A 49,331-nucleotide genomic window follows, 5' to 3' on the forward strand; every position below is an offset into this window, starting at 1 on the left:
ATGTGGATTAAAAGGATTTGGAGATATTAGTTACAATTAAGAGTAAAAATGCTTAAGGGAAGTTATAAATATATACTGTAAAATAATGGATAATAAAATAGTTGCCCACTTTTACTTGACTCAATCAATATAAAAACATACATTGATAAATATATAAATACATAATATAATATATAAAACTAATAAAAAAATTTAATGGAAATGATTACAAAGTGCAAAAAAAGGAGGAAAATGTTGATAAATGAAGGGAATGTTAGATGTATTTAGAAAGGAAAAGAAATATATTATATCTCAAACAGCATCTAGTAAATTGTATCAATTATTTTCACAAGTTCTCCATGAAGACGCAAATAATTCTTCCAATAAGGGATATATGGTTAGGTCATTATATTTTGATACAATAGACGATACTGATTATACAGAAAAAGAAGATGGTTATGAATATCGAAAAAAAATTCGTTTGCGTATTTATTCTCCAAGTGCAAATAGTGCTAAGTTAGAAATGAAAGAGAAAAGTGGAGATAATCAACGTAAAAGATCACTCGCTGTTTCTAAGGAGCATGCTCTGGAGTTAATATCAGGCAAATATGAATGCTTACTATCTTACGAAAATTCTTTTGCGCAGGAATTGTATTTTATTATGATGCAACAGCTTTATATACCAAAATGTGTTGTTGAATACAGGCGAGTGGCATTTATAGTGCCTGAAAATGATATAAGGATTACTCTTGATGCTCGCATTGAAGCAACTGAAAGTAATTTTGACCTATTTTCTGCAAATTTAAATCTATATCCGGTTAGCCATTTTGATGATGTAACATTAGAAGTAAAATATAATAGGTTCTTATTAAGTTATGTCAGAGATTTATTGTCAGAATGTAATAAAATGTCTACGTCAAATAGCAAATATTGTTTGGCTAGAAGTGTTAGTCAATTTAATGGTGGATTATTTATATAAAAATAGAGCCAGATAAAAATCTAATAATCTAAGAATTTAAGTTTGGAGGAAATTATGAAAGAAGAATTATTTGATTATTTGGTCACAAATACAGGGGCATTAACATTAGAAGGAGTTATATTTAATTTTTTAATGGCAGTTGTGTTAGGAATTGTTATATATATATCTTATCGGTTTTCACAAACTGGTGCAGTATATAGTGCACGTTTTAACATATCTTTGGTTATGCTTACACTAATCACAGCAATGGTAATGAACGTAATTGGAAATAATATAGCTTTATCACTAGGTATGGTGGGTGCCTTATCTATTGTACGTTTTCGTACAGCAATTAAAGACCCAAGAGATACAGCATATATTTTTTGGTCTATTGGAGTTGGTATATGTTGTGGTGTTTCGGAATTTATGATTGCGGTTGTTGGATCAGCAGTAATATTTTTATTTTTACTAATATTTGGAATGGTTAAAACCAATGATCGTTATCTACTTGTAGTTCGTGGGCAACGCAAGTGTGATGAGCATATTGAAAAAATTATAAGTGATCAATATAAAGGGAAAGCTCGTTTAAGAGTAAAGAATACTTCATCTGAAACAGTAGAATACATATTCGAGTTATCTCAAGTAATGATTAATGATGCAAATAAAAAAGAAGAGTCTATTTCAGACATACTATATAAAATAGAAGGTATGGCTAACGTAAATATTGTATGCCAAAATGATGAAATAAATCGATAAAGGATGGTTAAGAATGACAGATAGACGCAGTATCAGCTTAATAGTAATTGCGGTAAGTCTTATCATCGGTTTTAGTATGACTATTTACAATAATAAAAAAGCTGAGGTGAAAAGAACTAACTCTTATAACGAACCATTAGTTAGCCTTGAACAAGAAGATAATGCATTGGTTTCTTCGAAGGAAGATTTCACACTGAAAAGTGATTTCTCTTCACATTTGCCAATAGTGATAATTGATACTGAAGGAATAGAGCCTCCTGTAAATACACTGTTTAACGAAGAAACACTTCTATATGAATCTATCAAAGATATGGAACCTTATGTAGATGGAACTATACAGGTGCTAGATAATAGCAAAAGAAATCAGTTAACAGATACGCCGGTAAGTAAAAGCAGAATAAAAATAAAACTGCGCGGAAATACATCGATGTCATATGCTAAACCACAATATTTAGTTAAATTGGTAACAGAAACAGGACAAGATAATGAACTATCATTACTAGGAATGGGTGAAGATAAGGAGTGGATTATAAATGGCTCTATGACAGATAAAAGTATGATGCGTAATTATTTAGCTTATCGCATTGCATCACAGTTTATGCCCTATACACCGGATACAGAGTATTGCGAAGTGGTGATAAAAGAAAATGATACCTATACCTATCAGGGTGTCTATCTTTTAGGAGAAAGTATTAAGTCGGGTATAGATAGGGTAGATATTTCTAAGTATAAGGCTACTAAGAACTATAACAGCTATATGGTGCGTAGGGATAGATATGATGAAGAATCTATTCTGCTTGACACATATGCTACTGTAAATGAGCTTAGTGGGGGATATCTTGGATTACGGTATCCTAGTAAATATAGCATAACTCCAAAAATGGTAGATTATATTGAAAATGATATCAGTAAAATAGAAAGAATAATATATTCGGATAATTATTCGGAATTTTCCACCTACCCCGAATATATCAATGTTGACTCTTTTATTGATTACTTTTTAATTAATGAGTTTTTTGGAAATTATGACGCAGGTAATAATTCTACTTATATGTACAAGGACTTAGGAGGAAAGCTTAGCATGGGGCCAGTATGGGACTATGATGGTGCAGTAGATAATTTCACTGAACAACCTATGGATGTAGAAGTGATGGCATTTCAAACGGCACCGTGGTTTGACAGACTTACAACAGATAAGTCCTTTATATTAAAACTTGAAAAACGTTATTCAGAACTTAGAATAAAATATCTTTCAGAAGAAAATATTATGGATACTATTGAAGAAATTGAAACATATATTGGACCAGCCCAAGACCGTGAATGGGCTCGGTGGAATGACGCTCGGAAACAGCAAGATAAGTATGAGCTAAAATCATATATAGATACAGATGACGACTTAATTTATCGTGAAGTTTCTGAGTACAAGCAAGATATATATAAGTTGAAAACAATTTTAAGAAAACATGGTAATACAATTCCAAAGAGCTTAGAAATTTTGGAGGAATCTACAATATGGGAAACAGATTGGAGCAGTCGAAAAAATTTAATATTGTTATTGTCAATAGCTATATTTTGTATTCCCATAATTTATGTATCACGTAACTAAAATCTTAGTGTGAGTATATTTATAAATAGGATCAGGAGGGAATTTATAGCTATGAAAAAATGTAAAATTAGAATTATAATGTTTTGTGTTTTTATAACTATTTATCCCAGTAAGTGTAATGCTTTTGCTGCAAATATACCGGAAAAGGTTGAGGAAGTTAAATACTTTTTGCAAGTAATAAATACACCTTTTTGGATATGGTTTTTTAGAATAGCTTTTTGTGTTTGTATGCTAGGTATACTAATAAGTTTCTTTTACTATAGAAATAAAAAAGAATGACAACTATTTGTTGTGTGGGAGAAGATAAATGTTATTTTCAAGTATAATTTTTTTGTTTTATTTTTTACCGGTGGTAATACTGGTTTACTATGTATTAAGTATTTCAAGAATGGCACAGAATATTTGGCTTTTTATTGCTAGTATTTTCTTTTATGCATGGGGGGAGCCAATTTATGTTCTAATTATGTTATTCTCAATTTTATTAAATTCAGTGTTTGGATTCTTCATTGAGAACAGTCATGAGAATAAGAAAAAGGCGAAAATATTACTTGTTGTGGCTTGTTGCATAAACATAGGCATATTATTTGTGTTCAAGTACTTAAATTTCATTATAGAAAATATTAATGATATATTTCAAAGAGATTTGTTATCTACTACATCACTTTCACTTCCAATAGGGATTTCGTTTTTTACTTTCCAAGCATTATCTTATGTTATTGATGTTTATAAAGGAAAGACAAAAGTAGAGAAAAACCCATTTTATGTTGGATTATATATTGCATTCTTTCCACAGTTAATTGCGGGGCCAATTATTCAATATAATAATATTGCAGATCAAATTAGAAATCGTAATTCAAGCTATAAAAAGTTTTCTGTTGGCGCATGTCGTTTTGTAACAGGACTAGGTAAGAAAATGTTGTTAGCAAATAATTTTGCTATAATGGCAGATAATATTTTCAATTGGTCAACAATTGGTCAACAATATTATACTGTGCCAGCAATGCTTGCCTGGCTAGGTGCTATTGCATATACGTTGCAAATATTTTTTGATTTCTCCGCATATTCTGATATGGCAATTGGGCTTGGATTGATGTTTGGATTTAAATTTGAGGAAAATTTTAATTATCCGTATATTTCAAAGTCTATTACAGAATTTTGGCGAAGATGGCATATTTCCTTGTCGACTTGGTTTAGAGACTATGTGTATTTTCCTTTGGGTGGTTCAAGAGTTAAAAGTAAAGATAAAATGGTACGTAATCTATTTATTGTATGGCTATTAACAGGTATTTGGCATGGAGCAAACTGGACATTCCTTTTTTGGGGAATATGGAATTTTATATTTATATTAGCAGAGCGTTTCTTGCGTTATCATGAGAATAATCAACATAAAATGCTAATGAATATATATACTATGATTATAGTAATATTTGGTTGGGTGACTTTCAAAGCCACTGATTTGTATCAAGCTGGACGATACTATCTTAATATGTTTGGACTTAATAACAATGGATTTTATAGTGATCTAGCGCTTGTATTTTTAAAAGAAAATGCTTTATGGTTAGGTTTAGGAATTTTATTATGCACACCAATTGCAAAGAAGATAAATTTGCTACTAGCACAGCGAAAGATGTCTGTTATTGGAAATGTATATAATATTGCTTATCCAATTGCAATGACTGGGTTATTTATTATATGTGTTGTTTACTTAGCAAGAGGTTCATACAATCCCTTTATTTACTTTAATTTCTAGATTGTCAAAGGAGGCATAGATATGAAACACTTTTTTATGAAAAAGTATATATTTGCAGGAATATTTCTTCTTATATTGTTTACCTTCGGCATTACTAATTTTATGTATCAATTTGATGGGATGAGTATAGCTTTCCAAAAATATGAAAAAGCAACAAATCAGGATGATGTAAAAAAGCTAATTAGCAAAATAGAAGATACAGCCAATGACGAACTGGTGGGTAAAATCAGCTTTATTGAAACATATGGATATATTCAAAAATTGTTAGGTAAAAGTGAAATAGATAATTTTACTTATGGAAAAGATAAAAGCGGCTATTTAAACTATCCAAGCTTTTATAGAGAAGATGATGCTAAATTAAAGGAATATGCAAAACAAATACGAAGACTAAAAGAAAGCGTTGCAAGCAAAGAAACTGAAACTTTATTTATTAATCCACCAGGAAAATATGTGCCAAATATTTCATTATATGACAAAGGTTTCCCAGTTAGCGATACAAATAAAATTCAAGATGAATTCTTACTTTATCTTCAAAATAATAGTGTTGAAACATTAGATTTACGAAAACCAATATTAGAATCAGGACTACCTTATGAAAAACTTTTCTATAAAACAGACCACCACTGGACAATTGAAGCAGCTTTTCTTGGTTTTTGTGCCATAGTGGATGATATGGAAAGTCGCTATGGTGTGCAGCTTGACCCAAATAAATTTTATCGTGATTTGAATAATTATAATATACACTACTATCCTCAAAGCATGCTTGGTTCTATGGGGAGAAATTCAGGAATTAATTATAGCGGCTTAGATGATTTTACATTTATTACACCTAAATTTGAAACAAACTTAGTTTGGGAAGCTATAGATCTTAATGGAGATACAAAGCGTAAAGAAGGTAGTTTTGAAGAGTCGATATTACAATTAGATCTTCTATCTTCTTCTAAAATCTATTCGGTTTCTAAGTATGATACATATATTGAAACTATTAATCCCTGGGATAAAATCACAAATAAGAACAATCCAGATGGTCCTAAAATATTATGTATACGAGATTCTTATTTTTCACCAACTCTTTCCTTTTTGGCCCCTTTATGTAGTGAAATACATATGATTTGGCCATTGGCGACTACCAATAAGGTAGACATTGAAAAGTATTTAGAGGAGAATAACTTTGATTATGTATTTATAGAATTATATCCAGGCAATATTAATGAAGAAGCTTTCACTTTTTTTTAAAGTGAAAACAAAGAATAAAATATTATACTAACAGTAGGGAGGTTAGTGGATGTATAAGAAAATAATAAACATTTTTGGTTGGAGTATTTTTTTATTAATTATTTTTTTCGGGTACTGGAGTATTCACTTGCAAAATACAAAAAAAATTAAACAAGGTATGCCGGTTGAAATTTCTTTTTTAGGACTTAAAGAAGATGCAGATTGTATTCTTGTACAACAAGGTGAAGTAAATGTGGTGATTGATACAGGTGAAAAACAAGATACACAGAAAATTCTAAGTTATTTAAAGAGAAAAAATGTATCTTCTATTGAATTTTTAATTCTTACTCATCCAGATAAAGACCATATTGGTGGCGCAGTGGAGATTATAGATAATTTTGAAGTGAAAAACATTGTTCAACCTTATTATGCAAAAGAGAATGAGCAACTAGAAATTTTAAATAAAAAAATTGAAATACAAGGTATCCCTATAATATATCCAACAGTAACTCGCAAATTTTCAGTTGGTGAAATGAATATACTTGTATATCCACCCTTAGAAAAACATTATACAAAGGACAATAATTATTCATTAGCTACTTTGATTAAGCATGGTAAGGTCAATATGCTATTTGCGGGAGATGCAGAGAAAAAAAGAATTGGAGAAATGTTGTTAATTAATTGGGAAAATATTGATCTTTTTAAAATACCTCACCACGGACGTGCAAATATTAATTCGGAAGAATTTATTAGAAAGTTAAGTCCAACTTATGCGGTAGTTACATCAAATAATGCTGATGAAATAATTAAGGAAACTTGTGAAGAGACAAACACCCAAGTGTTTTATACAGGAACTGGGGATAAAATCTTTCAGAGCAATGGTGATGTATTACAGCTTCAAGATGATGATTAAACTTACGAGGATATTCCAAAGCTATGAATAATAATGTAGAGTAAAGGAGAGTGTTGGTAAATGAAAAAGGTGAATTTAAGAAAATATAAAAACAGAGCATGGTTGATACTTAATATTGTGTTAACGTGCATTTATCTAGGTTGGAGGATTCTCTATACAATACCAATTGAATTTGGATTAGTATCATTAATTGTTGGTATACCTTTAATTGTTGTAGAGGTGTTGGGTGCATTAGAAGCAGCTGTTCATTATTTTAATATGCACAAAATTGAGACATACCCTCTGCCAAAGGTTCCTTTAGATATGTATCCTGATGTAGATGTATATATTGCTACATATAGTGAAACTAATGATTTATTGTTTAAGACAGTAAACGGATGTTTATATATGGACTATCCTGATAAAAATAAAGTTCATATATATTTATGTGATGATAGTAGAAGACCAGAAGTACGCAAACTTGCACAAGAAATGGGAATAAATTACATAGATAGAGAAGATAATAAAGGTGCTAAGGCCGGAAATTTAAATCATGCAATGACTGTTACATCATCTCCTTTAATTGTGACTTTTGATGCTGATATGATTCCGAAACATGATTTTTTAGTGAAAACAGTTCCTTATTTCATTGATGCAGAGATTAAGAACAAGCAGTTGGCAGAAAAGGATAAAATTAAACTTGGATTTATTCAGACACCTCAAAGTTTTTATAATCCAGATTTGTTCCAGTTCAACCTGTTCTCTGAAAATAGGATTCCAAATGAACAAGATTACTTTTATAAGGATATTCAAATTTCAAGAAATAAAACCAATAGTGTTATTTATGGCGGATCTAATACATTATTATCAAGGGCTGCGCTAGTTGACATTGGTGGTTTCTTTATGGGATCTATAACAGAGGACTTTGCAACGGGAATACTATTACAGAAAAAAGGATATATTTGTTATGCAATTAATGAGGTTTTAGCTTCAGGACTATCTCCAACAGATCTTAAGAGCTTACTTCAACAACGTGTTCGCTGGGCAAGGGGCGTAATTACAACAGGAAGAAAAATGCACATTTTGAGTACTCCTAACTTAAACTTAGGACAAAAGGCTAATTATATGGCTTCAATTTGGTACTGGTATGTACCAATAAAACGACTAATATACATTATGTCACCAATTCTTTTTGCTACATTTGGTTATATTGTCTTGAAGTGTACCTTATTAGAAGTTTTAATATTTTGGCTACCTATGTATGTGACCAGTAATATATCATTAAGAATGCTTAGTCGAAATATTCGAACTACTAAATGGACTGGTGTGTATGAAACACTATTGTTCCCATTTATGTTATTCCCAGTTATTTTAGAAACCTTTGGTATAACTCTTAAGAAGTTTAAAGTTACTAAAAAGGGCGACTTTGAAAATGAAAAAGGTAAAAACATTGCATATATGATCCCTTTTATTGTTTTGATTGTATTGTCAGTGATAGGAATTTTTAATCTTATAGGAATAATTTTTGAAAGTTCATCATTAAGTCCAATTGTTGTGCTATTCTGGTTAATTATAAATTTATTCAGCTTAGTTATGTCTGTTTTCTTTGTACAAGGAAGAGAGTTTATGCGTAAGAGCGAAAGAGTTACTGCAGAAATAGATTGTGAAGTACAGGATAGTTTTATGACATTTGTGGGTAAAACTAAAGATTTTTCTGAAAATGGTGTTTCAATTATACTAAATAAGCCTGTAAATATTGACGATGAGCAGGAGGTTAATATTAACTTAAATACAGATCGATATCATGCCAAAATTAGGGCGAGAATAGTTCATGTTGAAGAAACTAAAGACGGATGGAAATACGCATTTTATATAACAGATATGCTTGATTCATATAAAGACTATCTCCAAATATTATACGATAGAGTTCCAACATTGCCTTTAACTTTAGCTGATGCCCTTAGTAGCTTTGATGATTTAAAGTTGAATGTTTCTAACAGAACAAAGGAAACATTTTATCAGAATAGACGACTTCCAAGAATTAATATGGATATAGATGTTAAAACTAAAAATGGTAGATTTGTGCATATTATAAATTATAACTATAAATATATTGTCTTGAGTATACAAGATAAACCGAAAGAACTGCAATTGATACCAGTAGAGGGGTTAGAACTTAAGTGTAAATATGAGAGAACAATAAGAGAAAATATTGAACTATACGCAATTAAAAATTATAATGAAATCCATACAAATGTTGAAGAACAAAAATTATTAGAAGAATGGATTGAAGAAGTTAGAATTGCTCACCCGGGGAAAGGGGTGGCAAAAAATGATACAAAAGTATTCAAGGAAGAGGAACTGGAAGAAATGGATTTACTCTAAACTATATCCTATAATTACTGCTGTTTTAATTTTATTTGCAATTTACTTTGGGGTATACATTTATAATAAGTCGGCAGGAATTCGGTTTGTAAAAAATATGAAGGCTGGTTGGAATCTAGGAAATTCTTTAGATGTTAAGGAGCGAGGTATTATAAATGGTGATCCAGAAATTTATGAAGTTTTTTGGGGAAACCCACTAACTACTAAAGCCATTATAGATGAAATTAAATCAGGTGGCTTTAACACAATTAGAATTCCTGTTACATGGTATGAACATATGGATGAGAAAGGTGTAATCGATGAAAAATGGATGAATAGAGTACAGGAAGTTGTTGATTATGTTCTTGATAATGATATGTATGCAATCATTGATATCCATCATGATGAATGGTTCGCACCAACTTATGACAATCAAGAGAATGCAAAGAAGATGTTATGTTCAACATGGTCCCAAATTGCAGATCGATTTGAAAATTATAATGAGCATTTAATATTTGAAGCCATGAATGAGCCAAGGCTAATTGATACTGAGTTTGAGTGGAATGCTGGAAATAAAGAAGCGAGAGAAGTATTAAATAATTTAAATGCTGCTTTTGTAGAAACTATACGCGAAGGTTCAAAGGAAAATAAAAAACGTTATTTAATGTTAGCGACATACTGTAATTCATCTGATGAAGAAGCTGTAAAGGATTTTATATTACCCCAGGACAAACACATAATTCTATCAATTCATGAATATGTACCTTATGATTTTGTTATGAATGAGGATGGCACAAATGAGTGGAGCAAAGAAAACAGCAAAGATACGAAAGCTATAGATGAGACGGTTAATAACCTTTATTATAGTTTTATTAGTAAAGGGATACCAGTAGTGGTTAGCGAGTTTGGTGCAGCTAATAAAAATAATATTGAAGCTCGTTTAGAATGGGTTAATTATTATGTAACTGCCGCAAGAGACAAAAAAATTATGTGCATTTGGTGGGATGAGGGAAGTAGTGAAGATAAGCCTGGTAAGTATGAGCTGTTCGATAGACATAATCTAAAATGGGAATACCCTGAGATTGTAGATATACTAACTAAGTAAATTATAAAAGGAGTTGCTTAATATGAAAAATTTTATAAAACCAAATGTGTTTTTAAGTAAATGCTTAGGATTTGATAGCTGTAGATATAATGGTCAAATGATAACTGATCCATTTGTTGAAATGTTAAAGCCTTACATAAATATTATCAATGTTTGTCCAGAAATGGCTATAGGACTTGGAGTGCCAAGAGACCCAATTAGAGTTGTAGCCGAATCTAATGAATTAAAATTATATCAGCCAAAAACTGAAAAAGAATTCACAAAGGAAATGATAGATTTCTCAGAGGCTTATATAAATAATTTAAAGAATATTGATGGCTTCATTTTAAAAAGTTCCTCACCTTCTTGTGGATACAAAAACGTAAAAATTTATCATGGAACTGCTAAAGGAGCCGCATGTGTAAAAGGAGCGGGATTCTTTGGGGGCAAGGTTATAGAGGTTTTTCCCTATATGGCTATAGAAGATGAAGGAAGATTACATAATTATAGGATTCGTGATAATTTTCTAACAAAAATTTTTATGAGTGCAGATTTTAGAATAGTAAAAGATTCTAACTCTTTAGGAGAACTCATAAAATTTCAAAGTAGAAATAAACTATTACTTATGGCAAATAGCCAAAAGTATATGAAGATTTTAGGAAAGATTGTTTCAAATAGTAAAGATGATGCTATTGAAGTTATTCTGGAGGAATATGAAAAAAATCTAAAGTTAGCTTTTGAAAAAATTCCTAGATATACAAATAATATTAATGTTCTATTGCATGCTATGGGATATTTTTCTAAGTTTATAACTAAAAAGGAAACGGAATTGATACTTGATTGCTTTGAAAAGTACAAAACTGGAAAACTCACTCTAAACGCACCTATGTTATTAGTAAAATCATATGTAGTCAGGTTTGACATTAGTTATCTTTTGGATCAAACATATTTTTGCCCATATCCGGAAGAATTAGTATTCTTAGAGGACTCTGCAAAATCAGTTATATAAAATAGATAAAAATTTTATTTACGATAATGATAAAATCACAGAATATAATATTATGAAGATTGACAATTATGTTACTATAAGAGATAATATATTGAAAAATGTATCTACTAAAATGAATTGTGAAGGATGATATAATTATGCAAATTAGATTTGATAGAAAGTATCTCAAATATGTAATATATGTTGCTCTAGCAGCGACCTTGATTTTTATAAGCTATAATATAGTCTTTAATTTCAAAGCGTTTTTGGATAATATAGCTAGTATAATAAAAACGGTAGTATCAATAAGTTCTCCCCTCATTATTGGTTGTGTAATTGCGTATTTTTTATATCCATTATCAAAATTCATAAATACTTTTCTTGTTAAACGTCTGAAACTTAAAGAAAAAACCTATTTAGTTAGCATTGGACTAACATATTTAGCAGTAATTTTATTGCTCATTGTGCTTGTTTATAGCATATATGCAATGATTGGTGGACAAATTAGCAACAATCAAAACTTATCGGTTATGTTCACAACTATTAGTGATTATGTAAAGCGTTATAATGAGTTATTTGATTTTATTAATGAAAGAATTACTGAAAGTGGTCTATCTGGAGATATACAAGGGTACTTAGCTCAGGCAATAGAGCAAATATATCTTTATTTATCAGTGTCTATAGATAGTATAATTAAAGTATCTACAAGCATCGGCAATGGAGTTATAAATAGTTTTATTGGCTTGTTTATTTCATTCTATTTGTTAAAAGACCATGATTTTTTTAAAAAGCTCTATTTGAGTTTGATGAGTCTTATAGTGAGTGAAGGTAAACTTAAGAGCCTTAATAATACCATTTTTGAAATCAATGATATTATATCCAAGTTCATAAGAGGACAACTACTCGATGGTGCAATAGTAGGATTAATTAGTGGTATTGGTCTATCGATTATAGGCCTTGAATTTTCTTTTATTATTGGCCTTATTGCTGGTATAGCTAATATTATACCTTATGTCGGCCCATTAATTGGTTGTATTCCAGCAGTTATTGTTGGTATTCTTAGCCCTAACCCTATTATGGCTTTATGGGCTGTAATTCTGCTTTTAGCTGTGCAACAACTTGATAGTGCTATTATATCACCAAATATTGTAGGAGATAGCATGGGGTTACATCCAATATTTATTATAATGGCAGTAATTATAGGTGGCAGTGTAGCAGGTATAATTGGAATGCTTTTAGCCGTGCCTGTTGCGGGTATCATAAAGCTATTTTTAATGAAGATTGTAATAAAGCGTAAGGAAAAAGATAATACAAAAATATAAGATTAAATTAAAAAAACTGATAGATATGTATAGGCGGAAATAAAAAGATGAAGCCTAAATTAGTGAGGCCACTTAAAAACTATATGTTTTTCAATCAAAATTATGGAAGATATAAAAAATGGGTATGCAGAGATAGAATAAAATCTGTGTACCCATTTTCTATCCTATTAGTTTTATTATTCGCTTTTAATGAACGACAAACATCACTGTCACTACATGAATATCTATCTTTCTGTTTTTTGAAACTTTTTTTTACCAGGCTTGTGATGGATTGAATGAAATGGGAGTGCATAACTTAAGGGAAAGAAAAAAATACCATTTAAGCCTCTTGAGGTTATGATGAAGTGGAGGGGTTTTTCAAAATTCTTTTGTATTAGACCAGTATAGACGGGAAACTTGAAAGTGATACCAATATATAGAGGTAGATATAGTTATTTTGATATTATATAATACGGCCTTAGTCCTTTAAAATTAGGGGTAAGGCCGTTTAATTTGATTCTTATTATTTCCATTGTCTCTAATTTACATGGGACAGTTCAAACTACAAAAAGTTTATGCTATAGGGTATATTTTATAATTGGCTTGGAATAACTGAAAATTATAAAGATTCAGAAGTATTTGCTAGATATAAACTACATTTGACAAAAGAAGGATAAAATATAAATTAGCGATTCACAGCTAAGGGGTCATATTCCCAACTATCCAAAGAATGTATAGCAAAGCCCTTGAAAGATGAGTTAGTTCTATAATTTAGGTAAACAGTATTTAATTCATTATTCATATGAGCTTCTCCTTCCTCAAAAAAAGTAACAAAAGGAGTATCTGGTATATTTACAGTTTCAACAGATATAGTTACGTTTACATTATATTTATTACATAAACTCATTTCAGTTTCAATAATTTTATTAATTCCATTGTCTTCAGTGGCAATATCTCTATATGCCATAATTGAGACTGTCTTTATATTTTCAAATATCCACTCCGCAAGATTTCCGCTTCCATAGATTGTAGTATATTGCACTGTATTAAACCAAAAAGGTATATCTATACCTAAATTTAAATTAAGTTCTTTACAACTGTTTTTTGATGCCAACAGAAAATTTTGATATTTGCTTATTATTAAATTTGGATTAGTGTTATATTGATCGTTATAATAGGGCTCTACATCGAGATGAACGCCTTTAAACTGCTCATTCGATGGTGTAGCTTTCTGATAGCTAGTTAACCAGTCAAAAAATATGTTTTGACTGGTTGGCTCGTCTGCTAAAATCCATTCCGGTGACCCATCCAAAGCTTCAACAATTATATTGTTATTTGTTGCTTTACGGATGAAAGTTCTGTAATTCGCATGGTTCATACTATAATCAATTTGAAGGTGAAGAACTTTAACGTTATTTTTCACTAAAAAACTTATTATAGCATCTGAATTGTTAACTATTTCTGAAGTATCCCACAACCAAGTTGAAAAACTTACATTATCTTCAATAAAACTATTGGTTTTACTATTTGTAGTTTTAGCCGTTATTGATGACACAATAAGAATTGCAATTAACAAAATGGCTAAAAGAAATTTTTTTATCTTTATAATAATCTCTCCTTTTTGAAAATAATTTAAATTTATTACATGCTATATAATAAGTATAGCTATATTTATCCATTTATAAAGATAAATATTTTAATGCATATGGATGGGATAGTTTCTTCTTTATTCGCCAAGTTTTTATTAAAATAAACAAAAAATAAGTAACAAAAATGTAAAATATGAAATAATTTTGTATAATATACAAAAAAAACATTGTAACAATATATTATATAAGATACTATACAATATAGTATGGAAAGTAAATGTAATTGTAGAATATTATGTATTAATTAATAAGAGTTTTAATATTAAAGAAGTGTTTATGACGAAAATATTATATAAATGAAACTTTAAGAATAAAGGATGGAAAAAAATGAAGAAAAAAATTCTTATACTTAGTGTATTGATATTATCTATTGTAATTGGATTTGTAGTATATGCAAAATATTTTAGTAACGCCAGTGATACAAAAAATATATTTAAAGATGAGGATTCTATTCAATACATGTCTAAAGTTGATGCGGAAAATTTTTATATTTATAAAGATAATACATGGCAAAAGGAATTTATAATGGGTGTAAATATGGGGGCAGCAAAACCGGGATATTTTCCAGGGGAATTTGGTATTACAAAGGAAGATTATTTAAGGTGGTTTAAATATATCAGTGATATGAATTCAAATACTATTAGAATTTATACTATATTAAATCCTGAATTTTATGATGCATTTTATGAATATAATGAAAGTGCTGTGAATACTTTATATTTAATTCAAGGAGTATGGATAAATGAGTCGGATATAGCTAAGTATAAGGATGCTTATAATCCACAAATTGAAAGCAATTTTAAAGAAGAAATAGAAACAACCATTGATGTCTTACATGGGAATAAAATAATAAAAAAGGTACCAGGCAATGCTTGTGGTATTTATGAGAAAGATGTATCAAAATACGTTTTAGGATATGTTCTAGGAATAGAGTGGGATCCAGCGTTTGTAACTATAACTAATGATAATAACAAAGATAATGTTAATTATGATGGAAAATATCTATATAGTAAGGATGCTTCACCCTTTGAAAACTTTTTATGTTCTAAAGGGGATGAGTGTATTGAGTATGAAACTGAAAACTATAAAATTCAAAGGCCAGTAAGTTTCACGAATTGGGTTACTACTGATATGCTTAGCCACCCAAATGAACCACTCGTTGAAGAAGATCAAGTTTGCGTAAATGTGGAAAATATAAAGAGCAAAGATACTTTTAAGGCAGGTCTTTTTGCATCATATCATATTTACCCGTATTATCCAGATTCTATGAACTATCAAAAGGAATATTCTAATTTCAAAGATAATAATGGGAATATAGATACATATAGAGCCTATTTAAAAGATTTAAAGAAAGAGCACAGTATACCTGTTTTAGTTGCAGAGTTTGGAATTCCAGCTTCTCGAGGTAAGGCCCATGAGAATATTAATACAGGATTTAATCAAGGAAATGTTTCGGAAAAAGATCAAGGAGAAATGGATGCAGCTATGCTGAAGGATATCTATGAAGAAGGTTATGCTGGAGGGATAGTATTTGCATTTCAAGATGAATGGTTTAAAAGAGCTTGGAATACTATGGGGTTAGATATAGCGGATAGAAGAGCTTATTGGAATAATACTCAAACGAATGAACAACATTTTGGGTTATTAAGTTTTGATTCAGGCAAAAAAGAAAGCACTTGTTATGTTGATGGAGATATAAATGATTGGGATGGTACTAGCGCTGTTTCTACAAATAATGGCACTGAACTTTATGTGAAATCTGATGAAACTTATCTTTATTTTATGGTTAAAAGTTCAAATTTTGATTTTGCTAAAGATAATTTGTTTATACCTATAGATACAATACAGAATCAAGGTAATTTAAGTTATAATGGCTTAAATTTTAATAAAGATGCTGATTTTATTGTATCAATAAATGGAACGGATAAATCACAAATACTTGTAGATCCTTATTATGATAGCTTTCAGTATTTGTATGGAAATCAACTTAGTATAATTACTCAAGATAAAGATTATGATATAAAAAATAGCGATAAATTTAACCCTATATATTTACCTTTAAATATTGAACTTGAGTTACCTCAAGATAAAGTTAAAATACCATTTAGTAAATATGAAACTGGAAAGCTTCTCTATGGAGATGGAAATCCTAATAATGAGAACTATAACTCCTTGGCAGATTTTTATGTGAAAGATAATGTTGTTGAAGTAAGAATACCTTGGCAACTTATTAATGTAATGGATCCATCAACAAAAATGATCATGAATGATCTGCAAATTGATGGAATAAGGCCAATTAAAACTGATGGAATAAATGTAGGATCTAGTATTTCAAGTGACACTAATGCGGATCAAAATATAGAAATGAACTTATACAATTGGGATACTTGGGAAAATCCTATTTATCATGAAAGATTAAAAGAATCCTATTATATACTAAAGGATGCTTTTAGCCAATATAAATAGAGAGGTGGAAATATGAAAAAGAGAAGAATTATAAAAAAAGTTTTTATACTAATTATAGTATGTTTAATCATATTAGCATCTCCCTTTATAATTTGGAGTACAGAACCATCAAAGAATCTTAATGTATTAATAATTAATAAAACCGTGCCTGATAACAGCTATAGAGAACATAAAGGCTTTATGTGGATATTAAATAATTTGAAGATTACTAATGGAGATTCAAATACTTCTTTTGAATATGATAACAGTTATTATGGATTTTTCCCTTTAGCAGATGAAAATTATAGTATAAAAGATTTGCCAGAAGAGATTATAAATCCTAATCTAATATACATGGCAGATACATATGGTGTATACAAAGAAGATTTCTATAAAAACAATTTATCAAGGAACAAATCAGAAATTATTTATGGGGGTACAAAGGTTGATGAGGTTGAAAAAATTAAAAAATCCTTAAATGATAATACTATTATAGGAGAATTTAATACTTTAACTACTACAACAGATGTAGAAGCTAAAGAAGCCCTTGAAGATATATTTGGACTGAAATCTAATGATTGGATAGGGAGATATTTTTCTGATCTTTCAGAGACAAATATTGAAATAACAAGCTGGATGAAAGAAAATTATGCAATGGAATATGGATTGAAATGGAGTTTTAAAGGTGCTGGCATAGTTTTAGTAAATTCAAAAAGTGAAATTATTGTATTAAGAAAAGGAGTAGAACTAGGAAAAGAGCTTAATAAAGTGATTTTTACTGACAATGCACAAGAGGAATTTAAAGTTAAAAACAAGTTAAATTATTATTATTGGTTTGAAATAACTCAAAGCGATAAAGATACAGATGTACTTGCTAAATATAAACTTGATGTAACAGAAGAAGGACAAGCTTTAATGAAAAAATATGATTTGCCCGTAGAATTTCCAGCAATTACAAGAAAAAAAGGGAATTATACAAGTTATTATTTTTCAGGAGACTTTGCAGACAATAATTCCATACCAAAAGTTTATAATGCAGCCGGAATGAGATTTTTTAATAAAATAACTACATTTGATGAAGATACTAATCAAGATTATTTTTATTGGAATGTATACTATCCATTAATAGAAAATATTATAAAAAATATAAATTAAGTAGGTAAGAAGTTATGTTTTCAGACAATATGAAGTCATTTATAATAATAAATATATATTTTCTAATAAGTATAAATATAATTTTATTATTTGCAATTTATTATCAAACAATAAAGGATGAAGTAAAGAATAAATGGTATGAAAAAGTAATAAGTAATTTAAAACCTAAAGTTTTAGATTATATTGAAAATGAGTATAAAGGAGCAAAACTAAAAGAAATATTAAAAAAAGACTTTTGCAAGAATAAGGCCATAGACATTATGTTGGATTATTCAGAAAAAAATGATTTAGATATAAATAAGAAATTTACAGATCTAGATTTGGATAGCTTCATAATAAAAAAAATCCAAAAAAAAGTAAGTATAGTATATGTTAGAAAACTTGCCTTTATGAAAGTTGAGACTGCTTATAATAGATTATTAGAAACTTCTTCATCACAGGATTTAGATATAAGTTATATGAGCTTTATTGGCTTATCAATGATGAATATTTCTCTGCAGAAAAAAATTATAGTCATAAGAAAATTGCTTTTTTCTAATATTCATAGTGACAGAATTATTGAAATTCTTAATAAATTTGAACTTAGTTTTGGACAGTGGTTAGAGTTATTAGAAGAAGAAGAAAGTGCTGAAGGCAAAGTGGTTTTCATAAAAAATATTAATCAAAAACAAGAAATAAAGATAGAAGAAAACTGTGATAGGCTTTTGAAATTTTTAAAGGATGAAAAAGAAATAAAAATAGCAACTATACTTGCAATCTCTAACAGTAAAAATGAGAAATATATAGATGAACTTATTAGTATCTATGAAAATAATAAAAACTGGGAAGTGAGGGTTGCTGTTGCTAAGGGACTTAGCAATTTTAATTTTCAAAATGTACATGAAACATTATTGAAAATGACCAGGGATAAAGAATGGTGGATAAGATTTAATGCAGTAAAATCTATTATTTCAATGGGAGAAGAGGGCATCTTCGCGTTGATAGATTTGTCTCTTGAAAGCGAAGATAAGAACATATCAGAGTTAGCATACTCCTTTCTAAGCTCGAATAAGGACGTTTACAACATTGTAAATAAAATCATAAAGAATAATGAGGTATAAATTATGAATATATTAGTTGATATAATTTCAGGATATAGTAAAGTTTTGCTTGTATATTTTTTTGTGATAAGTATAGTTTATATAATTTTAATAATATTATCATCAAGGCAATTAAGAGATTTCATTAAAACTATAAATAATGATGTCACCATAATAAGTAAGTATACAAAACCTATATCAATAATAGTTCCTGCCTATGATGAAGAGGTAACTATAATAGACAATATAACTTGTCTTTTAGAGTTGGATTATCCAGAATTTGAAATAATAGTTGTTAATGATGGATCAAATGATAATACTTTATCAAAGATAATTGAATATTTTAAATTAAGAGAAATAGATGCGAATATAAATATGAAAGTGAAGTGCCAGAAAATAAAAGGTGTTTATAGCTCCTTTGCAACTTCCAATCTTGTTTTGATAGATAAAGAAAATGGAGGAAAGTCTGATGCTTTAAATGCGAGAATAAATATATCACGATATCCACTATTTTGTGGTGTAGATGCGGATTGTATTATAGAAAAAGATGCTTTGTTAAGAATTGTGAAGCCATTTCTTAAATATGAAAAAACTATAGCTGTGGGGGGAATAGTTAGAATCGCAAATGGATCTACAATAAGAGATGGAAAACTTGTAAAAACAAAATTACCTAAGGAACTTATAGTTAAATTTCAAATAATAGAATATTTCAGAGCATTTTTAACAAGTAGAATTGAATGGGAAAGAATAAATGCTTTACTTATAGTTTCAGGCGCATTTGGGGTATTTAAAAAATCTGCTGTCATGAAAGTTGGAGGTTATAGTGCAACAATAGGTGAAGATATGGAACTAACTTTAAAAATGCATGAGTATTTCAGAAAGAACAAAATAAAATACAAGATAGACTTCGCATCAGATGCAGTATGTTGGACACAGTCACCTAATACGCTAAAGGGATTAAAGAGTCAGAGGATAAGATGGCATAGGGGACTAACAGATTCGTTTTTAAGGCATAGAAAGATGATATTTAATCCTAAATATGGTGCAGTAGGACTATTAGCAGTTCCTTACTTTATTTTAGTAGAAATGTTAGGGCCCATAATTGAATCAATCGGATATATTATGCTGATAGTTTCAATTATCACAGGTACCTTATCTAGATTTTCTATTATTATATTTTTAATGGCATTTCTATATGGGATATTATTTTCATTAGCTGCAATATTATCTGAACAATTTTCATATAAAAAATATAGTAATGTTAAGGAAATTACAGAACTTGTAATAAATAGTTTTTTTGAGCAATTTATATATAGGCAGATTACAGTTTGGTGGAGAGTAACATCCTTTTTCAATTTTAAAAAAGGAAGTAAACAATGGGGAACTATAAAAAGAAACGTATTTGATAAGGAGATATAGAAAATGAATTTAGGAGAATGCTTTTTAGAACTTGCAAAAAATGAAGAAGACAGTGGTAATTTATATAAAGAATTTGCAACAACCTGTAGTGGAAAATTAAAATCTATATGTATTAAATTTTCTAAAGAAGAACATAATGCTGGTATTCTTAAGCTATCTAAAAATATAAAATCCAAAGATAAACAATTAAATGAAGATTTAAATGATTTTTTTAAGGAACAAACAAATTATATAAAGATTAAACACCAAAATATAAATTTCGTTACAGAAAAGGACTTTTTTATTTTTGTGCTACAAATGGAGAAAAATTCTATTAAAATATACACAAAGCTATTAAGTATGTTCAAAATAGATTCAGATGAATTTAAAATATTTGAGAAACTTTTAAATGAAGAAAAGAGACATATGATATATATTTTAAGTCAAATACATAAACTAAACTAAAAAAGAGTTTATAAATAAACATGTGAAGGGAAATTAAAAAAGACTGGTAATTACATAAAAGATGACTTTTGTATTAGCAGAGGTCATCTTTTTTTTATTATATTGATATTTATAATTAGAATGGCAAATAGTAACTTCAATATTATGATAGAAAGAAATGTAATATGTTATAATATTAATATAAAATGTAGAAATATAAAGTAATATAAAACGATTTAGGATGACTAAATTTTTTAATTATATATGGTTAAGGAGGTATGCTGTGGAAAAATTAGATAGTACGAAAATATTAAAAAAAGCATTTTCGGGATATACACTATAGAAAATACTTTTAAATGATAATGAAGTTTCTAATAATTTTGAATATATAGATGTGAATCAGACTTTTGAAAAATTAATGGGTTTGAAGAAAGATGAGATAATAGGCGAAAAAAAGTAATTGAGGTATTGCCAGGTATAAGAAATGATGATTTTGATTGGATAATATATTATACATAAGGGTGAAATTATTAAAGATAGGAAGCTAGATTATATAACATATCATGATGGATTAACAGGAGTATATAAATAGAAACTTTTTTTAATGAAGAGGTTAAAAATATTGATTTAGAGGAGGATTTACCTATTTCTGTAATTATGGGAGATGTAAACGGATTAAAGCTTACCAATGATTCTTTTGGACATTTAGTTGGCGATAAATTATGAAGGGAGCTTGTAAATGAGTATAGGATATGCGTGTTTAGCTATTGGAGCTCCAAATACTGACTTAAAGAGTTGCATACTTAAAAATGTAAGTGAAGAAAAATTAATGTTTTTAATTTCATATAATTTAAATTCACTTGAAAACATAATTGATTATAATATTAAAAATAACATAAAACTTTTTAGAATGACTTCTGATTTAATACCCTTTGGTTCAAGTCCAGCAAATACTCTTCAATGGTGGGAGCTGTTTTCTTCTGAACTTGCAAGAATTGGGAAGAAAATTCAGGCTAGTGGTATGAGAGTTTCTATGCATCCTGGACAATATACTGTATTAAATTCCCCAAATGTAGATGTGGTAAATAGAGCTATTGATGATTTAGAATATCACACTAAGGTATTAGATAGTCTTGGAGTTGAGAAAAATCATAAAATTGTATTACACATTGGCGGAGTTTATGGTGACAAAAAACTGGCAATTAGTAGATTTATGATTAATTATAGCTCTTTGGATGAGTCAGTTAAGAATCGGTTAGTAATTGAAAATGATGATAGATCCTACAATATAAAGGATGTATTAGAGATAGGAATACAGATGAATATACCAGTTATTTGTGATAATCTTCATAATGAAATTAATCCTTATAGTAAAGAAAAAGATATAATTACCTGGATTAACGAATGTAAAAAAACATGGAATGAAAAGGATGGTTATCAAAAAATACATTATTCACAGCAAGATACTTCAAAGAGGGCTGGAGCACATTCTAGTACAATAGATATTGAGGAATTTCTTGATTTTTATGAAAGATTAGGACGGAAGGATATTGATATAATGCTTGAAGTTAAGGATAAAAACCTTTCAGCTTTAAAGTGTATCAATTGTACGTCTAGAGATAAAAGGATTAATGACCTTGAAATTGAATGGAGCAAGTATAAATATAAAGTTTTAGAAAGTTGCCCTTCACATTATATAGAAATAAGAAAATTGCTTAAAGACAAAAATGAATATCCCGCTATTGAGATGTATAAGTTAATAGAAGATGCAATGAAAAAGGAAATTATAATTGGAATTTCTATAAATGCCGCATTACACGTTTTTGGTTATTTTAAAAAAAGTGCATCAGATAAAGAAAGAATTAGTTTTCTAAAAAGTATAGAGGAGTATCGAAAAGGGGCATTATCAAACAAAGCCATAAAAAATAAGCTGTGGAAAATGACTGTTAAATATGAGCAATCTTATCTTTTTGATTCTTATTATTTTACGATTTGAGAATAAACATAAAAAATAGTGTATACAAGGAGCAAAAGCATGAAAATAAAAAAGATGCCAGCATTATTTATAGGACATGGATCTCCAATGAATGCAATTGAAGATAACAAGTATACAATGAATTGGACAGATATAGCTGGCAAATTTCCCAAACCTAAAGCAATCCTCGCAATTTCAGCACACTGGTACACTGATGGAAGCCGGATAATGGATGAAGCGCATCCGAAAATGGTTTATGACATGTATGGATTTTCTAGATGAATTGTACAAAGTACTGTATAAGGCTGAGGGGGCACTTGAATTAGCACATTTGACAAAAAATTTAATAAAGAAAGATGTAAAGATAGATAATAGCTGGGGTTATGACCATGGAACATGGTCAGTGCTTTGCAAAATGTATCCAGAGGCAGATATACCAGTATATCAGCTTAGTATAGATAGTAGTGCTAGCGCTGAAACTCATTTTAAAATAGGACAAGAAATAAGTTCTCTTCGTGAGAAGGGTGTTTTAATACTTGGAAGTGGAAATGTTGTTCATAACCTTTCAAAGATAAGTTGGGAAATGGACGGGGGTCACCCTTGTGCAATTGATTTTGATAATTATATTAAAAATAAAATTATTCAAAAGCAATATCAGGATGTAATTAATTATAAGACAGCAGGGAAATCTTCTGAATTAGCATTTTATACACCTGATCATTATAATCCACTTTTATATGTATTAGGTGCTTCAAAGGAAGACGATAGGCTTACAATATTCAATGATTCGTGTACATTAGGTTCATTGTCAATGACAAGTTATTTGTTTGAATAAACTAGGAATATGAATATTTTAAATGTATGCGCTTGTGTACATCAATTAGTATTACCAATTATAATAGGCATAAATTGAGCTTTAACTAATTAGGATTGCTGAATCTATGCCTATAAGTTGAAATTGTAATTTCATAATTATTAGGCTGATGGCATTTCTCTTGAAATATTTTGTGAATTTATCTTACCCATTTTGTTGTCCAGTTTTTTTTGTCAGCAGCAGTCATTTCATACCACCACCATATGCCAGATCCATAAATATTTGAACCTTCAGTTACCGATTGGTCAATGGCAACTGAAGTATTTTCAATATTCTCTACTGCTATATTATGTATAGAAGTAGAGGAATAAGCTGCTTGAAGCGGTATTAACTGGCAGTTCGTTCCTTTCATAGCTTTACTGTATTTTATAACAGAAGCCTTTACATCTGATAGAAAATCTGATTTACTGCAATTCATATCATAATTCATAGTACAAATCATATCAACACTATTAGCTACTTGTGTTATAAAAGGTGACGTCCATTCAGATACAGGACCTGCTACAGATAAATGCTTATTTCCAATTCTTGTTTTTATTTTTTTCATTAATGAAAGAAAAATAGCATCTTCATGTGAAAGTGGCTCAAAGTTAAGATGAACGCCGTCACATCCAAAGGTATTTACAAGCATTTCACATACATTCACCATATTTGTATGTGCTGTAACATTATCAGCAAGAGTTTGTGTACCATTTACATATGCGATAATTTTTATATCGGGATTCTTAGCATGTACAAGTTTAACCCATTTTACTAGCATATTATTTCCAATACTGTCTGTATAATTACTTGATGGCATTGTTCCATCGCTTTCAACAAATGAACCAACATTACACATAACATAATTGAAAGAATATGACTGTACTTCATTTAATGCTGAAAGAATGAATGCATCCGTTTTTTGAGTGCAAAAAAATCCATGAGGCATGTAAATTACATTATTTGGATAATTGTGATTGCCGGCTGGTGTTTCTCCAGCTCCATAAATTTCAAATTCCAATACTTCATGGCCATAGTTACTAGTTGGAACAGTTGTTGTATATAGTCTTACATATCTATAAGAAATATCTGTAAAATTAATAGTTATTGTTCCACCCGTTCCTTTCGTTATGATTGTTCCTGGGATATCCGTAAATTTAGTTCCATCACTAGAACCTTGTAATTTATATCCAGATGCATATCCAGCTCCCCAGTATATAACTGCTTTGTTAATCGAGTGTGTTGAACCTAAATCAATTTTTAGCCATTCCTTCGCCCTACCCCAGCTGTACCACTCGTGGCTATCATCTTTTGAACCATCAACTGTTTTACTACCTTCATAACCTATGGAATCAACAGATGATTGTGTTACCGTTTTATTGAGCGCCAAGTTAGTCTCTGCTGAATAAGCTGAAATTTCCACTGTGTTTAAAATAAAAATGAATGATAAAATGAACCCAATAATCTTCCTGCCCATAATAATAGTCTCCTTATATCTTTTACATTAATATATGCATATGCGATTTAGGTGAAAAGTAGAAAAAAGAAAATAAGGAGGAAATAAAGGTGGATGAAGGAAAGGGAATTAAATGAAAAAAGTCCGTATTAAAAAACCAATGTATAACGAATGAAATCTAAAAATATAACTGAAAATAAAATTTCCAGTTATACAGTACTAATAAATATTTAATCTTCTGAAGTTATACCAAATTCAGCTGATTCAACCCAGTCATTAGATTTATTTAATTGTAAAACTAATTCATCAAGTATTTCGTAGTGCTCCTTTTCCTGTTTTAGAAGGTAACTAAAGAATTCCTTTGATTCATCATCTTCTGATTCTAATAACAATTTTTCATAAAGCGTTATGCTTTCTTTTTCTTTTTCCAAGGCAACTCTATATAAATCTAATTGATTAGGAAGTTGTTTGATATCACTTTTAAAATCCTTGATTCCTTTGAATAAATTTTTAGTTTCAGATAGTGTTTCATTATTTTCTAATTCGTAGGATAGCTTATTAGACCTTTTTTGTAGAATCTTAGCATGAGAATTTTCATCCTTTGCTAGTATTAAAAATACAGTTTTTAATGAACTATCTGTAGTAATTTTAGCTTGATCATTATAATATTTTTCTCCATCAAGTTCCATCTTTATTGCAAATTCTAAAACGTTCATAAAATCAGCCTCCAAATTATATTTATTTAAATAATACATCTTCATATTCTTTATTTTTTGTAAATTCTTTTTGTGCGAATGAGCATTGTGGCACAATCTTTTTGTTTTCTTGCCTTGCAAAATCTACCACTCTTTTTATTAATTGCTGAGCTATTTTCTGTCCTCTTAATTCATCTGATACAAATGTATGATCAATTATAATTTTATCCTCTCCAAGCCTAACATATGTTACTACTGCATCAGGAGTCTCTTCTTTATCACCTAGATAAAATTTATTTGAACCTTCTTTAATATTGATCACAATATCCCTCCTTTTACATCAAAAATTAAAATATACATGCAACTTTTAAACTAAAGTTACTGATATATATTAGTATAATACATAATTCTACATCAATGCAATTATAGTCTTAGTTTTATCTGAAAATTTTGAAAATTTCCATTAGTATGTTTATAAACATAAAAGTATCATATAACATATGTCAAACAAAGTTGCACTTTGACAAAATCAGTTCATCAAAGTACAATGAATGATGTATTTATTTGAAAGTGATTATTTACAATATATAAATTTAGTTAAAACGAAAGAGGAGAGAAAATTATGAGTAAAAATTTAAATGTATTTAAGAGATTAATCTTATTCTTTCTTGGAATGAGTATTATTCAACTTGGAGTAGCATTATTTTTAAAAACTAATATCGGTTCTGACCCATTTACAGTGTTTACACAAGGACTAGCTTCTACGTTGGATAAAACTGGGGTAAAAGATTTTTCTTTAGTTAAAATAATAGCTGGTTCTGCACAAGTTACACCAGGCATTACAAATATGATCATATCAGTAGTATTATTTTCTATAATATTAATGATTGATAGAAAAAAAATAAATATTGGAACATTAATTTGTGTTGTTGGGGTAGGACCAATAATTGATATTAGTGTACAAGCTGTATCATATTTTCAAATGGAGTCTTATAACTACTTACTTAAAGGCCTGGTAGTTTTAGTAGGGTGCTTTATAATAGCAATAGGATTTTCAATACTTTCAGCAAGTAATTTAGGTGTTGCGCCAAATGATATTATTCCTTTTATAATAAAGGACAAAACTAAAATTGAATATCGTTGGATTAGAATAGCACTTGATGGAAGTTTTTTAATACTAGGATTTATATTTGGAGGGGTAATTGGAGTTGGAACAATAATATGCATGCTGGTTACTGGTCCATTTATACAATTCATGCTTCCATATGGAGAGAAGTTTGTAGGAACAATTGTAAAAAATGATAAAAATATATCGTAATATGGTAACCTTTATTATATAATAAAAGCTAAAGAGTATAGCAAATAATTAGAGTTTAAATAGTAAAATTAATTAAACTTTTTTATTAATATGGGGGAATTACGGTGGAAAATTTTATAGCCAGACAACCAATTTTTGATCGAAAAAATAAAGTTTTTGCATATGAACTTTTGTTTAGAAATAGTTATGTAAATTCTTATACAGGTATTGACGGTGATGATGCAACAAGAAATATTAGAGGATGTAGAACCAACAGATGAGATTATTAATGCGTGCAAGGAACTTAAAGAAAAAGGTTATATTTTAGCTCTTGATGATTTTGTTTTCCATAGTAAATATGAAGAGTTAATAAAATTGGCAGATATAATAAAAATTGATTTTTCAATTACTAAAGGTGAAGAAAGAAAAAATATAGTACAAGAATTAAATTGTAATAATAGAATAAAATTTTTGGCTGAAAAAGTTGAAACAATTAAAGAATATAATGAAGCATTAAATTATGGATATGAATATTTTCAAGGATATTATTTTAGTAAACCTAAAATATTATCTTCAAAGGGTATTAATACAAATAAATATATTGCACTTAAAATACTTGATAAAATAAACAAAAATGAAGTAGATTTCGATGAGATTGAAAGCTTGATTTTAAAAGATGTAGGATTATCATATAAGCTTCTAAGATTGATTAATTCCGCTTCTATAGGATTAAAAAATGAAATTAGTAGTATAAAATATGCGCTTGCTTTGCTTGGTAAAAAAGAAATAGTAAAATGGCTTTACGTAGTATTACTAAATGAGCTTAAACAGAATAGCTCAAAAGAACTTGTTAGTTTAGGTCTTTTAAGAGCTAAATTTTGTGAAAAACTATGTATTAATAGTAAAATAAGGGATAAAGGATTTATGGCATATATGACAGGGTTATTTTCACTTATGGATGCAATATTAGGGGCGCCTATAGATAATATTGTTAAAGAACTATATTTACCTGACGAAGTAAAAGATGCATTGATATCAAAAAATAATAGTTTAAATGATATATTGTCATTAGTTATATCTTATGAAAAGGGTGACTGGAATAGAGTGTTAGATTTTGCAAAAGAACTTTCAATTAAACCAGATATTATTGTCAAAAATTATTTTGATTCTTTAGAATGGGTAAGGACTATAGCTTAAGTCATTTTTAACTTAATATCATATAGTAGCTTCATAATTCCTCCACAATTGAGTAGTAAAATAAAAATATAAATTAATTAAGACAAATTTATATATAAATAATGCAAATGTGGAGGAGTGATTAGATATGATGGGATATGGTGGATACGGATATAATATGATGGGAGGCTGGTCTGGAATGATGATAATGCCTATAATTTTACTTGGAGTTTTTATATTTCTATTTTACAACAAAGGTCATGATAACAATGCTAAAGAGTTAGTAACTAGTGATAATTCTCTAAATATATTAAAGGAAAGATTTGCTCTTGGAGAAATAAATGAAGAAGAATATATTAATAAAAAAAATATGCTTCTAAATCATAAAATATAAAGAAAAAGATTAAATCCAGATAATTTATTTATCTGGATTTAATACTGATTTAGGGAATGTAAGAACAAAAGTACTGCCTAAACCTAAAGTACTATCAACATTAATTATGCCTTTATGAGATTCAACAATAGATTTTACAATAGTCAAACCTATGCCGGTACCCCCTGTGGTTTTATCACGAGACTTATCACTTCTGTAAAATCTTTCAAAGATGAAGGGTAAATCCTTTTCAGAAATTCCAATTCCATTATCCTTTACTTCTATAATAATGCTATCATTTTCAGATTTTAAGGTTAATAAAACTTCTTCATTTATTTTGGAATATTTAAGTGAGTTTGAAAGTAAGTTATACATTACTTGCTTTAATTTATCTTTATCCATTAATACTTCCACATTTGGAATCAAATTTGAATAAATTTTTGAATCTGAATTATTATATAGAGGTTCAAAAGAGGTTATTATTTTTTCTAGTTCTAAGGATAAGTTGAATTGCGATTTATTTAAATTTAGATTTGTTTGTTCTAATTTAGCTATATCGTTAAGACCTTCAACTAATTTTATTAATCTTTGTATTTCTTCATAAAAGCTTTTAAGCATCTCCTCTGTGGGTTGCCAAACCTTGTCTAGTAATGCTTCAATATGTGATTTTAAATTTGTAAGAGGTGTTCTAAGCTCATGCGCCATATCTGAAGTTAAGCGCTTTCGAAGAAGCTCTTGAGATTGCAAAGTTGCAGCAAGATAGTTGATTGAAACATTTAAATCAACTATTTCTTTGGTTTTAGATGTAACATGTGATCTAGCTTCTAAATCCCCGTTTCTTACTCTATTTGCTGTAATAGTTACCTTTGTCAAAGGTGAGGATATCTGTTTTGAAAGAAATATACTGATTATTAGTCCGAAAATTAAAGCTATAAAAATAGAAACAAAAAAGGACTGGTTCAAGGTCATTTTGAAAGTTAGTGCTCCTGTATTTAGAAAAGAAGTGCCATAATACCCGAAAACTATGCTACCCATTTCTTGATTATTTTTAATTAACGGATAATTATCTTCAGTGTATTCTCCGGGCTTAATTGCAGAAAAATTATCCATCATTGAATTCATCATCGAACCCATCATTGTTGTGTTTTGTAAATTTGAACTACCTGAGTTGAAAATAACTGCTTCATTTAGATCTTTTATTTCAATATATAACTCTTCTGCAGAAGAATATCTCAGTATTTCTTCTTTATTACTATCTGAAAAGCCTGTTTGCTCATCGTATAAACCGTCTATTATAGTTGCAATTTTATCTATCTTAGTTTTATGTTCATCAATCAAATAATTGTTAAACTTTTTACCAATCATATAGTTTGAAACTAAGGTTGCAATAAGTATAGAACCAAGTGCAGTAACAAGAAACCCTATAGATAATTTTTTCATTAAGGATATTTTCATTTAATCCACCTCACATATTCACTAGTTGTCAGTATTTTAAAAATTAACCCTGAAATTTATACCCCATTCCATATATTGAAATTATATATTTTGGATTTTTAGGGTAATCTTCTATCTTTTGTCTGATATTTTTAATATGAGTATCTACAGTTCGATCAAACCCATCATATTCTATTCCAAAAGCTTTATTAACTAATTGCTCTCTTGAAAATATTTGCCCAGGGTTAGTTAAAAGAGCAACTAAAATTTTAAATTCATTAGAAGTTAAACTAATAGTTTTACCTTGCTTTTTTATTAGCATTTTCCCAATATTTATCTCTAAATCCCCATTGTTAATAATTAATAGCTCAGCTAGGGGGTTATTATCTCGATAAGTCCGTCTAATAATGGCTTTAACACGACTAACAAGCTCTCTATTGCTGAAGGGTTTTGTTATATAATCATCTGCGCCAATGGTAAGACCATCTATTTTATTATCTTCTTCAGCTTTTGCTGTTAGCATAATAATTGGAACAGAGGAGGTAGCTCTAATTTTATTACATACTTCTTCGCCAGATATTTTAGGCAGCATTAAATCTAATATGATTAAATGTAGTGGTTCATTATTAAAGATATTTAAAGCATCTTCTCCATCAACAGAAGTTAAAACCTCAAAACCTTCCTTTAGTAAATATGCTTCAATTACATTTAAAACTTTTTGTTCATCATCGACTATTAAAATTCTAATTTTATCATTCATTTTTTCAACTCCAGCACGTTAATATGTTATTTATAGTTTACTCTACTAATAAATTTAATCCAACATAATAATAGAAAAACTAGGGCGAGAACCCTAGTTTTTAGTAGAAAGAATTATTTTTCTTTTAGTATATTCTTCATCACTTATCTCTCCACGTGCATATCTTTCATTTAGTATATTTAATGCTGAGTCACTTGATTCTGAAGATTTAGAATGTGAATGAGCTTTAATTAGTTTGAAAGCGAAGAAAATTAATGTTAAAAACATCAAAAGACAAAACCCAATCATTAGATACATTCCCCAACCGCCAAAGCTTCCAGATCTAAAATTTAAGAGCCCTCTACAGAACATATGAATTCCCCCTTTTATAAACTTTTATTTGTTATCTTAATATACTTTAATTATAAATTATAATTGTGGAGAAAATATGAAGAAAAAAATTCGTTCACAATTAGTATCTCCATAATTTCTACACATCTTTAGGATAGTATTAAAGCGAATTTACAAAAGAGAAAAAACTATTACTCTATAAAAGAAGGAGCGATATACATGATAAAGACATCTAAGACAGTTATATTTGCTGTGGCCCTAGCTTTGGTAACTCAGATTTCAGTAATGGCTGCCCCGGTATCCAGTGAGGCTCAAACACAACAAAGTCAATTGGAAGAAAACAAAAATGCATTGAAAGATGCAGAGGGCAAAGGAGCGGAACTTGAAAGAAGCATTGAGAAACTTGATAGTCAAATTGAAGGTTTCATGATGGAAATAGACAAAAACAAAGAAGGAATAGCCCAAACGGAAAAGGATATAAACAAATCTAAAGAAGAAATCATAAAAGTTGAAGAAGAACTAAGTAAGCAACAGGGTATATTAGATAACCGAATAAGGTCCACATATATAAGTGGACAATCTAATTATTTAAAGGTGTTATTAGAGGCAGAAGGCTTTAGTGATGCAATAGCGAGAATAGAAGCAATTAGAAAGATAATAAGTATTGATCAAAAAGTCATGAGTGACTTAGATCTAAAAAAAGAAGAAGTAGAAAATAAGAAAACTGCCCTTGAAGATAAGCATAACGAATTACTTTTATTAGAGACTGAAAATGAAAATAAATTAGTAAGTTTAAACAATGATATCGCTTCCCAAAAAGTGCTTATTGAAGAAGTTAAAGCGCAAGAAAAATTATTTTCATCCAAGGTAAATGAAGCACAAGCATTAGTACAGCCAACTATTGATGCGGTGAAAAAAATAAGAACTGAAGCACCTAGTTATGAAGTATCAAGAGGGACAGCACCTGTGTCAGATGGTAATGTAATTGCCTATGCGTCTAATTTCTTAGGAACCCCTTATCTTTGGGGAGGGACAAGCCCTTCTACAGGTTTTGATTGCTCTGGTTTTACTCAATACGTATATGCTCATTTTGGTATTAACATTGGGAGAACCACCTATGATCAAATAAATGATGGATATGAAGTTTCAAAAGATGCTTTGCAGGCTGGAGATCTTGTGTTTTTTGGTGCTAATAACAATCCTACTCACATGGGAATATATATAGGTAACAATACATATATGCATTCACCAAGAACTGGTGATGTATTAAAAATATCACCAATGACTAGAACAGATTATATTACAGGAAGAAGAGTTAAGTAATATAGAGATTATTTAACTTTTCTAATAGATGATGCTTCGACAAATACAAATTTATCAGGTCTATGGCGAGATTCAGTGTATTCAAAAAGCTTGCCAGAATCAGTATAGGCATATGTTTTTACAACAGCAACACAATCATATGTACCTAAGTCTAAAAAGTTTTTATCTAATTCAGTTGCATGCTCAACAACAATAACCTTTTTTGAGGCAAGGATTTTTGTGTTGAGCTTTTTTTCAATATATTCATAGATTGAATTTTGAGCTATTTCTATAGTCAAATCTTTTACCACATCTGAGCTAAAATAATTCACATCAAGAATTATAGGTTCATTATCAAAATATCTAATTCTATGAAGATGGTATACTTCAGTATTTAATTTTAAAGCAGTTTTCTTTGATAAAGACTCATCTATAATAATTTTAGAAAAATTCACAACACTAGTGGTCAATTTCTTTTTAAAATGCAATTCTTGTAGCCCTAATAAATTTCCAATAGGAAGTTCTATTGATTCTCTACTCTCTAATATAATAACTCCTTTACCTTTAACGCTTTTAACATAACCATCTTTACTTAATTCACTAATTGATCTTCTCACAGTATTCCTACTACAACTAAATGTTTCAATTAATTCCATTTCTGTAGGAAGCATCATTGAAGCATCATATTTACAATTATCTATATTATCTTTTAAAACTTGATATATATCTTTAAATTTTACATTGGGCAAAAAAAACACTCCCTTAAAATATCTTCGATATATATAGTATACTTTATTTTTTTAGATAAGTTAACTGCATGGAGAAACAAAGTATAAGTGTAGATTTAAAATTGATTAGTATATGAACATATTTTTCAATTAAATAAAATATGTTTAAACATATTATTAGAAAGTATTATAGTCTATAAGTGCTGATACTAAAGGAATTGAACCTTGTATTAAGAAATTTGTTTAAAGAAATTTTAATAATATTATTGACTATATGTTCAATATATATTAAGATATGAATATAAACAATTAAATGCGTAGTTTAGTGCACTAAACTGAAATTGAAAACGATTTTGGGAGGTTTTATTAATGGGGAAATATCAAAATGATGCTAAAGAACTATTAAAGTATGTTGGTGGAAGTGAAAACGTATCCGCTATTACACATTGTGTTACTAGAATGAGATTTGTATTAAATGATACAAGTAAAGCTAATAAGGATGAAATTGAAAAATTAAAAAGTGTTAAAGGTACTTTTACTCAAGCAGGCCAATTCCAGGTTATTATTGGAACTGAGGTAGCAGATTTTTATAATGAATTTATAAAAATTTCAGGGATAGATGGGGTAAGTAAAGATAGTGTAAAAAGTGCAGCAAAAAATAATATGAGTTTTATGCAAAAACTTATGGCAAATATATCAGAAATCTTTTCACCTTTGATTCCCGCAATTATAGTTGGAGGTTTAATATTAGGATTTAGAAATGTTATTGGAGATATGAAATTATTTGAAGATGGAACTAAAGCTTTAGTTGAGATGTCTCAATTCTGGAAAGGAACAAATGATTTCTTATGGCTAATTGGAGAAGCAATATTCCACTTCTTACCTGTAGGAATAACATGGTCGATAATGAAGAAGATGGGTGGAACTCAAATTTTGGGTATAGTACTCGGAATTACATTAGTTTCACCACAACTTCTAAATGCTTATGCAGTAGCAGGAGCTGAAAGTATTCCTTTTTGGGATTTTGGATTTGCACAGGTAAACATGATAGGATATCAAGCTCAAGTTATACCTGCAATAATGGCAGGATTTGTACTAGCATTCCTTGAAAGAGGAGTGAAAAAGATATGCCCATCAACAATATCAATGATAGTTGTACCATTCTTTGCATTGGTACCAGCAGTTATAATAGCACATGTTATACTTGGACCTATAGGTTGGGCAATTGGTTCAGCAGTTTCAGCAGTAGTGTATGGAGGATTAACATCATCATTTGGAATGATTTTTGCAGCAATTTTTGGATTCTTTTATGCACCATTAGTTATTACTGGACTTCATCATATGACCAATGCAATAGATCTTCAATTAATGGCTGAAATGGGAGGAACATCTCTTTGGCCAATGATAGCATTATCTAATATTGCTCAGGGTTCAGCTGTTTTAGCAATGATATATTTACAAAGAAAAAATGAAGAAGCTAAGCAAATAAATATACCAGCTTGTATTTCAGCTTATCTTGGTGTAACTGAACCAGCGATGTTTGGTGTAAATTTAAAACATGGATTCCCATTTATTTGTGGAATGATAGGATCAGCAATCGCCGCAATAATCTCAGTTGGTAGCGGAGTAATGGCAAATTCAATTGGTGTTGGAGGACTCCCTGGTATATTGTCAATTAAACCAACCTTTATGGGGATATTCGCTATATCAATGGTTGTAGCTATAGTTGTACCGATTACTCTTACAATAATAGTAGGAAGAAAAAAATTAATTAAATAAGTTAGAATTGAAAGGATACACATTATGAAGGATTTTAAGAAAAGTACTATTTATCAAATATACCCTAAGTCATTTTATGATACAAATGATGATGGAATCGGAGATTTAAATGGAGTAATAGAGAAATTAGATTATTTAAAAAATTTAGGGATAGATTATATATGGCTAACTCCTTTTTATCCTTCACCACAAGTAGATAATGGATATGATGTTTCTGATTATTATAGTATAGACCCAAGCTTTGGAACATTAGAAGACTTTGAAAGGTTAGTTGAAGAAGCAAAAGCAAGAAATATATATGTAATGCTAGATATGGTTCTTAATCATACATCAATTGAGCATAAGTGGTTCCAAAAAGCTTTAAATGGAGAAAAGAAATATAAGGACTTTTATATATTTAAAGAATCAGAAAATAATGAGCCACCTACAAATTGGCAATCTAAATTTGGGGGAGCTGCTTGGGAGCATGTAGAGAAGTTTGATGAATATTATTTACATCTTTTCGATAGAACTCAAGCTGATTTAAATTGGGAGAATAAAGATGTCAAAAAAGAAATTTATGATATAGTGAATTTTTGGATAGAAAAAGGAGTAAAGGGTTTAAGATTTGATGTTATAAATTTAATATCAAAACCAGAAAAGTATGAAAATGACCTAGATGGGGATGGTAGAAAGTTCTATACAGATGGGCCAAGGATTCATGAATATCTAAAAGAACTAAATGAGAACACATATGGAAATTGTGATGACATTGTAACAGTTGGGGAGATGTCGTCAACCACACTAGAAAATTGTATAAGATATTCTAATCCCGAAGAAAAAGAATTATCAATGGTATTTAATTTCCATCATCTTAAAGTAGATTATTACAATGGTGATAAATGGACAATTATGAAGTTTGATTTTAAAAAGTTAAAAGAGATTTTTAAAAATTGGCAAGAAACTATCCAAGATGCAAATGGATGGAATGCATTGTTTTGGTGCAATCATGATCAACCTAGAGTGGTTTCTAGATTTGGGAATGATAAAAAATACTTAAAAGAAAGTGCTAAAATGCTAGCAACAACAATTCATATGATGAGAGGAACTCCATATGTGTATCAAGGAGAAGAATTTGGAATGACTAATCCATATTTTGATTCAATAGAACAATATAGAGATGTGGAATCTATAAATTATTATAATATCTCCAAGAGTGAAGGCAAAGCAGAAGAGGAAATATTAGAGGTTTTAAGAAGGAAATCTAGAGATAATTCTAGAACACCAGTACAGTGGAGTGATAAAAAGAATGCTGGATTTACTAAAGGAACACCATGGATACCTATTAGTAATGAATATAAAAGAATAAATGCTGAAAAGGCATTAGCTGATAAGGATTCTATTTTTTATCATTATCAAAAACTAATAAAATTAAGAAAAGATCAGGATATAATTTCAAATGGAAAAATAAAGTTTATTCTTGAAGATCATGAAAGAGTATTCGCTTATGTAAGATCTTTAGATAATATAACTTTAGTTGTAATAAATAACTTCTTTGAGGATGAAATTAAAGTAGAGTTACCAAATGAATATTTAAAGAATAAACTAAAAAGTAAAATATTAATATCAAATTATAAGGATAGTAGTATTTTAGATAAAGATTTAACTTTAAGACCATTTGAATCAATAGTGTATTATATAGAAAATTAATATATTGAAAAGTAGCTACTTAATCAATTAAGTGGCTACTTTTCATTTGTAATTATAATAAATCCAGTAAGGTGGAATTAGAAGAAAATTAAAGATAGGAGATTACTTGTGAAATGTAGTATAGTTATTAGAAGATATATATTTAATAATATATAATTTCAGAAAAAAGGTTATAAGGAGATATATAAATGGCTACAATAAAAGATGTTGCGAAAAGAGCAGGTGTATCTGTAGGAAGTGTATCAAATTTTATTAATAATATGGAAGTAAAACCTAAAACAAAATTTTTAATAGAAGAGGCTATAAAAGAATTAAAATATGAACCAAATATCTATGCAAGAGGCTTTAAATTAAATAAAACTAATACAATTGCATTGATAATTCCAAGTATATGGCATCCGTTTTTTAGCGAAATGGCTTATAATATAGAGAAAAGCCTAAGAAAATATGAAATGAAGATGATACTTTGTAATACAGAAGATAACTATGAAAATGAAGTGCAATATATTACAATGGCAAAACAAAATAAAGTAGATGGAATTATTGCAATAACATATAGTGATATAGATAAATATATATCATCAAATATTCCAATTATTAGTATTGATAGATATTTCTCGGATAATATTACATATGTAAGTAGCGATAATTTTAATGGTGGAAAAATAGCAGCTTATGAATTGGTAAAAAGTGGTTGCGAAAACCTTGCTTTTATAGGATCTGGATCAAAAATAGATAATGCTACAAGAAAAAGAAAACAAGGATTTATAAGTTATTGTGAAGAAAATAATATTTCGTATAAATTATGTGATGAATTAGGAAAAACAAAGAATTTCAGTAGTATATTAAATGATTTTTTGAGTGAAAATTTTAAATGTATAAAAAAAATAGATGGGATATTTACTATAACTGATGATTATGCTTTTCAGGTTATTGAAAAATTGGAGAAATTAAATATAGAAGTACCTAATGATGTACAAGTAATAGGATATGATGGAAGCAGATCATGTGCTAAAGATAATATAAAGATCTCAACTATAAGGCAACCCGTAGATATGATAGCTAAAGAAGCAGTAGAATATCTTATTAAGTTAATAGATAAAAAAGAAATACAAAAAGAAATAATACTTCCAGTAAAGTTTGTGAAGGGATATACCACTAAATAAAATAATTATTCAGCTACTGCTAAATTGTGGGAAATTATGGAGGGCGTTTCCGAATAGTAAAAATATTCCTTGAAAACGTATAAATTAAGTGTTGACTAATTAAAATAGATATATTATTATAAGAATATAGAAATTGAAACGTTTCAAGTTTAATTTTAGGAGGAATAATTATGGGTAATAGAAAAGATTTCAATAAAGTAGCTAGAGAAATATTAGAAGCTGTTGGTGGTAAAGAAAACGTAACCAGTGCAGCCCATTGTGCAACTAGATTAAGAATAGTAGTTCAAGATGATAAAAAAATTGATGTAAAAAAGGTAGAAGAAACTGATTTAGTAAAAGGAAGTTTTAATAATGGTGGTCAATTTCAAATTATTTTAGGGACAGGCATTGTTGATGAAGTATATAAAGAATTTGCTGAACTGGCTTCTATATCTGAAGTTAGTAAGGACGAACTAAAGAAAGTTGCAACAGGTAAATTAAATATTCTTCAAAGATTTTTAAAAACATTAGCAGATGTATTTGTTCCAATATTACCAGCATTGATTTCAGCAGGATTATTAATGGGATTAAATAATGTATTAACTGCTAAAGGACTATTTATTAGTGGAATGTCATTAATAGAAGCTTATCCACAATTTACTAATGTAGCGGACATGTTGAATTTATTTTCTAATGCAGCATTTGTATTTTTACCAGTATTAATAGGTTTCTCTGCTACTAAGATATTTGGTGGAACACCAGTATTAGGAGCAGTTATAGGAGCGATTATGATTCATCCAGATTTATTAAATGGATATGGTTATGGTAAAGCTTTAATAGATGGAACAGTTACTTACTGGAATATATTAGGACTTGATATTGCTAAAGTTGGATACCAAGGCACAGTATTACCAGTAATAGTGTCATCATTTGTATTAGCAAAATTAGAATGTAAGTTACGTAAGGTTGTAACTCCTATGCTTGATAATATAATAACACCATTAATATCAGTTTTAGTTACAGCAATGTTAACATTTGCAGTTATAGGACCTGTTATGAGAACTGTTGGGGATTGGATGACAGCAGGAGTTATGTGGTTGTTTTTTGGGTTAGGTCCTATAGGTGGAGCAATTTATGGAGTTGTTTACCCATTATTAGTTATAACAGGCATGCATAACAGTCTTGTAACAGCTGAAACACAAATTCTTGCAAATATTGGTACTTTAGGTGGTTCACCTACATTCGCAGTTGTTGCAGCTTCTAATGTAGCCTAAGGAGCAGCAGCTTTGGCAGTATTTGTAATAATGAGAAAGGATGCAAAGATGAAGGCTATAGCTTCAGCTTCAGGAATATCAGCATTACTCGGGATTACAGAGCCAGCTGTATTTGGAGTTAATTTGAAATTAAGATATCCGTTTATAGGAGCATTAATAGGATCAGCAGTTGGATCAGCTTATGCTACATTTATGCACGTATTATCACTTTCACAAGGACCTGCTGGATTACCAGGAGTAATAGTAATAAGACCTCAATCGATGGTCCAGTATATGGTAGCATTAGCAATATCATTTACAGTAACATTTGTAGCAACTATATTATTATCAAAAGTAATGGGGAAAAAAGATAAAATTAATAAAATAGCTTAGTAATTTTTTAATATAGCAAGATATATAATACTAATTTTAACAACGAGACACAATTATGGAATGGAGTAGAGAAGAAAGGTACCGAAGAATAGAGGATGAATCAGAAAAAAATTTAAAAGAACTAAAAGAAAAAGTTGATAATTGTCCATATAGACAGAAGTTTCATATACAACCTAAAACAGGATTACTAAATGATCCTAATGGATTTAGTTATTTTAATGGAGAATATCATTTATTTTATCAATGGTTTCCACTAGGACCTGTTCATGGAGTAAAGTACTGGTATCATCTTTCATCTAAGGATTTAGTTAATTGGAAGGATTGTGGCATTGGACTAAAGCCAGATAGTTATTTTGATAGCCATGGAGTATTTTCTGGAACGGGATTAGTTAAAGATGATAAGTTACATTTATTTTATACAGGAAATACAAGAGATGAAAATTGGATTAGAAATCCTTATCAATGTTTAGCTATAATGGATAAAAATGGTGAAATAAAAAAGATGGACAAACCTCTAATAAAAGCACCACCAAAGGGATATACAGATAATTTTAGAGATCCTAAGGTATTAAAAAATAAAGAGAAGTACTACTGCTTAATAGGAGCAGAAACCCAAAGTAACCAAGGAACAATAGTTTATTATGAATCAGATGATGTATTAGAATGGAATTTAAAAGGTGAAATATCTACAAAGTTTAAAGGAAATCACAGTGGATTTATGTGGGAATGTCCAGATTATTATGAAATTGAAGATAAGGGAGTATTAATGATTTCACCACAAGGCATTGAACCTGAGGGAGATAAGTACTTAAACATATTCCAATCCGGATATTTAGTTGGAGATAAAATTGATTTTGAAAATGGAATATTTAATCATAAAGACTTTTATGAATTAGATAGAGGATTTGATTTCTATGCACCTCAAACAATGGAAGATGAAAATGGAAGAAGAATATTAGTAGGCTGGTTTGGATTACCGGGGCTTAATTGTGTAACAGATGAAAATGGATGGGCTCATTGTCTTACTATTCCAAGAGAACTTAAATTGAAGGGTGATAGAATATTACAAATTCCAGTAAAAGAATTAGAAAAATTAAGGAAAACTGAAAGAAAAGTAAACTTTGCCTTAAATAATGAAGAAAAGATAATAGATGATTTTAACTTTAGAACATATGAAATGATTTGTGATTTTAATGATTTTAGTGGAAATTATATAGGGGTTAAAATTAGAAAAGGTGAAGATGAAGAAACAGTATTTTATTATGATTTAAATGAAAAGAAACTAGTCTTAGATCGTAGTAAATCTGGAAAGTCATGTACTGATGAATATGGTGTTATTCGTAAGTGTAAGATGAATTGTGAGAAATTAAAAATTCAGATGTTTGTAGATACTTCATCAGTTGAAATATTTGTAAATGATGGTGAAGAAGTATTTACTTCAAGAATATTTACAAAAGAAGATAGTAATAGTATTAGTTTCTTTACTGATGGTAATACAAAAGTAAAAGCTAGTATTTGGAGTATTTAGATAATAAAAATGAAAAATGCTTAGTATAATATTTGTTTTTGGGACTGTAGTAGATTTGTATTTATACAAATCTACTACAGTTTTTTTTGTAAAGTAATTAATTTAATAATACTAATATACTTTTAATAAAATAAATCATCTTCATAAAATCTACATAGGAAGATGATATTATTAAAATATTAAAATATGAAATTAATTAAAAGGGAGAGCACAATAATGAAATCAAAGGTTAATTCAAGTAAAAAAAATATTATTTTTAGTGTAATTGTAGTCTCAGTAGCGATAGCTGCAGCTGTTACAGTATTTTATCCCCAATCTGAAAAATCTAAAGAGGAAGAAAGAAGTAATATAACTAGTAGTACAGAAAGTAGTGAGAAAGTTGAAAAAGCTAGTATAGAAGCCAAAACAAGTATTGAGGCAAAAACAAATGATAATGGAGACATTATTATTAATGCTTCTGATATAACGCAGACAGCAACCTTCTATTCGTATAATAAACTAGGTGTAGATTTAGAAGTTGTAGCTGTTAAAGCTCCTGATGGAACTATAAGAACAGCCTTTAACACATGCCAAGTTTGTTATTCTTCTGGACGAGGATATTATGTTCAAAAAGGAGAAAATTTAATTTGTCAAAATTGTGGTAATAAATTTTCCATGGATGATATACAGGTAACAAAGGGTGGATGTAATCCAGTTCCAATAATGCCAGAGGATAAAGTAGTTACTGATACTTTAGTTACTATACCAAAGCAAACATTAAGTGAAGCGAAAGTTATCTTTGAAAATTGGAAACTGTAACTAAAAATAATATTTATAGGGAGGATTTCTTATGAAACAGGAAACTATTACAGAAATATTTTTAATAGATGGCATGTCCTGCGCAGGCTGTGAAGGGCGAATTGAAAATAGTCTTAAAGATATAAATGGAATTAAGAGTATCCATGCTAACTATTCTCAATCATTAGTTAAGATAACCTATTTTAAAAATATTATTAGTTTTACTGAGATTAAGAAAATTATTGAAGAGGCTGATTATAAGGTAGTAGGTAAAGGCAATAATTCTAAGAGAGATGAGGATAATAAGAAGTTAAATATTCATGAGCTTCTAGGAGTTATAATAATTATAATTTCAATATATATAATTATTAATCATTTTGGAGGGTTTGCTATATTTAATTATTTTCCTGAAGCAGGAGACGGCATGGGATATTTCATGTTGTTTATTATAGGGATATTAACCTCAGTTCATTGTATTGCAATGTGCGGAGGGATTAATTTATCTCAGAGTATGCCGCTGAAGTTAGTAGAGGATTCTAAAACAAGTAAATTTACTAAGTTTAGATCTAGTATAATGTATAACCTAGGTCGGGTAATCTCTTATACATTTATTGGAGGTGCTGTAGGAGCAGTGGGGTCAGTTATTAGTTTTTCAGGAAAGGCTCAAGGGATAATTGCAATTGTAACTGGTTTAGCTATGATTAGTATGGGAATAAATATGCTTAATATTTTCCCTTGGCTTAGAAAATTTAATATTAGAATCCCTAGAGTAATCACGGACCGGATAAATAAAGATAATAAAAACAATAGTTCATTATATGTAGGTCTACTAAATGGACTAATGCCCTGTGGACCGCTTCAAGCAATGCAACTTTATGCGCTTTCTACAGCAGATCCAATAAGGGGAGCTATATCAATGTTTTTCTTTAGTATAGGGACAGTTCCTTTAATGTTTGGATTAGGAGCTTTAAGTTCTATATTAAGTAAGAGATTTAGAAGTAAAATGATTTCAGTAAGTGCAGTTTTAGTAGCATTTCTTGGATTTATTATGTTTAATAATGGCATGGCTTTATCAGGGATTAGTGTGACTTCTACCTCTATAACGGGAGGAAATGCTTCTGTATCTATAATTAGTGATGGCATTCAAACCGTGACTACACAGCTTTTATCAGGTGAATATAAGCCAATTGTAGTTGAGAAGGGGATACCTGTAAAATGGATAATAAAAGCTGAAGCTAAAGATATAAATGGCTGTAATAATAAAATTATAATTCAAGAGTTTAATATTGAGAAAAAGCTTGCAGCTGGAGATAATATTATTGAATTTACTCCTTTAGAAAGTGGAAGATTTACTTTTAGTTGTTGGATGGGAATGATAAGGAGTAATATTAGTGTAGTAGATGACATTAAGGTTGAATAAAAGGAGTAATTGATATGGATGATGAGAAAAAAGTCTTAATTGTTGATGATGAAATAAAGATAATAGAAGTGATTAAAGCACTCCTTGAAAGCAAAGACTTTATTGTTTTTATTGCTGAAAATGCTAAGGATGCCTTTAATATTTTTGAGAAAGAAAATATATCCTTAATTATATTAGATTTAATGCTACCAGATATGTCGGGCGAAGAGATTTGTAGCATAATACGAAAAAAATCACGGATACCTATTATAATGTTAACAGCAAAGATTGATGAAGAGGATAAAATTAAGGGATTAGGTATTGGTGCTGATGATTATATGACAAAACCATTTAGCTTAAAAGAACTTTATGCAAGGGTTGAAGCTGTTTTAAGAAGATCTGAGGATTATATTAAGCCACTATACGAAATAGGATACTTTAGGGATCATGATCTAGTTATTGATTTCCAAAGTCATGTAGTAAAAAAGAAAAACTTAGAAGTAAATCTTACAGCTAATGAATTCAAAATATTAGCTACTTTAATAAAATATCCTAATAAGGTTTTTACTCGTAGTGAATTAATAGTATCAGCTTTAGGTAATGGGTTTGAAGGTTATGACAGGATAATAGATAGTCATATTAAAAATATTAGACAAAAGATTGAAGATAATCCTAAGGAATCAGTTTATTTATTAACTGTTCATGGTGTAGGATATAAATTTGGAGGTGATTAAGATTAAGCACAGTTTGAGAACTAAACTATCCTTGTCGATACTATTTGTAGTCTTAATCACTGTTGCTTTAATTAGTATACTTTCAAATTTCTTTATTCAAGGACAATTTAAAGATTATATGTCTAGACAGCAGGAAAAAATTCAAGAAAAAATGGTAGATAGTATAAGTAGAGAATATGATAAGACAAAAAATTCATGGAATATAGATCAGGTACATATTATTGGTATGGATGCCCTTTATGACAAAAATATTATTAAGGTCTATGATTTGCAAAATTCTGTAGTATGGGATGCACAAAAGTTAGATAAAGTTACCTGTTTAGCAGTTATGGAAAATGTTACTCATACTATGATGACAAATTATCCTAATTTGAATGGAGAATTTACTTCTAAGACTTTAGATATTAAAGATGATGGCAAAAAGGTGGGGACTGTTGAAATTAATTATTATGGACCATTTTTTTTAGAGGAGAATGACTTTGAATTTTTAAGTTCTCTTAATACTATTTTAATTGGAGTTGGTTTATTTTCACTTATATTTTCAGTTGTAGTTGGAGTTATAATGGCAAAAAGATTAAGTGACCCTATAAACAATGTAGTAGACACTTCAAAACAAATATCAGATGGATATTATAATGTAAGAATTAAGGAAGAGACAAATACAAAAGAGGTAGGAGACCTGATATCTTCTATTAATAATTTAACTTTTTCTTTAGAGAAACAAGAGAAGTTAAGAAAACAACTTACTGCGGATATTGCCCATGAGTTTAGGACTCCTCTAACTACGCTACAAACTCATATGGAAGCAATGATTGAAGGAATTTGGAAACCTGAAATCTACAGACTTGAAAGCTGTCATGATGAGATTGTTAGAATAAGCAAAATGATAAAGGATCTTGAAAGTCTTGCAAGAGTAGAAAATGATAACTTCAAGCTTAATAAGACTGAAATAAACCTTTTAGATATTATAAATAAAGCTCTTAGTAATTTCGATGTTGATATTAAAAAGAAGAGTATTCTTTTATCTATTGAGGGAGGATGTTCAAATATTTTTGCTGATGGAGATAGAATTAATCAGGTACTAATAAATCTTATATCTAACGCAGTTAAGTATACTAATGAAGGTGGAAATGTGAATATTAAGATATCGGAAATAGATGGATTTGTAGCTATTAGTATAAAAGATAGTGGTATGGGGATTTCACAGGAGAATATACCTTTTGTATTTGAACGCTTTTATCGTGGAGATAAGTCTCGTAATAAAATGACTGGTGGTTCCGGGATAGGACTTGCAATTGTTAAATCAATTATAATGGCTCATGAAGGAAAAATTGAATTGACAAGTGATTTAGGAAAGGAGAGTTGTTTCACTATAAAATTACCAAGATAAATATCGTATTATTCGAATGAATGTACGATGTTTTTTTATGTAAAAAATTAGATGGAATAAAGTTATAAATTGATTGACAACAGGTAGTAGAGGCATTATTATAAGACTTATAATAAGTGATATAAAAATGAAAAGAGGAATAAGTCATGAAACAAACTATAAGTAATACAGCTCAGGTTAAAAGTTATAATGTTGGAATAGTTAAGGCGGCATTAAAGTCATTACCAAGTGAAACTAAAACAACTATTTCCAGAGTTACAGGACTTAGCGCTGCAACTTGCAATACAATTTTAAATGAACTAGCCTCTAGGGGGGAGATCTTAGAAGTAGAAAGTGAATATTCTAATTTGGGAAGACCTGCAAAGGTTTATAAGTTTAATGAAAATTACTCATATATATGTTGTATTTATATGAGCTATGAAAACAAGGAAAATATTTTAAACTATGCTGTGGTAAATCTTTTAGGAGATATTATAAAAGAACAGTCTATGGTAAAAGAACGTATTGATTATGATGAGATAGAAAATCTTGTCCAAGAGCTTATACATCAATATAAGAATATTGAAGCAATAGGAATTGGTATACCTGGTGTTGTAACCAGAAAAAATGTTGTTGATATTTGTGATATTGAAGAGTTGGCTAATTGTGCTTTAGCAGAACGTTTGACAGATAAGTTTGGGAAATATGTCTTGATTGAAAATGATATGAACTCAATTGCTTATGGATTTTATCAAGCACAAGAATATCTGGAGGAAACATCTATAGCAGTAGTCGCCTTTTTAAAAGAGAATTGGCCAGGCTCAGGAATTATTGTGGATGGGCATATTGTTCGTGGAAATACGAACTTTGCAGGAGAAGTTTCATATCTTCCCTTCGGCTGCACATATAATGATCAGAAGGAGTTATTAAATGATAGGAATGAAAGTATTCAGATTATATCAAAAACTATATGTTCTTTGGCGGCCATTATTAATCCAGAAACAATTGTAATGACAGGAACGATACTAACAGAAAAATTACTTGCGGAAATATGTAGCTTAGTTAGTGAAATTATTCCAGAAAAACATATGCCACATATCCGTCTGGAGAATAATAGTAGTAAATATTATTTAAAGGGTTTAAGTTCTATGACTTTGGAATATTTAAACAAGCAATAATTTATAGAATAGTTAAAGAAGATAAAGAGGAACAGAAAGAGAAAGAAAGAGCTCCGAGTATGAGGCCTTTAAAAATACCGGGTGTGAAATTAGCTTTGGTTTCTTTTATATTCTATTGTGCAACTGAATCTACAGCCGGGTTATGGGGAAGTAGTTATTTAGTTAATTATAAAGGGTTATATGCAACAGATGCTTACAAATTATCTGCATTATAGGGGCTGGTTGCTTATTATTGCCTTTACCAATATATTTTTCAATGGTTGGTTTAATTCTGGTAGGTCTAGGATGTGCACCAATTTATCTTTGTATGATTCATGAAACACCTAGCCGATTTGGTAAGGCTTCATCACAATCAGTTATGGGACTACAAATGGGATTTGCTTATATGGGGAGTGCGTTTTTGCCACCTATTTTAGGTTTTATTGCGACTAAGACAAGCGTAGTAATCTTTCCATACTTTTTACTATGCTATATGGTAATTATGTTAATAGGTTCTGAAAAACTTAATGAATTTATAAAAAAATAATAAAGATGGAGGGTTAATATGAGTTATGTAGATTTGCATATGCATTCAATTTATAGTGATGATGGAGAATTTCAACCTAAGGAATTAGTAGAGTTATGTTTAAAGAAAAATATTAGATATTTTTCTATTGCTGATCATAATAGTACAAAGGCAATAAGTGAGGCGGTAGAGTATTGCATGGATGAAAATATAGAAATAATTCCAGCAGTTGAATTAGATTGTACTATTGATGGAGTTAATTTACATGTGTTAGGCTACGGCATAGATTATGAGAATAAAATATTCAATAAAATTGAAGAAGATATTATACAACAAGAACAAGGTGCATCAAAAAAACGTATAGATTTAATTCGCCAATTAGGAATAAATTTTTCTGATAAAGTTATCCAAGGTTTATCTAAAAACGGTGTAGTGAATGGGGAAATGATTGCTGAAGCTGCAATGAAATTTGATACAGAACATAAAGATCCTTTATTGAAACCTTATTATGAGAATGGTTCAAGGAGTGATAATCCTTATGTTAATTTTTATTGGGACTATTGTGCACAAGGCAAACCAGCTTATGCGAAGGTGAATTTTATAAGCTTAGAAGAGGCAGTTAAAATTATTGAGGATACGGGTGGAATAGCTGTATTAGCACATCCTGGTAATAATGTTCATGAGAACGGAGATCTATTGGAATCAATTATTTCTTGTGGGATTAAAGGAATAGAGGTTTATAGTAGTTACCATAAGGAAGAGCAAGTTCAGTATTATAAAGAATTTTCATTAAAAAATAAATTAATATTAACTAGCGGTAGCGATTATCATGGCAAAACTAAACCTAGTATTTCAATAGGAAGTTCAGAATGTGATAATAATGAAAAAGAAATTATTTCAGAATTAAAAAAATCATTAAATATGAAAAAATAAAGAAAATTATAAGCATGTTTTAATATGTATACACGCTCTTTCTCTTAGATATAATTTAATATTTAAGAGAAAGGGTGTGTTTATTTTTTAAATCCAGTAGCAACAGTTTTTTTCAGGACTAAGTATTTTATTTATTATACTTGCTGTTGCTACTAAATTAGTATTAGGTTCTTATACAAAGAAAGTGGGAAAAAGACAAATTTACCGTCTTTGAAAGCCTCTGGTGCGGATGCATCATATGATGTAATCATGTCAGCTGTAACATTAATATCAGAAATTATCTTTAAATTTGCTGGGATTTCAATAGATGGATATGTCGGAATTCTTATAGATTTGTTTATCATATACTCGGGGATTCAAATGATGAGAGAGACAATATCAAGTATTCTTGGTGAGCGTGCAGATAAGGAGTTAGTACAATCTATTAAAGGTGAAATTATAGAACATAAGCCTATTTCAGGAGTTTATCTTGCATAATTATGGACCAACAAATACATGCATTTTTAGTAGATACAGAAAAGAAAGTTTTGTCTTTTGATGCAGTATTTGATTTCGATAATGAAGATGATGAAAAACTTAAGAAAAAAAATAGAGGAAAGATTAAGAATTGAGTATCAAGGATACCAGATAATAATTCAAGTGGATAAAGATTATGCAACTGATGAAAGTTACAAATAGTAAAACTTAATCGAATATATATTTAGTGAGTTTAATTTCTTAATTGTTAATGTTAATATTATCATTTGCTCTCTCAAAGGGTCGCAAATATAGAGGTGGGGAGTTAGATAAATTTTTATTTTATTACAGTTTTACTGCTCGTGACTTAGGAATTGGATATAATAATGTATATTTATACAAAAACTACTCCTAGTGTATCAATGTGAGGAATATGGATAATAAGTCCGAATTTACATGTTTTATGTACTTAAGTTAGTTTAAATACGACTCTAGTACAAGCTATACAAATCATATGTGTTAATATAAGTCTTGTCGCTAAGACGGCCCAGAAAACAACAAGAAATACTAGAAAATAAATGTCAAAAAGGTTGTTGACAGGTCGAAAACAGAGTGGTAAGATAGTGAAGTCGCTTAAGGGTGGCAAACAAATTGGTCTTTGAAAATTGAACAGATATTAATTAAGTTAAAAACCAGCAATTCTTTTTTATGAGTAAGTTTTTGAGTAGATTAAACTTTTTATTGAGAGTTT

The 49,331-nt window shown here is 29.3% G+C and carries 46 protein-coding genes and 1 pseudogene; 39 read left to right on the forward strand and 8 right to left on the reverse strand.

Annotated features, from left to right (window positions below; genetic code table 11):
- Positions 1–241: 241 nt before the first annotated feature.
- The 11 genes from CLVI_RS11270 to CLVI_RS11320 all read left to right on the forward strand — a co-directional run bounded on the left by CLVI_RS11270 (position 242) and on the right by CLVI_RS11320 (position 12,914).
- Positions 242–958, forward strand: a complete 717-nt coding sequence (locus CLVI_RS11270; RefSeq protein ID WP_106060235.1) for a polyphosphate polymerase domain-containing protein — start codon at positions 242–244, stop codon at positions 956–958.
- Positions 959–1,012: 54 nt separating this feature from the next.
- Positions 1,013–1,693 carry a DUF4956 domain-containing protein gene (locus CLVI_RS11275; RefSeq protein WP_106060236.1) on the forward strand — a complete coding sequence of 227 codons (681 nt, stop codon included), beginning with the start codon at positions 1,013–1,015 and terminating at the stop codon, positions 1,691–1,693.
- Between the two features lie 13 nt (positions 1,694–1,706).
- The gene (locus tag CLVI_RS11280; protein ID WP_106060237.1) at positions 1,707–3,299 is read left to right on the forward strand and encodes a CotH kinase family protein; all 1,593 of its coding nucleotides are present in this window, start codon (positions 1,707–1,709) and stop codon (positions 3,297–3,299) included.
- Between the two features lie 51 nt (positions 3,300–3,350).
- On the forward strand, positions 3,351–3,578 hold the full coding sequence (locus CLVI_RS11285; RefSeq protein ID WP_106060238.1) for a hypothetical protein: 228 nt from the start codon (positions 3,351–3,353) through the stop codon (positions 3,576–3,578).
- Positions 3,579–3,762: 184 nt separating this feature from the next.
- Positions 3,763–5,049: an MBOAT family O-acyltransferase gene (locus CLVI_RS11290; RefSeq protein WP_341458755.1), complete on the forward strand. Its 1,287-nt coding sequence runs from the start codon at positions 3,763–3,765 to the stop codon at positions 5,047–5,049.
- 21 nt (positions 5,050–5,070) lie between these two features.
- The gene (locus CLVI_RS11295) at positions 5,071–6,285 is read left to right on the forward strand and encodes a DHHW family protein (protein ID WP_106060240.1); all 1,215 of its coding nucleotides are present in this window, start codon (positions 5,071–5,073) and stop codon (positions 6,283–6,285) included.
- 49 nt (positions 6,286–6,334) lie between these two features.
- Positions 6,335–7,177, forward strand: coding sequence for a ComEC/Rec2 family competence protein (locus CLVI_RS11300; RefSeq protein WP_106060241.1), 843 nt, complete (start codon positions 6,335–6,337; stop codon positions 7,175–7,177).
- A gap of 60 nt (positions 7,178–7,237) precedes the next feature.
- Entirely contained in the window at positions 7,238–9,541 is a 2,304-nt protein-coding gene (locus CLVI_RS11305) for a glycosyltransferase (RefSeq protein WP_106060242.1), read from the forward strand.
- Positions 9,489–10,625, forward strand: coding sequence for a glycoside hydrolase family 5 protein (locus tag CLVI_RS11310; protein WP_106060243.1), 1,137 nt, complete (start codon positions 9,489–9,491; stop codon positions 10,623–10,625). Before CLVI_RS11305 ends, CLVI_RS11310 begins: the two co-directional genes overlap by 53 nt.
- A 22-nt stretch (positions 10,626–10,647) precedes the next feature.
- Entirely contained in the window at positions 10,648–11,613 is a 966-nt protein-coding gene (locus CLVI_RS11315) for a YbgA family protein (RefSeq protein ID WP_106060244.1), read from the forward strand.
- Positions 11,614–11,750: 137 nt separating this feature from the next.
- On the forward strand, positions 11,751–12,914 hold the full coding sequence (locus tag CLVI_RS11320) for an AI-2E family transporter (RefSeq protein WP_106060245.1): 1,164 nt from the start codon (positions 11,751–11,753) through the stop codon (positions 12,912–12,914).
- Positions 12,915–13,578: 664 nt separating this feature from the next.
- On the opposite strand, the gene CLVI_RS11325 is transcribed toward CLVI_RS11320, so the two are convergent.
- Complete coding sequence (locus CLVI_RS11325) at positions 13,579–14,469, reverse strand: amidase (RefSeq protein ID WP_146127328.1); 891 nt, start codon at positions 14,467–14,469, stop codon at positions 13,579–13,581.
- A 400-nt stretch (positions 14,470–14,869) separates the two neighbouring features.
- Here CLVI_RS11325 and CLVI_RS11330 point away from each other — a divergent pair, with 400 nt between their 5' ends.
- The 9 genes from CLVI_RS11330 to CLVI_RS11370 all read left to right on the forward strand — a co-directional run bounded on the left by CLVI_RS11330 (position 14,870) and on the right by CLVI_RS11370 (position 23,873).
- Positions 14,870–17,008 carry a family 2 glycosyl transferase gene (locus CLVI_RS11330; protein WP_106060247.1) on the forward strand — a complete coding sequence of 713 codons (2,139 nt, stop codon included), beginning with the start codon at positions 14,870–14,872 and terminating at the stop codon, positions 17,006–17,008.
- Between the two features lie 12 nt (positions 17,009–17,020).
- Positions 17,021–18,142 carry a hypothetical protein gene (locus CLVI_RS11335; protein WP_106060248.1) on the forward strand — a complete coding sequence of 374 codons (1,122 nt, stop codon included), beginning with the start codon at positions 17,021–17,023 and terminating at the stop codon, positions 18,140–18,142.
- Positions 18,143–18,171: 29 nt separating this feature from the next.
- Entirely contained in the window at positions 18,172–19,242 is a 1,071-nt protein-coding gene (locus tag CLVI_RS11340) for a HEAT repeat domain-containing protein (protein ID WP_207655373.1), read from the forward strand.
- A gap of 3 nt (positions 19,243–19,245) precedes the next feature.
- Positions 19,246–20,640 (forward strand): glycosyltransferase family 2 protein, encoded by a 1,395-nt coding sequence (locus tag CLVI_RS11345; protein ID WP_106060250.1) that lies wholly within the window; start codon positions 19,246–19,248, stop codon positions 20,638–20,640.
- A 3-nt stretch (positions 20,641–20,643) separates the two neighbouring features.
- Positions 20,644–21,084: a ferritin family protein gene (locus CLVI_RS11350; protein WP_106060251.1), complete on the forward strand. Its 441-nt coding sequence runs from the start codon at positions 20,644–20,646 to the stop codon at positions 21,082–21,084.
- 624 nt (positions 21,085–21,708) lie between these two features.
- Positions 21,709–21,789, forward strand: coding sequence for a hypothetical protein (locus CLVI_RS17885; RefSeq protein WP_341458757.1), 81 nt, complete (start codon positions 21,709–21,711; stop codon positions 21,787–21,789).
- A gap of 13 nt (positions 21,790–21,802) precedes the next feature.
- Complete coding sequence (gene uvsE, locus CLVI_RS11360) at positions 21,803–23,059, forward strand: UV DNA damage repair endonuclease UvsE (RefSeq protein WP_106060252.1); 1,257 nt, start codon at positions 21,803–21,805, stop codon at positions 23,057–23,059.
- A 39-nt stretch (positions 23,060–23,098) separates the two neighbouring features.
- Positions 23,099–23,320 (forward strand): dioxygenase family protein, encoded by a 222-nt coding sequence (locus CLVI_RS18070; protein ID WP_106060253.1) that lies wholly within the window; start codon positions 23,099–23,101, stop codon positions 23,318–23,320.
- Positions 23,304–23,873, forward strand: a complete 570-nt coding sequence (locus CLVI_RS11370; protein ID WP_341458756.1) for a dioxygenase family protein — start codon at positions 23,304–23,306, stop codon at positions 23,871–23,873. The genes CLVI_RS18070 and CLVI_RS11370 overlap by 17 nt, the downstream gene beginning before the upstream one ends.
- Positions 23,874–24,051: 178 nt before the next feature.
- On the opposite strand, the gene CLVI_RS11375 is transcribed toward CLVI_RS11370, so the two are convergent.
- From CLVI_RS11375 to CLVI_RS11385, 3 genes are all read right to left on the reverse strand, one after another.
- The gene (locus CLVI_RS11375; RefSeq protein ID WP_106060254.1) at positions 24,052–25,368 is read right to left on the reverse strand and encodes a discoidin domain-containing protein; all 1,317 of its coding nucleotides are present in this window, start codon (positions 25,366–25,368) and stop codon (positions 24,052–24,054) included.
- Between the two features lie 209 nt (positions 25,369–25,577).
- The gene (locus CLVI_RS11380; RefSeq protein WP_106060255.1) at positions 25,578–26,063 is read right to left on the reverse strand and encodes a ferritin-like domain-containing protein; all 486 of its coding nucleotides are present in this window, start codon (positions 26,061–26,063) and stop codon (positions 25,578–25,580) included.
- A gap of 22 nt (positions 26,064–26,085) precedes the next feature.
- Positions 26,086–26,364, reverse strand: coding sequence for a GNAT family N-acetyltransferase (locus tag CLVI_RS11385; protein ID WP_106060256.1), 279 nt, complete (start codon positions 26,362–26,364; stop codon positions 26,086–26,088).
- 300 nt (positions 26,365–26,664) lie between these two features.
- On the opposite strand from CLVI_RS11385, the gene CLVI_RS11390 reads away from it, so the two are divergent.
- From CLVI_RS11390 to CLVI_RS11400, 3 genes are all read left to right on the forward strand, one after another.
- Positions 26,665–27,360: a YczE/YyaS/YitT family protein gene (locus CLVI_RS11390; protein WP_106060257.1), complete on the forward strand. Its 696-nt coding sequence runs from the start codon at positions 26,665–26,667 to the stop codon at positions 27,358–27,360.
- Between the two features lie 216 nt (positions 27,361–27,576).
- Entirely contained in the window at positions 27,577–28,536 is a 960-nt protein-coding gene (locus CLVI_RS11395; protein ID WP_242980674.1) for an EAL and HDOD domain-containing protein, read from the forward strand.
- A 127-nt stretch (positions 28,537–28,663) separates the two neighbouring features.
- Positions 28,664–28,909 (forward strand): SHOCT domain-containing protein, encoded by a 246-nt coding sequence (locus tag CLVI_RS11400; protein ID WP_242980675.1) that lies wholly within the window; start codon positions 28,664–28,666, stop codon positions 28,907–28,909.
- Between the two features lie 24 nt (positions 28,910–28,933).
- On the opposite strand, the gene CLVI_RS11405 is transcribed toward CLVI_RS11400, so the two are convergent.
- The 3 genes from CLVI_RS11405 to CLVI_RS11415 all read right to left on the reverse strand — a co-directional run bounded on the left by CLVI_RS11405 (position 28,934) and on the right by CLVI_RS11415 (position 31,433).
- The gene (locus CLVI_RS11405) at positions 28,934–30,343 is read right to left on the reverse strand and encodes a sensor histidine kinase (protein WP_106060258.1); all 1,410 of its coding nucleotides are present in this window, start codon (positions 30,341–30,343) and stop codon (positions 28,934–28,936) included.
- A 43-nt stretch (positions 30,344–30,386) separates the two neighbouring features.
- Positions 30,387–31,082 carry a response regulator transcription factor gene (locus CLVI_RS11410; RefSeq protein WP_106060259.1) on the reverse strand — a complete coding sequence of 232 codons (696 nt, stop codon included), beginning with the start codon at positions 31,080–31,082 and terminating at the stop codon, positions 30,387–30,389.
- A 93-nt stretch (positions 31,083–31,175) separates the two neighbouring features.
- Positions 31,176–31,433, reverse strand: a complete 258-nt coding sequence (locus tag CLVI_RS11415; RefSeq protein WP_106060260.1) for an SHOCT domain-containing protein — start codon at positions 31,431–31,433, stop codon at positions 31,176–31,178.
- Positions 31,434–31,631: 198 nt separating this feature from the next.
- On the opposite strand from CLVI_RS11415, the gene CLVI_RS11420 reads away from it, so the two are divergent.
- Positions 31,632–32,735, forward strand: coding sequence for a C40 family peptidase (locus CLVI_RS11420; protein ID WP_106060261.1), 1,104 nt, complete (start codon positions 31,632–31,634; stop codon positions 32,733–32,735).
- Between the two features lie 8 nt (positions 32,736–32,743).
- Here the strand turns inward: CLVI_RS11420 and CLVI_RS11425 are convergent, their stop codons facing one another.
- Positions 32,744–33,463 (reverse strand): UTRA domain-containing protein, encoded by a 720-nt coding sequence (locus CLVI_RS11425; RefSeq protein ID WP_106060262.1) that lies wholly within the window; start codon positions 33,461–33,463, stop codon positions 32,744–32,746.
- Between the two features lie 348 nt (positions 33,464–33,811).
- On the opposite strand from CLVI_RS11425, the gene treP reads away from it, so the two are divergent.
- From treP to CLVI_RS17995, 15 genes and pseudogenes are all read left to right on the forward strand, one after another.
- Positions 33,812–35,221: a PTS system trehalose-specific EIIBC component gene (treP, locus tag CLVI_RS11430; protein WP_106060263.1), complete on the forward strand. Its 1,410-nt coding sequence runs from the start codon at positions 33,812–33,814 to the stop codon at positions 35,219–35,221.
- A 24-nt stretch (positions 35,222–35,245) separates the two neighbouring features.
- Positions 35,246–36,910 carry an alpha,alpha-phosphotrehalase gene (treC, locus tag CLVI_RS11435; RefSeq protein WP_106060264.1) on the forward strand — a complete coding sequence of 555 codons (1,665 nt, stop codon included), beginning with the start codon at positions 35,246–35,248 and terminating at the stop codon, positions 36,908–36,910.
- 188 nt (positions 36,911–37,098) lie between these two features.
- Positions 37,099–38,076, forward strand: a complete 978-nt coding sequence (locus CLVI_RS11440) for a LacI family DNA-binding transcriptional regulator (RefSeq protein WP_106060265.1) — start codon at positions 37,099–37,101, stop codon at positions 38,074–38,076.
- 170 nt (positions 38,077–38,246) lie between these two features.
- Positions 38,247–39,701 (forward strand): annotated as a pseudogene (locus CLVI_RS11445) (sucrose-specific PTS transporter subunit IIBC).
- 55 nt (positions 39,702–39,756) lie between these two features.
- A complete protein-coding gene (locus tag CLVI_RS11450) occupies positions 39,757–41,229 on the forward strand; it encodes a glycoside hydrolase family 32 protein (RefSeq protein ID WP_106060266.1) in 1,473 nt (490 codons plus the stop codon).
- 216 nt (positions 41,230–41,445) lie between these two features.
- Positions 41,446–42,027, forward strand: a complete 582-nt coding sequence (locus tag CLVI_RS11455; RefSeq protein WP_106060267.1) for a DUF2318 domain-containing protein — start codon at positions 41,446–41,448, stop codon at positions 42,025–42,027.
- A gap of 31 nt (positions 42,028–42,058) precedes the next feature.
- Complete coding sequence (locus CLVI_RS11460; protein ID WP_106060268.1) at positions 42,059–43,426, forward strand: urease accessory protein UreH domain-containing protein; 1,368 nt, start codon at positions 42,059–42,061, stop codon at positions 43,424–43,426.
- A gap of 14 nt (positions 43,427–43,440) precedes the next feature.
- Complete coding sequence (locus CLVI_RS11465; protein WP_106060269.1) at positions 43,441–44,139, forward strand: response regulator transcription factor; 699 nt, start codon at positions 43,441–43,443, stop codon at positions 44,137–44,139.
- A 13-nt stretch (positions 44,140–44,152) separates the two neighbouring features.
- A complete protein-coding gene (locus tag CLVI_RS11470; RefSeq protein ID WP_242980676.1) occupies positions 44,153–45,529 on the forward strand; it encodes a HAMP domain-containing sensor histidine kinase in 1,377 nt (458 codons plus the stop codon).
- A gap of 146 nt (positions 45,530–45,675) precedes the next feature.
- Positions 45,676–46,686, forward strand: a complete 1,011-nt coding sequence (locus CLVI_RS11475; RefSeq protein WP_106060270.1) for an ROK family protein — start codon at positions 45,676–45,678, stop codon at positions 46,684–46,686.
- A gap of 59 nt (positions 46,687–46,745) precedes the next feature.
- Positions 46,746–46,901, forward strand: coding sequence for a hypothetical protein (locus tag CLVI_RS17495; protein WP_170065653.1), 156 nt, complete (start codon positions 46,746–46,748; stop codon positions 46,899–46,901).
- A 41-nt stretch (positions 46,902–46,942) separates the two neighbouring features.
- Positions 46,943–47,212 carry a hypothetical protein gene (locus tag CLVI_RS11480; protein WP_146127329.1) on the forward strand — a complete coding sequence of 90 codons (270 nt, stop codon included), beginning with the start codon at positions 46,943–46,945 and terminating at the stop codon, positions 47,210–47,212.
- Positions 47,213–47,230: 18 nt separating this feature from the next.
- Positions 47,231–48,124: a PHP domain-containing protein gene (locus tag CLVI_RS11485; RefSeq protein WP_106060272.1), complete on the forward strand. Its 894-nt coding sequence runs from the start codon at positions 47,231–47,233 to the stop codon at positions 48,122–48,124.
- 162 nt (positions 48,125–48,286) lie between these two features.
- Positions 48,287–48,601, forward strand: a complete 315-nt coding sequence (locus CLVI_RS11490) for a cation efflux transmembrane domain-containing protein (RefSeq protein ID WP_278320526.1) — start codon at positions 48,287–48,289, stop codon at positions 48,599–48,601.
- Between the two features lie 2 nt (positions 48,602–48,603).
- Complete coding sequence (locus CLVI_RS17995; protein WP_278320525.1) at positions 48,604–48,735, forward strand: hypothetical protein; 132 nt, start codon at positions 48,604–48,606, stop codon at positions 48,733–48,735.
- Positions 48,736–49,331 lie beyond the last annotated feature (596 nt).

This window comes from Clostridium vincentii (genome assembly GCF_002995745.1).
GTDB classification, from domain to species: Bacteria; Bacillota; Clostridia; order Clostridiales; family Clostridiaceae; genus Clostridium; species Clostridium vincentii.

Bases quoted from the DNA above. Each gene is read 5' to 3' on its own strand.
- CLVI_RS11405 (WP_106060258.1), bottom strand. From the start codon at position 30,343: ATGAAAATATCCTTAATGAAAAAATTATCTATAGGGTTTCTTGTTACT.
- CLVI_RS11475 (WP_106060270.1), top strand. From the start codon at position 45,676: ATGAAACAAACTATAAGTAATACAGCTCAGGTTAAAAGTTATAATGTT.
- CLVI_RS11460 (WP_106060268.1), top strand. From the start codon at position 42,059: ATGAAACAGGAAACTATTACAGAAATATTTTTAATAGATGGCATGTCC.
- CLVI_RS11305 (WP_106060242.1), top strand. From the start codon at position 7,238: ATGAAAAAGGTGAATTTAAGAAAATATAAAAACAGAGCATGGTTGATA.
- CLVI_RS11295 (WP_106060240.1), top strand. From the start codon at position 5,071: ATGAAACACTTTTTTATGAAAAAGTATATATTTGCAGGAATATTTCTT.
- CLVI_RS11285 (WP_106060238.1), top strand. From the start codon at position 3,351: ATGAAAAAATGTAAAATTAGAATTATAATGTTTTGTGTTTTTATAACT.
- CLVI_RS11270 (WP_106060235.1), top strand. From the start codon at position 242: ATGAAGGGAATGTTAGATGTATTTAGAAAGGAAAAGAAATATATTATA.
- CLVI_RS11290 (WP_341458755.1), top strand. From the start codon at position 3,763: ATGTTATTCTCAATTTTATTAAATTCAGTGTTTGGATTCTTCATTGAG.
- CLVI_RS11280 (WP_106060237.1), top strand. From the start codon at position 1,707: ATGACAGATAGACGCAGTATCAGCTTAATAGTAATTGCGGTAAGTCTT.
- CLVI_RS11415 (WP_106060260.1), bottom strand. From the start codon at position 31,433: ATGTTCTGTAGAGGGCTCTTAAATTTTAGATCTGGAAGCTTTGGCGGT.
- CLVI_RS11375 (WP_106060254.1), bottom strand. From the start codon at position 25,368: ATGGGCAGGAAGATTATTGGGTTCATTTTATCATTCATTTTTATTTTA.
- uvsE (WP_106060252.1), top strand. From the start codon at position 21,803: ATGAGTATAGGATATGCGTGTTTAGCTATTGGAGCTCCAAATACTGAC.
- CLVI_RS11330 (WP_106060247.1), top strand. From the start codon at position 14,870: ATGAAGAAAAAAATTCTTATACTTAGTGTATTGATATTATCTATTGTA.
- CLVI_RS11335 (WP_106060248.1), top strand. From the start codon at position 17,021: ATGAAAAAGAGAAGAATTATAAAAAAAGTTTTTATACTAATTATAGTA.
- CLVI_RS11390 (WP_106060257.1), top strand. From the start codon at position 26,665: ATGAGTAAAAATTTAAATGTATTTAAGAGATTAATCTTATTCTTTCTT.
- treC (WP_106060264.1), top strand. From the start codon at position 35,246: ATGAAGGATTTTAAGAAAAGTACTATTTATCAAATATACCCTAAGTCA.
- CLVI_RS11485 (WP_106060272.1), top strand. From the start codon at position 47,231: ATGAGTTATGTAGATTTGCATATGCATTCAATTTATAGTGATGATGGA.
- CLVI_RS11370 (WP_341458756.1), top strand. From the start codon at position 23,304: ATGGATTTTCTAGATGAATTGTACAAAGTACTGTATAAGGCTGAGGGG.
- CLVI_RS11380 (WP_106060255.1), bottom strand. From the start codon at position 26,063: ATGAACGTTTTAGAATTTGCAATAAAGATGGAACTTGATGGAGAAAAA.
- CLVI_RS11395 (WP_242980674.1), top strand. From the start codon at position 27,577: ATGATGCAACAAGAAATATTAGAGGATGTAGAACCAACAGATGAGATT.
- CLVI_RS11450 (WP_106060266.1), top strand. From the start codon at position 39,757: ATGGAATGGAGTAGAGAAGAAAGGTACCGAAGAATAGAGGATGAATCA.
- CLVI_RS11310 (WP_106060243.1), top strand. From the start codon at position 9,489: ATGATACAAAAGTATTCAAGGAAGAGGAACTGGAAGAAATGGATTTAC.
- CLVI_RS11480 (WP_146127329.1), top strand. From the start codon at position 46,943: ATGGTTGGTTTAATTCTGGTAGGTCTAGGATGTGCACCAATTTATCTT.
- CLVI_RS17495 (WP_170065653.1), top strand. From the start codon at position 46,746: ATGAGGCCTTTAAAAATACCGGGTGTGAAATTAGCTTTGGTTTCTTTT.
- CLVI_RS11440 (WP_106060265.1), top strand. From the start codon at position 37,099: ATGGCTACAATAAAAGATGTTGCGAAAAGAGCAGGTGTATCTGTAGGA.
- CLVI_RS11320 (WP_106060245.1), top strand. From the start codon at position 11,751: ATGCAAATTAGATTTGATAGAAAGTATCTCAAATATGTAATATATGTT.
- CLVI_RS11465 (WP_106060269.1), top strand. From the start codon at position 43,441: ATGGATGATGAGAAAAAAGTCTTAATTGTTGATGATGAAATAAAGATA.
- CLVI_RS11350 (WP_106060251.1), top strand. From the start codon at position 20,644: ATGAATTTAGGAGAATGCTTTTTAGAACTTGCAAAAAATGAAGAAGAC.
- CLVI_RS11345 (WP_106060250.1), top strand. From the start codon at position 19,246: ATGAATATATTAGTTGATATAATTTCAGGATATAGTAAAGTTTTGCTT.
- CLVI_RS11410 (WP_106060259.1), bottom strand. From the start codon at position 31,082: ATGAATGATAAAATTAGAATTTTAATAGTCGATGATGAACAAAAAGTT.
- CLVI_RS11275 (WP_106060236.1), top strand. From the start codon at position 1,013: ATGAAAGAAGAATTATTTGATTATTTGGTCACAAATACAGGGGCATTA.
- CLVI_RS11315 (WP_106060244.1), top strand. From the start codon at position 10,648: ATGAAAAATTTTATAAAACCAAATGTGTTTTTAAGTAAATGCTTAGGA.
- CLVI_RS11420 (WP_106060261.1), top strand. From the start codon at position 31,632: ATGATAAAGACATCTAAGACAGTTATATTTGCTGTGGCCCTAGCTTTG.
- CLVI_RS17995 (WP_278320525.1), top strand. From the start codon at position 48,604: ATGGACCAACAAATACATGCATTTTTAGTAGATACAGAAAAGAAAGTT.
- CLVI_RS11300 (WP_106060241.1), top strand. From the start codon at position 6,335: ATGTATAAGAAAATAATAAACATTTTTGGTTGGAGTATTTTTTTATTA.
- CLVI_RS11400 (WP_242980675.1), top strand. From the start codon at position 28,664: ATGATGGGATATGGTGGATACGGATATAATATGATGGGAGGCTGGTCT.
- CLVI_RS11455 (WP_106060267.1), top strand. From the start codon at position 41,446: ATGAAATCAAAGGTTAATTCAAGTAAAAAAAATATTATTTTTAGTGTA.
- treP (WP_106060263.1), top strand. From the start codon at position 33,812: ATGGGGAAATATCAAAATGATGCTAAAGAACTATTAAAGTATGTTGGT.
- CLVI_RS18070 (WP_106060253.1), top strand. From the start codon at position 23,099: ATGAAAATAAAAAAGATGCCAGCATTATTTATAGGACATGGATCTCCA.
- CLVI_RS11340 (WP_207655373.1), top strand. From the start codon at position 18,172: ATGAAGTCATTTATAATAATAAATATATATTTTCTAATAAGTATAAAT.